52 protein-coding genes are annotated in these 57,671 nt (G+C 66.1%); 15 read left to right on the top strand and 37 right to left on the bottom strand.

Annotation, left to right across the window (positions count from 1 at the left end; genetic code table 11):
* Positions 1–770: 770 nt before the first annotated feature.
* On the bottom strand, positions 771–1,358 hold the full coding sequence (locus tag NTV05_02195) for an isoprenylcysteine carboxylmethyltransferase family protein (protein ID MCX6543207.1): 588 nt from the start codon (positions 1,356–1,358) through the stop codon (positions 771–773).
* A gap of 166 nt (positions 1,359–1,524) precedes the next feature.
* Here NTV05_02195 and NTV05_02190 point away from each other — a divergent pair, with 166 nt between their 5' ends.
* From NTV05_02190 to NTV05_02180, 3 genes are all read left to right on the top strand, one after another.
* A complete protein-coding gene (locus NTV05_02190; GenBank protein ID MCX6543206.1) occupies positions 1,525–2,352 on the top strand; it encodes a hypothetical protein in 828 nt (275 codons plus the stop codon).
* Positions 2,353–2,416: 64 nt separating this feature from the next.
* A complete protein-coding gene (locus NTV05_02185) occupies positions 2,417–3,187 on the top strand; it encodes an RNA polymerase sigma factor (GenBank protein ID MCX6543205.1) in 771 nt (256 codons plus the stop codon).
* A gap of 13 nt (positions 3,188–3,200) precedes the next feature.
* The gene (locus NTV05_02180; GenBank protein ID MCX6543204.1) at positions 3,201–3,785 is read left to right on the top strand and encodes a hypothetical protein; all 585 of its coding nucleotides are present in this window, start codon (positions 3,201–3,203) and stop codon (positions 3,783–3,785) included.
* A 143-nt stretch (positions 3,786–3,928) separates the two neighbouring features.
* On the opposite strand, the gene NTV05_02175 is transcribed toward NTV05_02180, so the two are convergent.
* Entirely contained in the window at positions 3,929–4,348 is a 420-nt protein-coding gene (locus tag NTV05_02175; GenBank protein ID MCX6543203.1) for a hypothetical protein, read from the bottom strand.
* 433 nt (positions 4,349–4,781) lie between these two features.
* Between NTV05_02175 and NTV05_02170 the strand changes: the two genes are divergently transcribed.
* A complete protein-coding gene (locus NTV05_02170) occupies positions 4,782–5,378 on the top strand; it encodes a hypothetical protein (GenBank protein ID MCX6543202.1) in 597 nt (198 codons plus the stop codon).
* 119 nt (positions 5,379–5,497) lie between these two features.
* On the opposite strand, the gene NTV05_02165 is transcribed toward NTV05_02170, so the two are convergent.
* On the bottom strand, positions 5,498–7,981 hold the full coding sequence (locus tag NTV05_02165) for an amidase family protein (GenBank protein MCX6543201.1): 2,484 nt from the start codon (positions 7,979–7,981) through the stop codon (positions 5,498–5,500).
* A 177-nt stretch (positions 7,982–8,158) separates the two neighbouring features.
* On the opposite strand from NTV05_02165, the gene NTV05_02160 reads away from it, so the two are divergent.
* Positions 8,159–8,773 carry a hypothetical protein gene (locus NTV05_02160; protein MCX6543200.1) on the top strand — a complete coding sequence of 205 codons (615 nt, stop codon included), beginning with the start codon at positions 8,159–8,161 and terminating at the stop codon, positions 8,771–8,773.
* Positions 8,774–8,820: 47 nt separating this feature from the next.
* Here the strand turns inward: NTV05_02160 and NTV05_02155 are convergent, their stop codons facing one another.
* The 4 genes from NTV05_02155 to NTV05_02140 form a co-directional block, all read right to left on the bottom strand.
* Positions 8,821–9,504, bottom strand: a complete 684-nt coding sequence (locus NTV05_02155; protein MCX6543199.1) for a hypothetical protein — start codon at positions 9,502–9,504, stop codon at positions 8,821–8,823.
* A 102-nt stretch (positions 9,505–9,606) separates the two neighbouring features.
* Complete coding sequence (locus tag NTV05_02150) at positions 9,607–10,032, bottom strand: polymer-forming cytoskeletal protein (protein MCX6543198.1); 426 nt, start codon at positions 10,030–10,032, stop codon at positions 9,607–9,609.
* A gap of 517 nt (positions 10,033–10,549) precedes the next feature.
* Positions 10,550–11,131 (bottom strand): hypothetical protein, encoded by a 582-nt coding sequence (locus tag NTV05_02145; protein MCX6543197.1) that lies wholly within the window; start codon positions 11,129–11,131, stop codon positions 10,550–10,552.
* A 102-nt stretch (positions 11,132–11,233) separates the two neighbouring features.
* Positions 11,234–11,893, bottom strand: a complete 660-nt coding sequence (locus NTV05_02140) for an energy transducer TonB (GenBank protein MCX6543196.1) — start codon at positions 11,891–11,893, stop codon at positions 11,234–11,236.
* 1,206 nt (positions 11,894–13,099) lie between these two features.
* On the opposite strand from NTV05_02140, the gene NTV05_02135 reads away from it, so the two are divergent.
* From NTV05_02135 to NTV05_02125, 3 genes are all read left to right on the top strand, one after another.
* Positions 13,100–14,257 (top strand): P1 family peptidase, encoded by a 1,158-nt coding sequence (locus tag NTV05_02135; protein ID MCX6543195.1) that lies wholly within the window; start codon positions 13,100–13,102, stop codon positions 14,255–14,257.
* A 111-nt stretch (positions 14,258–14,368) separates the two neighbouring features.
* Entirely contained in the window at positions 14,369–14,785 is a 417-nt protein-coding gene (gene arfB / locus NTV05_02130; protein MCX6543194.1) for an alternative ribosome rescue aminoacyl-tRNA hydrolase ArfB, read from the top strand.
* Positions 14,786–14,810: 25 nt separating this feature from the next.
* Positions 14,811–15,422, top strand: a complete 612-nt coding sequence (locus tag NTV05_02125) for a winged helix-turn-helix domain-containing protein (GenBank protein MCX6543193.1) — start codon at positions 14,811–14,813, stop codon at positions 15,420–15,422.
* On the opposite strand, the gene NTV05_02120 is transcribed toward NTV05_02125, so the two are convergent.
* The 4 genes from NTV05_02120 to NTV05_02105 form a co-directional block, all read right to left on the bottom strand.
* Positions 15,386–15,802, bottom strand: a complete 417-nt coding sequence (locus NTV05_02120) for a response regulator transcription factor (GenBank protein MCX6543192.1) — start codon at positions 15,800–15,802, stop codon at positions 15,386–15,388. The two genes, NTV05_02125 and NTV05_02120, sit on opposite strands and share 37 nt — an antisense overlap.
* Before the next feature lie 63 nt (positions 15,803–15,865).
* A complete protein-coding gene (locus NTV05_02115) occupies positions 15,866–18,256 on the bottom strand; it encodes a PxKF domain-containing protein (GenBank protein ID MCX6543191.1) in 2,391 nt (796 codons plus the stop codon).
* 101 nt (positions 18,257–18,357) lie between these two features.
* Entirely contained in the window at positions 18,358–18,987 is a 630-nt protein-coding gene (locus NTV05_02110; protein MCX6543190.1) for a response regulator transcription factor, read from the bottom strand.
* Positions 18,984–20,189, bottom strand: coding sequence for an ATP-binding protein (locus tag NTV05_02105; GenBank protein ID MCX6543189.1), 1,206 nt, complete (start codon positions 20,187–20,189; stop codon positions 18,984–18,986). Before NTV05_02105 ends, NTV05_02110 begins: the two co-directional genes overlap by 4 nt.
* A 125-nt stretch (positions 20,190–20,314) precedes the next feature.
* Between NTV05_02105 and NTV05_02100 the strand changes: the two genes are divergently transcribed.
* Positions 20,315–20,560 carry a hypothetical protein gene (locus tag NTV05_02100; protein ID MCX6543188.1) on the top strand — a complete coding sequence of 82 codons (246 nt, stop codon included), beginning with the start codon at positions 20,315–20,317 and terminating at the stop codon, positions 20,558–20,560.
* Between the two features lie 463 nt (positions 20,561–21,023).
* Here NTV05_02100 and nuoB read toward each other — a convergent pair whose 3' ends face one another.
* The 8 genes from nuoB to NTV05_02060 all read right to left on the bottom strand — a co-directional run bounded on the left by nuoB (position 21,024) and on the right by NTV05_02060 (position 32,579).
* Positions 21,024–21,938 carry an NADH-quinone oxidoreductase subunit NuoB gene (gene nuoB / locus NTV05_02095; protein MCX6543187.1) on the bottom strand — a complete coding sequence of 305 codons (915 nt, stop codon included), beginning with the start codon at positions 21,936–21,938 and terminating at the stop codon, positions 21,024–21,026.
* A 1-nt stretch (position 21,939) separates the two neighbouring features.
* Positions 21,940–23,616 carry an NADH-quinone oxidoreductase subunit C gene (locus NTV05_02090; GenBank protein MCX6543186.1) on the bottom strand — a complete coding sequence of 559 codons (1,677 nt, stop codon included), beginning with the start codon at positions 23,614–23,616 and terminating at the stop codon, positions 21,940–21,942.
* Positions 23,609–25,078, bottom strand: coding sequence for a proton-conducting transporter membrane subunit (locus NTV05_02085; protein ID MCX6543185.1), 1,470 nt, complete (start codon positions 25,076–25,078; stop codon positions 23,609–23,611). Before NTV05_02085 ends, NTV05_02090 begins: the two co-directional genes overlap by 8 nt.
* 3 nt (positions 25,079–25,081) lie before the next feature.
* Complete coding sequence (locus NTV05_02080) at positions 25,082–25,738, bottom strand: hypothetical protein (protein ID MCX6543184.1); 657 nt, start codon at positions 25,736–25,738, stop codon at positions 25,082–25,084.
* Positions 25,735–26,679: an NADH-quinone oxidoreductase subunit H gene (locus tag NTV05_02075; GenBank protein MCX6543183.1), complete on the bottom strand. Its 945-nt coding sequence runs from the start codon at positions 26,677–26,679 to the stop codon at positions 25,735–25,737. Before NTV05_02075 ends, NTV05_02080 begins: the two co-directional genes overlap by 4 nt.
* Positions 26,676–28,760 carry a hydrogenase 4 subunit B gene (hyfB, locus tag NTV05_02070; GenBank protein MCX6543182.1) on the bottom strand — a complete coding sequence of 695 codons (2,085 nt, stop codon included), beginning with the start codon at positions 28,758–28,760 and terminating at the stop codon, positions 26,676–26,678. The genes NTV05_02075 and hyfB overlap by 4 nt, the downstream gene beginning before the upstream one ends.
* A 259-nt stretch (positions 28,761–29,019) precedes the next feature.
* Positions 29,020–30,939, bottom strand: a complete 1,920-nt coding sequence (locus tag NTV05_02065) for a M14 family metallopeptidase (protein ID MCX6543181.1) — start codon at positions 30,937–30,939, stop codon at positions 29,020–29,022.
* Positions 30,940–30,956: 17 nt separating this feature from the next.
* Positions 30,957–32,579 carry a M14 family zinc carboxypeptidase gene (locus NTV05_02060; protein ID MCX6543180.1) on the bottom strand — a complete coding sequence of 541 codons (1,623 nt, stop codon included), beginning with the start codon at positions 32,577–32,579 and terminating at the stop codon, positions 30,957–30,959.
* A 268-nt stretch (positions 32,580–32,847) separates the two neighbouring features.
* Here NTV05_02060 and NTV05_02055 point away from each other — a divergent pair, with 268 nt between their 5' ends.
* Entirely contained in the window at positions 32,848–34,284 is a 1,437-nt protein-coding gene (locus tag NTV05_02055) for an RNB domain-containing ribonuclease (GenBank protein ID MCX6543179.1), read from the top strand.
* A gap of 58 nt (positions 34,285–34,342) precedes the next feature.
* On the opposite strand, the gene NTV05_02050 is transcribed toward NTV05_02055, so the two are convergent.
* On the bottom strand, positions 34,343–36,847 hold the full coding sequence (locus NTV05_02050; protein ID MCX6543178.1) for a response regulator: 2,505 nt from the start codon (positions 36,845–36,847) through the stop codon (positions 34,343–34,345).
* Positions 36,848–37,123: 276 nt separating this feature from the next.
* Here NTV05_02050 and NTV05_02045 point away from each other — a divergent pair, with 276 nt between their 5' ends.
* Entirely contained in the window at positions 37,124–39,868 is a 2,745-nt protein-coding gene (locus NTV05_02045) for an ATP-binding protein (GenBank protein ID MCX6543177.1), read from the top strand.
* A 1-nt stretch (position 39,869) separates the two neighbouring features.
* Here NTV05_02045 and NTV05_02040 read toward each other — a convergent pair whose 3' ends face one another.
* A complete protein-coding gene (locus tag NTV05_02040) occupies positions 39,870–40,703 on the bottom strand; it encodes an SDR family oxidoreductase (protein ID MCX6543176.1) in 834 nt (277 codons plus the stop codon).
* A gap of 144 nt (positions 40,704–40,847) precedes the next feature.
* On the opposite strand from NTV05_02040, the gene NTV05_02035 reads away from it, so the two are divergent.
* Entirely contained in the window at positions 40,848–42,131 is a 1,284-nt protein-coding gene (locus tag NTV05_02035; GenBank protein MCX6543175.1) for a pyridoxal phosphate-dependent aminotransferase family protein, read from the top strand.
* A gap of 95 nt (positions 42,132–42,226) precedes the next feature.
* Here the strand turns inward: NTV05_02035 and NTV05_02030 are convergent, their stop codons facing one another.
* From NTV05_02030 to NTV05_01975, 12 genes are all read right to left on the bottom strand, one after another.
* Positions 42,227–42,640, bottom strand: a complete 414-nt coding sequence (locus tag NTV05_02030) for an RNA-binding S4 domain-containing protein (GenBank protein MCX6543174.1) — start codon at positions 42,638–42,640, stop codon at positions 42,227–42,229.
* Positions 42,640–43,251 (bottom strand): non-canonical purine NTP pyrophosphatase, encoded by a 612-nt coding sequence (locus NTV05_02025; GenBank protein MCX6543173.1) that lies wholly within the window; start codon positions 43,249–43,251, stop codon positions 42,640–42,642. Before NTV05_02025 ends, NTV05_02030 begins: the two co-directional genes overlap by 1 nt.
* Before the next feature lie 3 nt (positions 43,252–43,254).
* Positions 43,255–43,980: a ribonuclease PH gene (rph, locus tag NTV05_02020; protein MCX6543172.1), complete on the bottom strand. Its 726-nt coding sequence runs from the start codon at positions 43,978–43,980 to the stop codon at positions 43,255–43,257.
* A 38-nt stretch (positions 43,981–44,018) separates the two neighbouring features.
* Positions 44,019–44,618: a GerMN domain-containing protein gene (locus tag NTV05_02015; GenBank protein ID MCX6543171.1), complete on the bottom strand. Its 600-nt coding sequence runs from the start codon at positions 44,616–44,618 to the stop codon at positions 44,019–44,021.
* A 3-nt stretch (positions 44,619–44,621) separates the two neighbouring features.
* On the bottom strand, positions 44,622–46,163 hold the full coding sequence (locus tag NTV05_02010; GenBank protein ID MCX6543170.1) for an N-acetylmuramoyl-L-alanine amidase: 1,542 nt from the start codon (positions 46,161–46,163) through the stop codon (positions 44,622–44,624).
* On the bottom strand, positions 46,160–47,281 hold the full coding sequence (gene modC, locus NTV05_02005) for a molybdenum ABC transporter ATP-binding protein (GenBank protein MCX6543169.1): 1,122 nt from the start codon (positions 47,279–47,281) through the stop codon (positions 46,160–46,162). Before modC ends, NTV05_02010 begins: the two co-directional genes overlap by 4 nt.
* A complete protein-coding gene (gene modB / locus NTV05_02000) occupies positions 47,278–47,967 on the bottom strand; it encodes a molybdate ABC transporter permease subunit (protein ID MCX6543168.1) in 690 nt (229 codons plus the stop codon). The genes modC and modB overlap by 4 nt, the downstream gene beginning before the upstream one ends.
* A 6-nt stretch (positions 47,968–47,973) precedes the next feature.
* Complete coding sequence (gene modA / locus NTV05_01995) at positions 47,974–48,741, bottom strand: molybdate ABC transporter substrate-binding protein (GenBank protein MCX6543167.1); 768 nt, start codon at positions 48,739–48,741, stop codon at positions 47,974–47,976.
* Positions 48,741–49,802 (bottom strand): AI-2E family transporter, encoded by a 1,062-nt coding sequence (locus tag NTV05_01990; protein MCX6543166.1) that lies wholly within the window; start codon positions 49,800–49,802, stop codon positions 48,741–48,743. The genes modA and NTV05_01990 overlap by 1 nt, the downstream gene beginning before the upstream one ends.
* A 116-nt stretch (positions 49,803–49,918) precedes the next feature.
* Positions 49,919–50,503: a hypothetical protein gene (locus NTV05_01985; protein MCX6543165.1), complete on the bottom strand. Its 585-nt coding sequence runs from the start codon at positions 50,501–50,503 to the stop codon at positions 49,919–49,921.
* A 188-nt stretch (positions 50,504–50,691) separates the two neighbouring features.
* Entirely contained in the window at positions 50,692–51,141 is a 450-nt protein-coding gene (locus tag NTV05_01980; GenBank protein MCX6543164.1) for a nucleotidyltransferase, read from the bottom strand.
* A gap of 276 nt (positions 51,142–51,417) precedes the next feature.
* A complete protein-coding gene (locus NTV05_01975) occupies positions 51,418–51,546 on the bottom strand; it encodes a RidA family protein (protein ID MCX6543163.1) in 129 nt (42 codons plus the stop codon).
* Positions 51,547–51,566: 20 nt separating this feature from the next.
* Here NTV05_01975 and NTV05_01970 point away from each other — a divergent pair, with 20 nt between their 5' ends.
* The 3 genes from NTV05_01970 to NTV05_01960 all read left to right on the top strand — a co-directional run bounded on the left by NTV05_01970 (position 51,567) and on the right by NTV05_01960 (position 53,601).
* On the top strand, positions 51,567–51,848 hold the full coding sequence (locus tag NTV05_01970) for a ribbon-helix-helix protein, CopG family (GenBank protein ID MCX6543162.1): 282 nt from the start codon (positions 51,567–51,569) through the stop codon (positions 51,846–51,848).
* A complete protein-coding gene (locus NTV05_01965; GenBank protein MCX6543161.1) occupies positions 51,845–52,219 on the top strand; it encodes a PIN domain-containing protein in 375 nt (124 codons plus the stop codon). The genes NTV05_01970 and NTV05_01965 overlap by 4 nt, the downstream gene beginning before the upstream one ends.
* Before the next feature lie 122 nt (positions 52,220–52,341).
* Entirely contained in the window at positions 52,342–53,601 is a 1,260-nt protein-coding gene (locus NTV05_01960; GenBank protein ID MCX6543160.1) for a M20/M25/M40 family metallo-hydrolase, read from the top strand.
* Between the two features lie 155 nt (positions 53,602–53,756).
* On the opposite strand, the gene NTV05_01955 is transcribed toward NTV05_01960, so the two are convergent.
* The 4 genes from NTV05_01955 to NTV05_01940 all read right to left on the bottom strand — a co-directional run bounded on the left by NTV05_01955 (position 53,757) and on the right by NTV05_01940 (position 57,551).
* Positions 53,757–54,155, bottom strand: a complete 399-nt coding sequence (locus NTV05_01955; protein ID MCX6543159.1) for a Rid family detoxifying hydrolase — start codon at positions 54,153–54,155, stop codon at positions 53,757–53,759.
* Between the two features lie 154 nt (positions 54,156–54,309).
* Positions 54,310–54,729, bottom strand: coding sequence for a hypothetical protein (locus tag NTV05_01950; protein ID MCX6543158.1), 420 nt, complete (start codon positions 54,727–54,729; stop codon positions 54,310–54,312).
* A 283-nt stretch (positions 54,730–55,012) separates the two neighbouring features.
* The gene (locus NTV05_01945; GenBank protein ID MCX6543157.1) at positions 55,013–55,321 is read right to left on the bottom strand and encodes a hypothetical protein; all 309 of its coding nucleotides are present in this window, start codon (positions 55,319–55,321) and stop codon (positions 55,013–55,015) included.
* A 316-nt stretch (positions 55,322–55,637) separates the two neighbouring features.
* Positions 55,638–57,551 (bottom strand): M28 family peptidase, encoded by a 1,914-nt coding sequence (locus NTV05_01940; GenBank protein ID MCX6543156.1) that lies wholly within the window; start codon positions 57,549–57,551, stop codon positions 55,638–55,640.
* Between the last annotated feature and the right edge of the window lie 120 nt (positions 57,552–57,671).

The raw sequence follows: 57,671 nt of genomic DNA, 5'->3' as shown, positions 1-57,671 counted from the left end.
TCCGGAGACATAGGTCACACTTTCGGGCTGAACGAGAATTTCCGCGTCTGGGCTTCGAGGCACGCCACAAGCTCTTCGCAGTGGCAGAATGAATGACAAACCGCAATCGCATACGACACGACTGGATCCAACCTGTCGAGTAGCGTCCGCGCCCCCGCGCGGCAGGAGGGACGTATCCATGAAGGCTCACAGCATCCGGCGATCGGTCCACCTGGCTGCGCCGCTCGTCGCCGTGGCCGGAGCAATTGGTGTGTGGGTGGCAGCAGGCGGCGCGCAGCAGGACAACGGCCGCGGCCCCGGCGCCCTCACCGATCGCGCAAACTACATGGTGGACGAGGTCATCGTCGCCTGTCAGCCCAACGCGACCGCGGCCGACAAGGCTGACGCACGCGCCCGGGCGCAGCGCTTCTCGGCGCTGACCGCTCAGCGGGTCGGCTTGATCAGGTGCAGGAACCCTTCCATCAGCCACAGCTCCAGATCGCCGCCCAGTCGGCGCGTTGAAGGCGATCGTCTTTCCGTCGGGCGCGAGCGCGAACTGGGAGATGCTCCCGTCCATGTCGGTGCTGATCGCCACAGCTTCTCCCCCGGCCGCCGGGACGGTCCACAGGCGGCCCTTCGCGCTGAACATGAGACGGGCCTCGAGCGCCACGTCCTGCCGGAACAGTCGCCAGCCGAGCACGCCCAGGGCACAAGCGGGCAGGAAAGTCACCAGGAGGAAGGCCACCAGCAGGTGGCCCGGCCGGCGCTGCCGGACCCTGACCGTCCGCCGGTCAGAATACGAACGGCACAAACCGCTTCGTGCGGCTCATGTAGCGCCGGTACGGTCCGCCAATCGTCGTCGCGAGCGCGCGCTCCTCGACGCTGACGCGATAGCCATAGACGGCCGAGACGGCGCCCATCAACACGACGAGGCTGATCCAGTTGGCGAGAGCGAGTCCGATGCCGAGGAAGAGGATCGCGCCCGCCGTGTACGACGGATGGCGCACGTAGTGGTACGCGCCGCGGTCGACGACCACCTGATCCGGCCTGACAATCACGGCGCCGGTGAAGCTCGCCCCGAGCATTCGCCAACAATGGCGGCGCAGCAGGCTGCCCCCGATGATCGCGACGAGGCCCGCCCAGAACAGCGGGAAGGGATGCGGGAGCCGCGCCGACGGCACGCTGGCCGCGATCAAGAACGCAGCGAACGCCGCCACACCCTGGCCGACCACAATCAGTCGCTTCGACCCGGCGTCATGCGGAGTCGTCGATGGTTCGGTCGGCCTCGAGACGATCCGAAACTCCGGCGCGAAGGCCCAGAAGAGCACGGCCAGGAAAAGAAGGCCGTAAGGCCACGAGAACACAACGAGCGGTGGCATACCGCCACAGTGTATACCTTGCGTCTCAGACTGAGGCGGGGCGCGGTTTGCACGCGGAATCGTGTTATCTTCCGATTGCCGGGAACTGGGAGTGGAGGGAATCGCCGTGCCTTCGCGTCTTCGGTCTTGGTGCGCTTGGACGCTGACCGCAGTAGCGTTCGGATCCATGGGCATCCACGCGCAGAGGGGACCGGCACTGCCCGATCTCCGGCGCGCGGCGGCTGACTACCTCGTCAAGTACGCACAGCAGCTCTCGGCGGTCGCGGCCGAGGAAGAGTGCCTGCAGCTCGACACGAGTGCCGTGCGGATGACTGCCACCAGCTCTTTGAGATCTGAATTCGTGCTGGTGGGTCTGGCCGATGGCGCGGTGGCCGGATTCAGAGACGTCTTCGAGCTGGACGGCGGTGCGCTGCGCGAACGCGGGGGCAGCCTGCTGACGCTCTTCCGCACTCCGCCGACTGCAGCATCACTGGAGCGGGCGCGGGAGTTGACGACGGAGAGCGCGCGCCATTACATCAGCCCCGACCTGAGATGGCTGGACGAGCCGACGCTGGCGCTTGAGTTTCTCCGCCAGAAGAACCAGGAGCGGTCCACATTCACGCTCGACGGCGTCAGGAAGATGGACGGTTCGCAGGTCGCAATTCTGAAATTCAAGGAACGCAGCACGCCGCGCCTTATCCCGTCACCAGACAACGCGCCGGTCTCAGGCAGTTTCTGGATCGAGGTGGTTTCTGGGGCGGTCAGGCGGACGGAGCTGATTCTCAGTGGCAGGACTTTCGACTTCAGAGTCACGGTCAACTACGCAGCCGAGCCGAAGCTGGGTCTGTGGCTGCCCGCCGACATGCATCAGCGGATCGACATCAGCGGTGTTGATTCCGGCGGCAGCAGCCAACTGGGGGGCAATTTCAGCTACCCCGCACGCCGGTCGTTCGAAACCCGCGCGAAGTACTCGAAGTTCCGGCAGGTGTCGGCGATGTCTCCCAGGTTCACATAGACGTCGCGGAAGGCCTCGCGGCCCGCGACGAACTGACGAGTCGCCTGAGAAGAGCAGCGGCAACGTGTTCTCTGACGTCGGCCTGCTCCATCCGGAACAGAAACTGATCAAGGCCAGACTGACGCTGCAAATTTACCGCAACATCAAGGCGCGCCGCCTCGGCAGAACGACTACTGTTTCGTCAGCACACAACTGGGTTTCGGGAGTCGGCGCGAAGGCTGTGAGAAAGTTGTGGGGCCAGCGACTACCTCTATGTACGGTCGAAGAACGTGAAGTCGTGAGCGTAAACCTGATGAAAACCGAATCGGCAGCAGCGCCCCGGCAGGACGAACGCTATCAGGCAGCCGCCGAGACGTTCGGCGCGGCTCTGGAGCGCCTGGCGCGCGGCTATGAAGCCGATCCGGACCGGCGCCGCGACCTGCTGCAGGACGTTCACCTGGCGCTCTGGCGGAGTTTCGCCAGTTTTGATGAGCGATGCTCGGTTCGAACCTGGGTTTACCGCGTCGCGCACAATGTGGCGGCCTCGCACGTGACCCGGGAGCATCGGCTGAACTCGCGAACGCTGGTGGGTCTCGATGTACTGGAGACCTTGCCCAGTGAGGAGGATCGAGAACTCGCCGTCGATCGGCGCCACGCCCTGGAAAAGCTCTTGCAGTTGATTCAGCGGCTGAAGCCGCTGGACCGCCAAGTCATTCTGTCTTACCTGGAAGGCCTGGATGCAGCGTCGATCGCGGATATCACCGGCATCTCGCCGGGAAATGTCGCGACCAGGATTTATCGCATTAAGAGCATCCTGGCACGTTGGTTTCACGAAGGGGGCGGCCATGGCACATGAAACTCCCAACACGATGACGGATGTCTGGAAAAGCCAGCCTGCGGAACGGATCGCAATCTCGCTGGCGGACATTCGCCGACACGCTCGAAAACTCGAGACGAGGGTCTTCTGGAGGAACGTGCGCGAGTACGTGGCCTGCGCACTCGTTGTTGCCTGTTTCGGATATTACACGTCGGTGTTTCATTCCACACTGATCCGCGCGGGATGCGGCCTGGTGATTGTCGGCGCTCTGTTTGTGGTTTTCACGCTGCACAAGAAGGGCGCTGCCCAGACGGTTCCGGCGGAGTTGGCATTCCGCACCTGTGTGAGTTTTCATCGCAAGGAACTGGAGCGACAGCGCGATCTCCTGCGCAGTGTGTGGGCGTGGTACCTGCTGCCGTTTGTTCCCGGCATGATTGTTTTTCTTCTCGGATTGTGTGCGTTGACCATGCAGCAGCCGCACACCCCAGAACACGCGAGGACGATCGTCATTGTCTTTGCTCTCACCGCCGCAGGCTGCGCCCTGGTGTTTGTGGGCATCGGGAGGTTGAATCAATGGGCGGCGCGCAGACTGCAACACGAGATTGACACGCTCAATCAGCTGGAGAAGGAGTCATGATGCTACGGCATCTTTCTGTTTTCGTCTTCGCAATCACTCTGCTGTCAACCAGCACCCGGGCGCAGTCCGTTCCGGCCACAACAGTTCCGTCAGACGCCGAGATTCACACGATCATCTGAGCACTCGCGCTCATAAGACCGCTGTCATCCATCGTCGCGTTCGTCATCTGGCAGGCGGCAGGAGGTGAGAACAGTGCGGCCTGGGGCTTTTCGGTCGAGAACCGTTTGACCTCCAGGATCGTGGACGGACGGCCGCCGCGACTCACGCCCTCCATCTTGACGATGATCCCGTCCGGCTCGGAGAGCCAGAGGCGTGTCAGCCATGATCCAGTAGACCTTGCGCGCCTCAAAATCATAGAGCGTGATCATCTTGGCAGGACCACCCTGACTGGCCATCTCGACGCGCTCTTTCAGAACGTCGCGGTAAATCGTCACCAGGATCTTATCGCCGGACTGAGTGATCTCGGCAGACAGGGAATACGCCTGAGGAGCGGGAGTCTGCGCTCCGGCTGTCACCGCGAGCGACCCTGAAACAACCAGCAGCAGTGCGGATGCGAATCTCATGTGGTCTCTCCTGAGGGCGGGCGCGGTTCTCCCAGGGACGGCCAACGGTCGATCCCGCGACAACCGGGCGGCCGCACGAAGGACCTCATCATGAGTTACAGCCGAACCGGCGTCAAGCGGAGAGGCAGCGGAGGGGCAGTGCCTTCCAGGCGCCGGTGCCAGGGCGTCCGGGTCCGCACTGAGCGGATTGCCGCCTGCGGCATCAGTCCGGAATCGGCGGCAGATGTCGGTCGTCGTGGCGGCCTGAGCGATCAACTACTACCCCCGCCCGGACTCGCCGCCGCGATTCCGGGCGTTCACGCACGACCGGGCCTGGGACACTGGGAGCAATTCACCAAGCCCCCGGGGATGCCCGCCGCACGATTCGCGCAATCGGCTAGAATCGGCAGTGCGCCCGACACGGTCCCGTGTCGCGCCGCCCCGGGAGGTCACCATGACTGAACGCTCGCAGCCGGCCCTCACCCAAGCCCCCGAGTGGATGATCGCGGAGATGCCGCCAGGCTACCAGACGCGGCTCTGGGAGATCGAGCGCCAGTCGGCCGAACTCCGCGCGATGGACGCCATTGGGCGTGTTCTGTGGGAGACAGGCGAGCCGCTGAGAGACGCGGTGGGCGCGGTGTTCGCCGTGTTCAAGTGCGAGGTGGACGCCGCGCCTGGCGCCGCCGGGCCGATCGTGGTGAGGCTCGGTGAATCGCGCCGTCTGCTGCTCGTCGTCTCGGGGACAGCGAGCCCCGTCCAGAAGACGGACGAGGAACTCGCGCAAGCGTTTCGGGAGGTGCAGTTCGCCTCTGCGAACGACCGCGTGGCGCTCGTGGTCAACAACGACCCCGCGACGCCGCCCGCGGGCCGTCCCGATCCCGCTCTGCCTGACGCGCTGAGCGTGCTTCAAAGGATGAGCGTGAACGTCGTGACCACCGCAACGCTCTTTAAGCTGTGGCGGCTATGGTACGAGGACCAGCAGAAGGCGAGGAAGATCCTCGATCGCCTGCACGCGCAGGACGGCGGTCCGTTCATCATTCCGTCGCGCTGACGCCGCCTGTCTGCCGACGAGGCCCGTGCAAGGATCGCGGTGGGACCAGTCACGGGCTACGACTGAGGATTGCGCAAGCTCGCTGAAACCACCTGGCTCCGAAGTCGGCGCGTCGCCGCTCATTCGACCGTCGGTGGCGGCCGGCGGTGGTGTGTCGCCTGTTCGTAGGCGTGAGCCAGGCCCAGCAGCCGGCGATCGGACCACGGCCGGCCGAGGAAGGACACGCCAAACGGGTAGCCTCCTCGCATGAAGCCGCCGGGCACGGTCACCTGCGGAAGCCCCGTCATCGCGCTGTCCTCGCACGTGCCGGGCTCACCGCCATAGCGCTGTTGCCCGCCTTCGTGCGTCGATGGGCGCGCAAGGTTGGCCGGATAGATCAGCGCGTCCAGGCGGTTGGTGTCCATCAGGTTCACATAGACGTCGCGGAAGGCCTCGCGGCTCGCGACGAACTGACGAGTCGCCTCGGCGAACGCCTCGCCCGCAGGAATCGGCTGCAGCGCGCTGGCGAAGCGCCGCTGGCTGCCGGGGGCGAGTTTGCCGCTGGCCATCAAGTCCTCGATCGCCAGCACCTTGTCGCCCGGTAACGCGCCGCGCGAGAGATACTGGCTCCACGCCGCCTTGAGCGACCCCGGCGCGCTGCCCCGCGCCTTTCGGTAGTGCTCGTCCAAGTCGGCAATCTCAACATCGACAACGACCGCGCCGGCGGCCTGGAGTTCCTTCACCACTTGCGCCATCAGGGTCGCAGGCTCGCGCTCACGCGTGACGCCGACGAAGCGCTGCCTCAGCACGCCGATACGCGCCCCCGCGAGGCTCGCCGACCGAAGCGAGGCGACGAACGAGCCGTCGATGTGGCGCCCCGACTCCTCGGTGACCGGATCCTCCGGATCGCTTCCCGCCACCTGATCGAGCACCTCAGCGAGTTCGCGCACCGACTTGGCCAGCGGGCCGACCGCGTCGTTGTAGGGATTGAGCGGCATCACGCCCGCTCGGCTCGTCAGGCCTCGCGTCGTTCGCATGGTGGCCAGCGATGCGAACGCCGCAGGGTTCGACAGGGAGTTGCACGTGTCGGTACCGAAGGCGAGCGTCACCAGGCTGGTCGACACCGCGACGGCACTCCCGCCGCTCGACCCCGCCGTGCTCAGTGAGGGATCGTAGGCGTTTCCAGTGGTTCCGCCGATCGTGCTGATTCCGAAATCGCCGAAGGGAAACTCATCCAGGTTCGTCTTGCCGAGTACGACGGCGCCGGCGCGGCGCATGCCCGCGGCCATGAAGGAGTCGAGGCGCGGACGATGATCCACCAGCGCTCGCGAGCCGCCGGTGGTCGGGAGCCCCAGGACGTCGATGTTGTCCTTGAACGCGATGGGAATCCCATGGAACGGGCTGCGCACCTGCCCGGCCGCCCGCTCGGCATCACGCGCCCGCGCGTCGGCAATCGCGCTCGGATTGAGCGCCAGCATCGCGCGGAAGGTCGGCCCGTTGCGATCGTAGGCGGCGAGGCGCGTCAGGTACTCCTGCACGATGTCCACTGACGTGACCACGCCCCGGACGAGCGCGTCCTGCAAGTCTTCCACGGCTCGCTCGACCACGCTGAAGGGCGGCGCGGGAACGCGTGCGGGCGCTGGCCAGTTCGCGATCTGCCCCAGTTCGCGCGGCGTCAGGCCGCGGAAGTCCGGCTCGAGCGTCAGGCGCCTGGCCACGGCGGTGACAGCCGCGATCTCCGACCCGGCGGCCGGGATGGCCGGTGTCTCGCCAGAGTAGGGAGCCTCGTACTGCGGCGCGATCATGCCGTTTCGAATCGGCACGGGAAAGCCGCCGCGCGGATCGTAGACCTCGCTCAATCCCTTCACGACGAAGGTCACCAGCGCCCTCGTCTGTCCAGGCCTCACGGTGAAGCGGAACACATACCCGATATGGGCGGGATCGTCGCCGGGCCATGGATCCGTGAAGGGGTCCCCATACATGTTTCCCACCGAGACGAGCAGCCCCTTGCTGTGCGATCCGAGCACGTGAGCCGATGGGCCGTGCCCGGATGGGCCGCGCATCGGATCGTCCACGCCGCGTGCGTTCTGCATGACGGTCACGAAGGTGTCGCCTGGCTCGATCCGCCGATCGCCGCTCGATGTCGTCGCCACCGTCACAGGCCCGCCGTCCTCGAATGCGCCGGCGGCCCCGCCCCACGCCACCTCGACGACGCGGTCCTCGCGGGTCACGTTGGTGTAGCGGTCGAAGTAGCGCAGGTAGTTCGTGTCTTTCGGCGCGAACAGCGCGCGCGAGACGACAATCCCTCCTTGAAGGACTGGCGTGATCGAGTCGAACCGCTCGGCGCCGTCATGCGCGAGCCCGAACCCCGTCAGGTAATGGTTTCGGACGAGGACGGATGCGTCGAGCCGGCGCACCTGCAGCTTCAGGTAGCCGAAGCCGTTGAATGGGTTCGCGCGACCGCCGGTCGCGATGCCGCCGCTATCCTGCGCCCACGAGGACGTGTCCTGAATGTCCCAGAACTGCCCGTCAGCCGACTTCAGCCGCGTCACGGCGCCCAGGTTGAGCGTCGTGGCGAGGGCCAGGATTGCCAGGCCGAACAGCACGCGAGTACGGGTCATCATGAATCCTCCAGGCACTTGTGAGCGGATGATAACGGTTTTCGGCGGTGCGATGTTCGACTCTTCGACGATTCGGGATCGTCATTGTCGGCAAGGTCACCTGCACCACGCCTCCGGTCCGTCAGCCAGTTCGCGGTATAGAATTGACGCGGGCAAGTGATTTCGAGGAAGGACAGGTCGATGGCCGAAGAACTGGTGTTGTGCGTCCCGCGGCGCGTGCTCGATGAGATCGGAACGTTCCACGGAATCCAGACGCAACTGGGTGCCTACATTCCCCGTGTCCTCGAGGCACAGAACACGTCGTTCGTACCCCGCTCCCAGGCGGAAACCGACACCTCCATGAAGCAGATCATCCCGTACGTCCTGATCAGGAAGGGCGATACGCTCCTGCACTACGTGCGCGGCAAGACCTCGGGCGAGAAGAGGCTCGTGGCCATGGGCTCGATCGGCATCGGCGGGCATATCAACCACCGCGACGAGAATCTCTTCCTGACAGGACTGGAATATTACGAGGAGGCGGTCCAGCGCGAGTTGCACGAAGAGCTGCGGATGGACGGACACTTCAGGACTCGGATCATCGCGCTGCTGAACGACGACACCACCCCGGTGGGCCAGGTGCACCTGGGGATCATCCACCTGTGCGAACTGGCCGAGGAGAACGTCGCGAAGGGCGAGGCGTGCATCACCGAGCTGCAGTTCCTGACACTGCCCGAGTTGCTCGAACGACGGGAACAGATGGAAACGTGGTCGCAACTCACTTTCGATTTTGTGGCGAGCCGCTGGCCGCAGGTCTGACAACCGGCAGGCCCATCACGATACCGGGCTCAACACGCGGGACGCCGTTAGATGATCGGCCGGCCGCCGCCGCCCTTGCGGAAGAGAATCTCGCGCAGGCCGGTCTGCAGCAGGAAGGAGTCGGCTACGCTCAGGCCGTCGAACATCTTGATGATGTCGCGGTTCGGCAGCGAGCTCTGGCGCACAGCCACCGACGCATATGTGTGCTGCCGCAGGTGCGACTCGTCTGCGACCGTGAACTTCGTGAAGCCCGTGCCAACGTGACTGTCGTTGCCGAAGAATCCGAGCAGCGAGCCCCCAACACGCATCAGCCGGACCAGCGTCGTCGCCAGCGCCTGCGCGGATGGCCGGTCCAGGTAGTCGAAGGCGTCCCACAGCAGCACGCCGTCCACGGTGCCGTATTCCAGGGCGTACCGCGTCGACAGGAACGCCGGCAAGTCCTCCAGCCGGCCCTCACGCGCGTGACGATCGAGATCCGCGAAGAGATCCTCGATGTAGACCTTGCAGTTCAGTTGTTCGCCGAAGAACGTGACGTTCGATCCGACGACGGGGCCCAGATCCAGCAAGACTGGCGCGGGACGGGTGCCGAGGTACGAGAGGAACCTGCGCAGTGCCCTCGAGTTGACGACAGGGCACTCCTCCGCCTTCGGCGGCGAGCCGGCGTCAGGCGGTTTTCCTTCCGCCTGCCGCACGATTCCGAGCCGTGAGAGAAGGCCGCCCAGACTTCGCACCCAGTCGACATCCGACAAGGACACTCCTCAAACCGAAAGGCACACGGCCGGCACGTGCGGCGCGGACGCGCGGCAAGACACGCCGATTCGCGTACGACTCGGCTATGCGCCGACCAGACGCTGGCCGCCCGGCCCCTGAGGGGCGGCCGGCACGGGCGCGGGCTTCACCTCGGGCTTGGCTGCCAGGGCAGGCGTCACAGCCGGCTTCTGCTGCATGTCCACGCTGCCGCGAAAATGCGAGCCCTCCGCAATCGCGACGCGCGGCGACACGATGTTGCCTTCCACCGAGCCGCTGTCGCGAATATCCACCTTTTCGCTCGCGGTGATATTGCCGACGACCTCACCAAGGACGACCGCCACTTTCGCGAACACCTCGGCCTTGATCCTGGCGTGGGCCCCGATCGTCAGCACGTGCTCCCTGAGCTCGATCTTGCCCTCGACGATCCCTTCGACGGTGAGATCCTCGCTGCCGGTGAGCTCGCCCTTGATGACGACCGACTTGCCGATGTTGATGACGTCTTTCTCCATGTGGTGCTTTGCCCCAATCTCCGGTGCCTGAACGGCATGGTCACTCTGGGACGCCGGCGCTCCGGGTGCCGGTTGACCCGTTGCGTCTCGAGCACTGACAGGCGGCCGCACGACCTCGCCCCGTTTCCACATCGTGAACCTCTGCGTTCTCCCCGGGAGCCCCGCGGCGGGCGTGGGGAGTCGACACAACCTGACCAACCTATAGGACCCGCTGACAGAAGGAAGCCGGTCGAGTGCGTCCAGTCCTCTTGTTGCGGGAGGTAAGGAGAAGGGGGCTCCGGTTGGCACGCGACGGCGGCCGCGGTGCCTTCGGAGCCACCGTCGCTACGCCACTTACTCCTGGGATGCAGCACTCATGCCAATGCAGGCGGGCCTGCAACATGGGCAAATCAGCGAAGTACTACTCAGGCGGCCGACGCGGCGCGCAATAGCTACACGGAATTCGTGCCTACATGCCTGCTTCTTTGAACCCCCGCTGGAGATCTTCGCCATTCATCCAGGACACGGCGACTTAAACTTACGACGCGACCTTCACGTAGGTCGCTGCCGGCTCGCTGACCAGTTCATCAAAAAGCGCACGGTAGTGGATCATCGCCTGGCGCAGGTCTTCTGTACTGGCCTGCCCCTTTGCCTGGCGAAGCGCGATCTCGTGGGCCGTTCGGTAGTTTTCCAGAACCACTGGATGGTCCACGGAGATGTCAGCGGCACGCTGTGCAAATTCACTGATCGGATAGCCACGCGAAGACATCACTTCACCCAGCAGTCGGTCGGCATCCGCGACCGCACCAGCGGGGCCGTCCACAAACCGCGCCTGGACGGTGCGCCAGGCGTCCAGAAAGCGCTCACGCTCGGCGGGCGCGAGCGGTTGGAGGTGGAAACTCTCGACTCGTGCCGTCCGCTTGTCGAGCCCGGCCTCCGCCTGCCGCCGGTTGCCGCCGTCCTTCACGGCGCGGTCGTATTCAGCACCACCGAACTTGCTGCGCAGTTTGCCGGTCCGGCGCTTTCGGAGTAGGAACAACATCGCGATGGCTGCAATCACCAGCACCACCACGGCGCTGATCGTGGCGATTTCTATCGTCGTTAATGCACTTAAGTTCATCTTCCGCCTCCAGGTCCAACACGATGGCGTCAGTCCAGGCTGCGGCTCGTCCGCATGCCAGGAAGGGGCAGGGTGCCCCCGGGACTTCGCCGCAGCTTCCCTCTACCGCGTAAAGGTGATCGTGACGGTGACGAGAACCGGCACGGGCACGCCGTTCAGAAGGGTTGGCGAGTACTCCCACTGCCGCACCGCGTCAAGCGCGGCCTGATCGAGCAGCGGGATCGAGCGCACGACCTTCGCGTCTGTGACCTTCCCTTCGGGTCCAATCGTCGCTTCGATCGTGACCACCCCGGAGACACCTGCCGACTGTGCGATGAGCGGGTACACCGGCTTGACGTCCTTGACTTTGGTTGGGGCTCTGATCTGACCCCCAACGCGGAGCGGCGCCCTCATGACCTTCGCCCTGGCGGCGGCGGCATCGGCTTTCGCCTTGATCGCGGCGGCATCCGCCTGCTCCTTGCCCGCGACCGCGTCGGCTGCTGCCTTTTCGCCTGCCGCCTTCGCAGCGGCTGCAAGTTCCTTGGCCTTATCGTACGACTTGAACCACTTGCCTTCCTGAGCCTTCAGTTCGGCGTCGAGGGCTGTCCGGGCATTCTGGGCATCCTTCAGCGACTCGGGGGCATACTGATCCGACTGGTCGGCAGCGGCCTGGTCGAGGGCGGCGTTGGCCGCATCGACGTCCGCCTTGGGCGGTGATGCACAGCCCGTAACAGTGATCGCGAGTCCCAGGGCAATCGCCCGCAATGCGACAATGACACGCATGGTGTGATTTCCTCCTTCAAGAGTCGAATGAACGTCACTTCCACCTGGTTGCCCGGCACGGGCACGCAGTCCACAGTTCCACGGGGTGGAGCGGATCGAGTTCGCAGTGGCCTGATGTCGACTTGAAGGAACGTCGGCGCGCGAGATCAGACCAACTCAGCGGAAGACAACTCCGTTACACCCAGCCCCAATCGTAGGGGCGGCGAAGCGGGGTGTCTGTCCACTCTTGAACACACTCGAATGCCGATCGGCGATTTGGCTGCCGACTGGCTCGGCGCGAAGGTGTATCGTTGGCAAACACCTCGGCCCGTCGGTGCCCGACGGGCACCGGCGCCGGCTTCAGGTCGTGAAAGGGTGACAGACATGAGACTCGCACTGGTATTGGTGATCGGATCACTACTCGCACCGCAGACCGCAGCGCCCCCTGCGACCGAGGTCTATCTGGCTCCGCTGTCCGGAGGTGGCAGTGGACTGCAGATCGGGGCGCCGATCAACATCAGCAACAGCCCGGAGTACGACAACCAGCCCAGCTTCCTGCCGGACGGTTCTGCGATCCTCTTTACGTCGCGCCGCGACGGCAAGCAGACAGACATCTACCGGTATGACATCAAGACGAAGCTCGTCACGCAGCTGACGCACACGGCCGAGAACGAGTACTCGCCGCTCGTCACGCCGGACGGCAAGACGTTTTCGACGGTGCGTGGCGACAAACAGGAACTCTGGCGCTTCGATTTCGACGGATCGAACCCGCGCCTGGTGTATGCGCACAAGGGACTCATCGGCTACCACGTCTGGATCGACGACCATCGCCTGGCGGTGTTCGTCCTCGGTGTGGATGGCAGCCCGGCCTCGCTGCAACTGGTCGACACGAGGGCGGACACGGCCGAGGTGATTGAGCCCAACATCGGCCGGTCACTCCTGATCCGCCCAGGGCAGAAGACGGTCAGCTTCATCGGATATCCGCCCGGTGCGGCGGCGGTGGTCAAGCAACTCGATCCGGTGACGAAGAAGACGACGACCCTCACCGAGGGGCTGGGGGGAAGCGACTACCTCGCGTGGCTGCCGGATGGCCGCATGTTGATGGCGACGGGGACGAAGATCTCGATCTGGCGCGACGCGGCCGGCGGCTGGACGGAGGTCGGCGATTTCGCATCGGCCGGCTTAACGAAGATCACCCGTCTCGCGGTGAGTCGGGACGGCAAGTGGCTGGCTCTTGTTGCCGAACCGGCCGCAGCCTCTGGCCAGGAGACGAGCCGGTCGAAACCGAGGGCGCGCGATCTCGGCGTGCCGTTTGACGGGACTCCCGGCCCGCTCAATGCGATCACCGACGTGGCTGGCGTCACCGTGGGCCACACGACGCTCATTTCCGGCGACGGCAAGCTCGTGGTTGGCAAAGGCCTCGTTCGCACGGGCGTCACCGCCGTCCTTCCTCGCGGTAATCGCTCCATGGCGGACCCTGTGTTCGCGGGCTGGTTCTCGCAGAACGGCAATGGCGAGATGACCGGCACCGCGTGGATCGACGAGTCGGGCTTCCTCGAAGGTCCCGTGATGATCACCAACACCCACAGCGTGGGCGTGGTGCGCGACGCGGTCGTTCAGTGGCGCGTCGCCCATGGCCAGCCCGACGCGAGCGGATACTGGTGGTCGCTTCCGGTGGTGGCCGAGACATGGGATGGCTGGCTGAACGACATCAACGGCTTTCATGTGAAGCCCGAGCACGCGTTTCACGCGATTGATTCCGCCCGGTCAGGGCCGGTCGAAGAGGGGAGCGTGGGAGGCGGCACGGGCATGGTCTGCAACGGCTACAAGGGAGGCATCGGAACGTCCTCACGCGTGCTGACCGCAAAGGAAGGCGGCTACGTCGTCGGAGTGCTCGTCCAGTGCAATTACGGCTCGCGACGGAACTTTCGCGTCGCGGGAATTCCGGTGGGTCGTGAAATCACCACGGCGGATTCGTCCACGTATCAGCCTTCATCCATCTCCGAGCAGGGCTCCATCATCATCGTCGTGGGCACCGATGCGCCGCTGCTTCCCACCCAGCTCAAGCGCCTCGCCCGCCGCGCCACGCTCGGCCTCGGCCGCAATGGCAGCATCTCGGGAAACGGTTCCGGCGACATCTTCATCGCCTTTTCCACCGCGAACGCCGGAGCGTTCTCGTCGACCACGCCCGTGGACGTGAAGATGGTTCCCAACGACGCCCTCGATCCTGTCTTCGCCGCCACCGTCGAGGCGACCGAGGAAGCCATCATCAATGCGATGATCGCCGCCGAGTCGATGACCGGCATTGACAATCACCACGTCTCCGCCCTGCCGCACGACCAACTCAGGGCCGTTCTCGAGAAATACAATCGCCTCAACAAGTAGGAACACGACTGAGTCCGTGCCATCACGGTCTCACCAGACATTCCTCGCCGCCTGCGGCGGAAGGCGATACAGTCATCCATGACCGGCCCACTTCCGCCGGAGCCAAGGTCCATGATCAGGATTGCCGACGACATCGTATTGGACGAACGCGCGGTGAAGGAGCGCTTCGTCCGGGCGTCTGGCCCCGGCGGCCAGAACGTCAACAAGGTGGCCACCGCGGTCGAACTGCGCTTCGACGTGCGCGGATCGACGCTGCCGCCCGCCGTCAAGCAGCGCGTGATCGAACTGGCGGGAAGCCGCGTGACCGCCGACGGCGTGCTCCTCATCGACAGTCGAGAGCATCGCACGCAGGGCCAGAATCGTGAAGCCGCCCTGGCCCGGCTCGTCGCGTTCCTTCAGCGAGCCGCGAGGCGGCCGAAGACGCGGCGCCCCACCCGGCCAAAGGCCGCGGCGCGCGAGAAGCGGCTGGCGACCAAGAAGAGACGGAGTGCGGTCAAGGCGCTGCGAACTGGCAAGGACAGAGACTAATGACCGCTGCATAAAGAATAGTACAATGTTCTTCGAGGTGCGCGATGCCCGGCGGATCGGTGGACAGAAGGCGTTGAAAGTGCGCGTCTCGCCGGGGCGCCCACCGCGGCTGTCGCGGGTCGAGGGGCGCAGGCTGGTGTCGGTGTTGCTCAAAGGGGCGCTGGCCGCCGGCCATGCCAACCAGTTGTGGACGACGGCTCGGGTGGCGGCGGTCATCTCGAAGCAGTTCAGCGTGCGCTATCACCGCGATCACGTGGGCCGGCTCCTGCACGCGCTGGGCTGGAGCCACCAGAAGCCGCAGAAGCAAACGCTTGAGCGCAACAAGGCGGAAATCCGCCGCTTCATCCGGGAGGACTGGCCGCGGGTAAAACAAACGCCAAGCGGTTGGGCGCGCACCACGCGGCTGCATTACCCACTCGGCCCTTCCCCCTTTTTTTGCGCTGAATGTGCCATTCTTTATGCAGTTGTCATTAGACGACCGTCGCCAAGTACTTGCGCCGCCACCGGAGGACGCCGCCCTCGCAGCGAGAGGAGCGCTCGTGTGAACGCGGGGGCCACGATCCGCTCCTCCGCTCCTCTTCTTCAACACCTGACACCGTATCAGGGATGCCGCGTCGTCGCGCGCGGACTGATGTAGGTGCCGCCGGCCAGGACGGCGCGAATCGCCTCGACGAGCGATTGCGCCGCCTCGCCCTTTGTGACGTATCCGCTGGCGCCGGCCGCCAACGCCCGCCGCACGACGGCCGCCTCCTCGTGCATCGAATAGACCACCACGCGAAGGCCCCTGCGACAAAGCGTCGCGATCAACTCGAGGCCGCTGGCCGGCCCCAGCGTGAGGTCGAGGACGACCACTTGCGCTGATGCGAGGCCCGGATGGGCCAACATGGCCTGGGCACCGTCCGCCTCGCCGCCAATCGCGAAGCCGGCCTGTTCGAGCAGCAATGCCAGTCCTTGCCGAACGAGCGGATGATCGTCGACGAGAAAGATGCTGACGCGAGGTCGCGATCGATCGTTCATCTTTCGTCCGGGCGTGGCTCCGCAACAGGAGCCACACCCGTCCCGAGGTTGAGGGAATGGCGGTTACTTCAAGCCCAGATCCACCGTGTGAGAAACGCCATCGCCCAGATTGAAGGAGATCCGGTAGGTGCCCGAACTCAGTCCCTTCGTGCTCCAGTTGTAGATGTACTGGCCGCTGGCCGCGTCGTACCGGAACAGGTTGCCGGTCGTGGCCGCTGCGGTCGAGTTGGCCTCCACGTCCGAGCCGACGATCCCGTTGCTGACCTTGGCGTAGGAGAGCGTGGCGGCCAGCGTGGTGATGCCCGCGCTGGCGCCCGTGAGTGCGAACTTCACCGGCACCGTGCTGCCCGCCTTGAAGATCGAAGCGCTGACGCCGCTGGCGTTGGGCGGATCAATGGGCTGCAATACGCCGGACCAGGAGTATAGGATTGTGACCACCACCACATCGGTCGCCGTTGCTCCGTAGGAGTCGGTGACTGTCAGCGTGATGGTGTGCGTGCCGGTGGCCAGGGTCAGGGACGGACTGGCGCCACTGGGGATCGGGGTCCCGTTCTCGCTCCACGCGTAGGTCAACGCATCGCCGTCCGGATCCGAGGAACCGGAGCTATTCAGTGTAACCGTAGTTGATCCGCCAGTTGCCGTCACGTTCTGGTCCGGCCCGGCGTTGGCGACAGGCGCGGAGTTGGGCTCTGGAGCCACATTGACAACGACATCATCCGTGGCGGTGGCTCCGTACGGGTCGGTCACCGTGAGCGTGAAGGTGTGCATGCCCGCCGCCAGGTTCACAGTCGGCGTGGCGGTTGTGCCTAATGTGCTGGCGCCTTCCTGCCAGAGGTAGGTGAGCGCATCGCCGTCCGGGTCGGACGAGCCCGAGCCGTTCAGCGTGACGGCGGCCGTGCTGGTGGCCGGATCACCGTCGTGCGGCACGGCCGCGGTGTGGTCCGAACCTGCATTGGCCACAGGGGCACTATTCACCAGTTCGAGCGCGCCGATGTCGTAGCCTCCGCGCTGGGGACGGGCGACGCCGCGCTGGTCGGTCGTCACTGGCGCGCCGTCAATGTCGGTGGCGCTGCCCGCGTCAATGGCCGGGCTGCCCGCCAGCAGCGCGTGAGTGAAGGTCAGGCCGCCGTTGTCGGCCAACGGCCCCAGCATCGGGTCAGTGTTGATCCGGTCGGTCGGGTCGGTCAAGAGGCCGGCGCCGTCATCGCTACAGAGGTTGTAGCCGTAGGACTGGAACATGCCGCCGGCGTAGAATAGGTTCGCACCTGAAGGGCCGGCCTTGAGGATGGTGTTCTTGATGCTCACCGGCCTCGCGCTTCCACCCGTGTACATGTTGCTCCAAATGCCGCCGGCCTGGACGTCGGCCCAGTTGCCGTTCAGAGTGCTATTGTCCACGGTCAGCCATCCAGCCCCGGAAGTGGCTATCGCGCCGCCGTAGCCAACGCCAGAAACGGTCGTAGCCGAGTTGCCGCTCAGGGTGCTGTTCTTGACAGTCAAAAAGGCGTAGGCCATAGGGGCATTGCAGGCGATGCCGCCGCCGTAGGCTTCTGTGCTACCCGAAACGGAGTTGCCGCTCAGGGTGCTGTTCTCCACGGTCACCCAGGCTTGGGCCATGGAGGACCCAGCTGCCCAGACATAGATGCCGCCGCCTCTGGCACTAGCGCCACCGGAAACGGAGTTCCTGCTCAGGGTGCTGTTGGCAATCGTCAGAATCCCCCTGGCGCCTTCCCCATGTCTGGCATAGAGGTAGATGGCTCCGCCGAATCTCCCAGCGGTGTTTTCGGTCAGGGTGCTGCTCTCGATCGTGACTGTTGCGGGGGCGTCATAACTATTTGAGAAAATTGAGATGGCGCCTCCGCCTGCGTTTGCAGAAGTAGCCGGATCGGTAACCGAGTTGCCGCTCAGGGTGCAGCCGATGATGGTCAATGTTGCGTAGTTCATGTTTTCGACGCCGCCGCCTCGGTAGGTGGCGGAGTTATCCCTCAGCGTGCAGTCTTGGATCGTCAACGTCCCCGCGTTTTCGACGCCGCCGCCACTAGATTCGTTCGCGAACCCATTGGCGATGGTCAGGCCGGAGATCGTCACGATCTTGCCCCCGCTGATGTAAAACACCCTGGTCGCATGCTGGCCGTCCACGGTCAACTGGTCCCGGCCGGGACCCACGATGGCCACGCTTTTGTCCACGACCAATTGGCCGCTGGTCAGCGAGATCATGGCCGGCGTGGTGAGCGCGAAGCTGATGGTGTCGCCGTCCACCGCGCTGGCCAGGGCGGCACGCAAGGTGCCGGCGCTGCCATCATCGAGCGGGCTGGTGACTGTGATGGTGGCCGCCGAGGCGGTCTGCGCCGCGCAGAGCGCCAGCATCAGAACGACGAACTGAAATTTGATTGCTTTCACCTGACTCCTCCTCGGGTCTGTTTTTCCTGATGGTCCCGCTTCTTTCGGTTCGACCAAATGGAGCGACGACCTTGGGAGGGAGTATCGCTGGAGACGGGTTCGGCTCTGAGCGGGAAAACTCGTCAACAATGAGAGGGAATTCCCTCTCACCTGCGGCGCTAGAGGGAACGCCGCTGACGGTCGGAAATGGCGTGCCGCCGGAGCTCTTTCATGCCGGCCAGACCCATCTTGTCCATCAGGCGCGTGCAGTAGGTTTCCACGGTGCGCGGGCTGACGTGAAGCCTGGCCGCGATCTCCTGGGCGTCGCAGCCCTCGCCGAGCAGGTCATACAGCTGTTCTTGTTGCCGGCTGAGGTCCGGGTCGGTGACGCGCTGCGCCAGTCCTGAGGCGGCTCTCGGGCTGACATAATCTCCGCCGTCCAGCACCGTGCGGATCGCCGCCACCAGCGATTGCGCGGCTTCGCGTTTCGTGATGTAGCCTTTGGCCCCGGCCGCCAGCGCACCCCGCACCACGGCCGCGTCCTCGTGCATGGAATAGACGACGACGCGGATACCCTGCCGGGACAAGACCGGAATCAGGTCCAACCCGTTCGCCCGATCCAGCGAGAGGTCGAGAATGGCGACTTGCGCGGCAGCCAGACCCGGATGGGCCAACGTGGCCTTGATACTCTCCGCCTCGCCGCCGACCGCGAATCCGGCCTGTTCGAGCATCACGGCCAGCCCCTGCCGGACGAGCGGATGATCGTCCACGAGAAAAACGGACACACGCTGGGGTGCATCGTTCTTCATGCGGAATGGCCCTTCGCGGCTTCGTCGGGCACACGGCAGGTCACGACGGTACCGCCATCGGTTGGATGCTCAATCGTCAACGTCCCGCCGATGATATCGGCGCGATGCGCCATGAGTCGCAGGCCCATGCCGCCGACCTTGGTCTCCCCAGCGCGACGGTTCCCGATGCCGTCATCGCGGATGCGAAGTGTGAGTGAGTCCGCCAGTCCCAAGAGCTCCACCTGAATCCGGTGGCAGCGCGCGTGCTTGACGGCGTTACCCACTGACTCCTGGGCAATCCGATAAAGGTGCTGGGCATGATGCGGATCGGAGACGGCGACCGGACCGTCGCTCCGAACATCGCAGGCCACGCCCGCGGCATCCTGGGTGCGCTGAGCCAGACGCTGCAGCGCCGAGATGAGCGAATCCGGATCCAGATCCACGGGACACAGCCCCTTGGCCACGTCGTAGGCCATGCCGATGGAGGCTTCGATCATGGAACGCACGTGGCCGGTCGCACCGGCCTCCGGCAGGTTCTGAGAAACCAGCTGATTTTCGAGGGCGGCGCAGTGCAACTGTACCGCGGTGAGATGCTGGCACACACCGTCGTGCAATTCCGCGCCCAGCCACCGTCGCTCGTCCTCGGCAACCCGGAGGATTTCGTGCTCGAGATCCCGGCGCATGGTGGTTTCGTTTTCCAGTTTGCGCCGTGCCTGCCGCTCCGCCGCCAGGGTCCGCGTTTGCAGTGCCACAAACCGCGTGAACAGTACCATCAGCGGGATGAGCGCCGCGAACAACATCAGTCCCTGAACCAGCCAAAACCCGGGATTGATACTGTTCTCGTGAATGATGCGCCAGCGCAACAGCATCCCGTTCCCTGCCAGAACCGTAAACGCCGCCAGCATCAGGGTGGTAACGGCAACGGCAATCCAGCCCTCCGGTGAACCAAGCAGGACCACCGCCATCAGGGGGAGCAGCAGCAGCAAAACGCGGCCATGTCCAACCAGCCCGGTCAGCACGAGTTGCTCGGCCGCCAGCACGTAAAGGCCAGAGAGAAGAATGGCCGCGCGCCAGCGGTAGTGCTGCCGCCGGATCAGAAGCGCCACCAGCAACGGACCATACACCGACGCCAAAAGCCACCGGGCCGGCCACGGAAATGGAAAGGATCTTTGCAGGAAGCCGTACGCGACCACCGGCAAAATAGTGGCGGCGCCGACGACCACAACCGCATGGGTGGCAGCCGCCCGCCACGCTCCCTCAGCCGCACCACCTTCCTCGCGAATGGGAGCTACATCAGTCGACATGGGTCATGGAATGCAAGGCACCGCCTGCGATTTCGCAGGTGGCAATGGCAGAGCATACCCCGTCAGATGATCCGAAGGAAAGTCCCGTTCCCGCGTCACGGGACACGCCGTTGCGGGCCCCGGCGGTTCTGATCCTCGCCGGTTACATGCTCTTGCGCCGCAAGGGCGCGAAACCGAGCGTGGGACGAGGGCTGGTCGCTGTTCAGCGGGGCGACCTCCTGCGCCCCGGTCTCCGGCGTGTGGCTCTGCAGGACATCGGTCTTGCGCAACTGGCGTTTCAGCTCGCGTAGTACATCTCATGCTCCCAGCGCCGCTCATGCGACGTTGGCCCCGCACGCGGCCACCAGATCGCGAAGCACATCCATCGCGCGACCGCCGACGTCTTGCCGGTCGAGCACGGCTCACTCTACGCGGCTCTCCACCGCATGGACGATCCGTCGCGGTGGCCATCGGCGCGCCTGCTAGCGTCGTTGGCGTCGCGCCTGCTCTCGAACCAGTTGTTCGGCGTCCACCTCCGCGGGCCGCTCCGATGCTGACCGCGCGCCCCTGATGAAACCGGGATAGCGAGGCCCGGTGCATCAACCCGATGGAACACCCAGGACGACCAACGATCGAGACCCCACTCAGACATCCGCACCTTGCCCCCGCAGGTCGAGAGACAAAACGTGTGTCTGTCTTCATCCCCATCAATCGCGTGTCGCCGCATTTCTATTGGTTCGCGTTTCCTTCGTGGGGAATGCGCTTATTCTGGGCCTAGTTCACCCGCCCGCTGAGCGATCGGCGGGCATCCAGGCGGCCGATCGCGACGAGGATGCCGAAGATGAGCGCCTCGGGCCGCGGCGGACAGCCGGGAATGTAGACATCAACGGGGAGCACCCGATCGACACCGCCGGCGCTGGCGTATCCTTCGCCGACGATGCCCCCTGAGGCCGCGCATGCGCCGACCGCGATCACGATGCGCGGATCGGGGATGGCCTCGACGGTGCGGCGGACGGCCGTCTCGAGGTTTCGCGTGACCGAGCCGGTCACGATCACTCCGTCCGCGTGTCGCGGTGACGCGACGAAATCGATGCCGAGGCGACGCACGTCGTACACCGGGTTCAGCAGCGCCGTCAGTTCCCAGTCGCAGGCGTTGCAGGATCCCGCATCGAGGTGGCGCAGGTGCAGCGACCGTCCGAGCACGCGGCGGATTTCCGCCTTCGCCAAGGCTACGGCGGACAGGTCCGCGGTCGCCAAGGCTACGGCGGACAGGTCCGCGGTCGCCAAGGCTTCGGCGGACAGGGCCGCGGTCGCCAAGGCTACGCCGGACTCGTCCGCGCTGGCCAACAACCCTGCGGCGGACTCGTCGGCGACCACCTCGACTCGCAGGCCGTCTCGACTGTGCGCCGCGAGTTCAAAGTCCCTCCCCATCGTCACGGCATCTCCCCACGAAGCCTCGGCACAGCGGCCACAGAAGACGCATCGCGCGAGGTCGACGGCGACGTGTCGGCCACTGCCGTCAACGCGCTCAGCAAGCGCGCCCGCCGGGCACGCGGTGGGAGGAGGCAGGCGGCTGCCCGGACGAAGGACGGGCGCTCCGCGAAAGCGATCGGGCGCGACGGCCGGTTTCGCCGGATAGCGTGTCGTCACCACTCCGGTGCGAAGCGCGTTCATGACAATTCGCAGCATGTCAGCGATCCGTGCACGAATAACAGAGCTCGAAGCTCTTGTTGACGAGCGGGAAGTCCGGGACGATCGCCGTTTCGGCGGCCAACGCGACGGCGGGCCAGTTGTGGTAGCTCGGAGATCGCAGGTGGTAGCGATCCACGCGGCCGCAAGCATCGGTGCGAAGCCAGTGAACCGCCTCACCTCTGGGTGATTCGATCGCCGAGATCCCAATCCGTTGACCTGGCAGCGGCTCAGCGATCGTCACCTGCAGCGGCCCCGGTTCAAGCCGCCGGATGAATTCGCCGATCAGCCGGATCGACTCCCGCGCCTCGAGCGCGCGAACCGTCATGCGGGCCATCACGTCGCCCTCCGATGCGGTCGCGACGTGCAGGTCGGGCGGCATCGCAGTCGCGAACGCGCCGTGAGGGTGATCCCGCCGCGCGTCCCGATCCACGCCGCTTGCCCGCGCCCCCACGCCGGCGACGGCGAGATCCCGCGCAGCCTGCTGTGGGAGGACGCCAGTACCGTCGAGACGATCGACGATCGAGGGATTCGCTTCGATGCGCCCCATCAGGTAGTCGAGCCCGACAAGCGTCTCCTGGAGCGTCGCGCGGAGAACAGGAACGAGGCTGTGCGAGAGATCGAGGCGGGCACCGCCAGGCACGACGATCCCGCGGAGGAACCGATTGCCGGCGAGTCGTTCGTTGGTCTGCTGAAGTCGTTCCTTGAAGCGGGCGCCGGCAGCGGTGCCGAAGTGGAACGCGGCGCCGGCGCAGATGTTGCCGATGTCGCCGACATGGTTGTACAGCCGCTCCAGTTCGAGCGCGATCCCGCGGATGAGCCGGGCCCGCGGCGGGATGTCCACGCCGGCAATCTGCTCGAGGGCTTCGCAGTAGCCCAGTCCGTGCGCGACCGAGCAGACCCCGCAGATCCGCTCCGCGACGTAGAAGGCATCGAGAGGAGAGAGCCCCTCCATGCGCTTTTCCAGTCCGCGATGCGTGTAGAACAGGCGTGCGTCGAGATGGAGAACGGTCTCGCCGACCGAGGTGAAACGGAAGTGCCCCGGCTCGATGATGCCCGCGTGAATCGGGCCGACCGGGATCTCGAAGACGCCCTCGCCTTCGCCGACCAGGTGCGGGAACTCGTCGGCGGCTTCGACGGGAACACGCCGCGACCCATCGAACGCCTTGCGAAGCGGGAAGACGCCCGGCGGCCACCCGTCGTGGACCACGAGCGTGCGGGGATCGGGGTGTCCGACAGGGACAATCCCGAACAGGTCCCGCATCTCACGCTCGTGCCAGTTTGCGGCCGGGACCGCCCTCGTCAGGGAGGGCACCTCCGGGCGCGCCGGGTCCACCGAGATCAGCAGTGTCACAAACCGATCAACCTGGGCGCGGTCGCCCCGGGCGGCCGGCTCCTCGCCTTCACTTTTCGAGCCTGGGCGAGGCTCGCCGAAGCCTGGTGACGGCTCGAAGATATAGCGCACCTTCAGATCGCCATCCGGCGTCATTGTGTCGTCGGTGGCGACGATCGTGGCCAGCGCCATCGCGAACGGTCCGATGAGCACGTCGGCCGCCGCCGGAAGATCATGCGGGCGACCGAGGCCGACGGTCAGATCCGATGGGCGCGGGCCGGCCTCGGCCTCGACGGATCCGCCCGTCGACGCCCGCAGCGCGCTGGTGAGGGTTGCATCAGTCAACGATGATCTCCGTGGCGCGATGGAGGAGTCCGTCCAAGCTCCCGGGGATGGTGAGGCCGAGCAGGATCATCATCGCCGCAAGCAACATCATTCCGAGCAGTGGCGACCAGGCCTCGGGTTCCCGGCTGGCTGCGGCGCTCGGTTGGCCGAATACCATCGCCCCGACATGGTGGAGCAAGCCGGCGAAGATCACGACGACCATCGCGAGGAAGATCGCGACCGCGACGAGGTGCCCGTGGCCGATTCCGGCGCGCAGCACCATCAGCTCGCTGACGAAGATCGAGAACGGCGGCACGCCGGCGAGCGACAGCGCCGCGAGCATCAGGAGCGTCGCGCCGACGGGCGCCACCGCCAGCAAGCCGCGGATGGCCCGCATGTCGCGTGTGCCGTAGCGCGCAATCGCCTTGCCGGCGGCGAAGAACGCGAGGGCCTTCGTGACGCCGTGGTTCACCACATGCAGCAGGGCGCCGTAGGTCCCGACAGGGCCGCCGAAGCCGAGGCCGAGCGCCACGATCCCGACGTGCTCGACGCTGTGATAGCCGAGGAGGCGCTTGATGTCGTGCTGAGCCAGGATGAACGGCGTCGCGACGACGATCGAGGCGAGGCCGAAGATCAGCAGCACCCCCTCCGGGAATGACGGCCCGCACGCGGCGGCGGCGATCGTCTGGAACCGGATGATACCAAGGAGGGCGCACTTGATGAGCGCGCCCGAGAGCAGCGCCGAGACCGGTGTGAGCGCCTGGCTGTGGGCGTCAGGCAGCCAGAGGTGCATGGGCGCGAGACCCGCCTTGGTGCCGTAGCCGACCATCACGAAGATGAAGCCGATCCGGACGATCCCCGGGTCGAGCGTGGGTGCGACCTTCATGATCGCCGACCAGTTCATCGCGCTCGCGCCCGCGCCCACGTGTGCGGCGGCCGCCGCCGCAAACACCAGCACCGTGCCGAACAGGCCAAAGGAGATGCCGATGGTCGTCACGATGATGTACTTCCACGCCGCCTCGAGACCGTGGTGATGGCCGTGGTAGCCGATGAGGACGGCCGAGGTGATCGTCGTGCCTTCCATCGCGATCCACAGCACGCCGAGGTTGTCGGCAAGGACGGTCACGACCATCGTCGCGACGAAGGCGTGCACGAGGGCGAAGTAGGACCGCAGCAACTCCGGCTTCATGTTGCCGACTGCCACCGCCTGCTTGAGCCACCCGACCGTGTAGATGGAGACGGCCAGCGTGAGGAAGACGACGAGGAGGAGAAAGACGAGCCCGAGATCGTCGATGCGCAGGACGCCGAACGCACGCGGGCCGCCCGTCGCGACCTGGTTGGCGAGGACGAGCGTGAGCGCGAACAGGACGCCCGAGCCACCCACGTCGAGGGCCGAGAGAATGCGGCGGTCTCGCGTCGTCAGCATGAGCAGCGCCGTGACGGTCGGGACGAGCGGAAGGACCCAGAGGAGCGTCTCAGCCATGGATCATCCCCTCAACCGGTCCAGGTCCGCGATGTCGGCGTCGACCGTCGAGCGGACACGGAGCACCATGATCGCCATGACGAGCGCGGCGAGGATGACGTCAAGGATCACGCCGATTTCGATGATGAGCGGCATGCCCGCCGTCACCGACATCGCCGTGAAGAAGATGCCGTTTTCCGACGCGAACAGGCCCACCATCTGGGTCAGCGCCGTCTTTCGCGTTGCCATCACCAGCACGCCGGTCAGCGTGAGAGCGATGCCGACCGGCAGGGCATTGCCGGTGATCGCCTGGCGCACGGGGTCGAGCGAGGCGCTCAGTTGGAATGACGCCACCACGATCGCCACCGCCAGCGCGAGTGTTGCGGCGATCGGGATGACCGGCTCCACCTCGCGCCGGACGTTCATGCGCCGGACGACCCGGTGCAACACCCACGGGAGCAACGTGGCCTTGACGACCAGCGTCACCCCGGCGATCACCCAGAGGTCCGCGTTGTCGGTGGCGGTTGCGAGGACGCCGGCCGCGATGGCGATCAGGAGCGACTGGGCGGCCACAGCGTAGATGGCCCGGTAGATCTGACCCGCCGCGACGATGAGGATCATCGTGAACAGCAGCAGCGCGCCGATGTCGTCGATGACGACGTGGACCGTCTCGGCGCTCACAGGATCCTCAACGCGAGCGCGACGAGTGCGCACACGAAGCCGACGCCGAGGTACTGCGGCACCCGGAAGAGCCGGAGCTTGGCGTAAGACGATTCAACCAGCGCGAGGTAGATCGCGAGCACGAGGATCTTCACAACGAACGCGCCGGCTCCGAAGAGCAGGCTTGCAGCAGCCCCGCCGACACTCGGGCCGACCGGAAAGAAGAGGGCCGACACGAGGCCGAGCGTCACGATCTGTCGTGTGTGCGAGGCGAGCAGCATGCAGCCGAGCCCCGGTCCGGAGTGCTCGAGCAGCATGCCTTCGTGCAGCATGGTGAGCTCGAGGTGGGTGTCCGGATTGTCCACGGGGATGCGGCCCGTTTCTGCAGGCAGCAGCACGAGCATGGCGGCGAAGCCGAGGAAGTCCGCCGCGCGCCAGGCGAGCAACCATGACGTCCCGCGGTGCGCCGCGAGGGCGCCAAGTTCGGTCGTCCCTCCCGCCACCGCGGTCGAGAACACGACCATCATCAGCACCGGCTCGACCAGCGGCGCGACCGTCATCTCCCGCGAGGCCCCCATGCCGCCGAATGCGCCGCCGGCGTCAAGCGCACCGACCGCTGTCAGGAAACGAGCCAGCGCGAGCAGCCCGAGCAGCATCAACGCGTCGCCCAGCGGAAACGCCGACGGTCCAGCCCGGAGGACCGGAACCAGTGCGCCGGCAGCCACGGTGGCTGCCAGCACGAGCACCGGAATCGATCGGAAAAAACCCGAGGCCGTGTCCGCCTGCACGGTGCCCTTGCGGAACAGTTTGCTGAGATCGCGATACGGCTGAAGGACTCCGGCTCCCTGTCGGCACTGGAGCCGCGCCTTGATCTTCTGGATGATGCCGGTGACGAGTGGCCCGAGCAGCACGAGGAGAGTCATCTCGACAAGCACGAGCTCGAGCGGTCTCTCGCCGGTCATCTGCGCTCCACGCCGAACAGCAGCAGCGCCACGACCAGAGCGGCGAGCACAAACCCGATGTACCCATGGATGCGGCCCGTGCTGCGGGCGCGAATCGCCTGCGAGAGTGCCGAGATGTCGCGCTCCACGCGGTGGTAAATCTGCGTCTCAGCCAGATCCACGATCTCCCCGGCGTAGTGGATGCGCCCGACCACGTAGGGTGTTCCTGCCGTCTCGCGCGTGACCTCGCGGCGAGGGTGGTAGAGCGCCGCGAAGACGAGCCGGAGGGGCTTGGCGAACGCGGTCGCCGTGTAGTCGAACCGTGCCGTGGGGCTCATCCCGCATGTCCACGTCGGCGCTGTGCGAGAGGGGCCCTGCCGCCATCCCCGGCGCAGGACCCACGCCATCGCCGTCAGCGCGACGAGGAGCGCCGCCACCATCGTCATGGAAATGGCCGTGGCCTGTGTCCAGCCCGGCGTCAACGCCGTCGACAGCACGAGCGGTCCCCGCGCCGTGACAACCGCACTCGCCCCTGGGCCCTGGAGCAGTTCAGAGGTCGGCGCGTCGAGCAGGCGCATCACATAACCTGGCACCACGCCGAGAATCACGCACATTGCCGCAAGCCACCCCATGCCCGCGATCATCGACGACGGGGCCTCGGTGGCGTGCTCGGCTTGAGACGTTCGCGGGCGGCCAAGAAACGTGACGCCGAACGCCTTGACGAAACAGGCGGCGGCGAGGCCTCCGGTGAGCGCCAGCATCGCGGCGGAGAAGACGATGACCAGTCCGGCCGGACCATGGAGTCGGCTGGCGCCGCCCAGCAGCGCCTGGAAGGTGAGCCACTCGCTGACGAATCCGTTGAGCGGGGGGAGGGCCGAGATCGCGACCGCTCCGAGCAGGAACAGCCCCGCCGTCCACGGCATGCGCCGGGCGAGTCCGCCGAGTTCCTCCATGTTGCGGATGTGAGTGCGACAGAGGACGCTTCCGGCGCCGAGAAAGAGGAGACCTTTGAATGCCGCGTGGTTGATCGTATGAAGAAGCGCCGCCGTGAGCGCGACGGTCGCGAGGGCCGCGCCCGCGCCATCCGAGCGCCACAGAATCATCGCGAGTCCCACCCCGATCAGGATGATCCCGATGTTCTCGACGCTGTGAAACGCGAGCAGGCGCTTGAGGTCATGCTGCTGGAGCGCGTAGAGCACACCGAGGACGGCCGAGATCGTGCCCAGGACGAGCACCGTCCATCCCCAGGAGGACGGAAGCGGTCCGGCGGGTGGAGCCAGCAGATCGAAAGCGAAGCGCAGGATCCCGTAGATCGCGACCTTGAGCATGACGCCCGACATCAGCGCCGACACGTGGCTCGGGGCGGCAGGGTGCGCGCGAGGGAGCCAGACGTGGAGAGGAACCACGCCGGCCTTGGTGGCGAAGCCCCCGAGCGCCAGGAAGAACAGCGTCGTTCGTGTCGTGGGATCGAGGCCAGCCGCCGCCGCGCGAAGCGCCGCAAAGTCGAACGCCCCCGCCCGCTCGGTCAGGGCGAGGAACGCGACCAGGAGCAACGCCGTCCCTCCGTGGGCCATCACCATATAGAGGAGACCCGCCCGGGCGTTCTCGCCGTCCCGGTCGTCGGAGACGACCAGGACGTAGCTGGCGAGCGTCATGCCTTCCCAGCAAAAGAGGAAGGTCAGCGCATCGCCGGCGCAGCAGGCGAACGCCATGCCCGCCAGGAACACATTCAGCGCGAGCACCTGTGCTGCTTGCCGCGCCGGTCCCGCGTCGGGCGAGTGTGCCTGGAGGTATGCCGGGCCGTAGATGGTCGCGGCGACCGCGACGAGGGAGATGACGAGCAGAAAGTAGGCCGAGAGCCCGTCCACCGAGAGCGACAGTCGTGCGAATGGGAAGAGGATCGGCAGAGGCTGGGAGAGCGTGCGGCCTGGTCCGCCGAGCAGCACGCCGAGTGACACGCCGAGGCCGGCCACGGATCCCGCGAGCGCGGCCATGTGACCCACGCGGAGGGCGAGTCGGCCGGACCACCGCGCCAACAGGGACGAAAGCGCCCCTGCTCCATAGCACGCCGCCATCAGACCTGGGCCCAGACCGACGTCCACCTCGCCTCACCCCGATCGGCGCACAACCTCTGAACGACGCGCCGTCGCGGCAACGGGTTACTCGAGGTGAGGCCGCCTGCGCTGTCAGCTACGACGAACGAAAGCCGTCTACGCTGCCAGCTACGGCGAGCCGAGGCCGCCCCGACCGCGGCGACCGCCCATCATCCTACACCCGACGCCGCGCAGATCAAGACGGTGAGCGCAATTGTCTGAACAATCTGACCTCTTGAACGCGATCAGCCCGCGAGCTTGATCGAGTTCAGCTCGCGACCTTGATCGCGATCCGTCTGATCGCCGTTCCTCCGAATTTCGATTCTGTCTTCACCTCAATCCAGCCGTCAGTGCCCGTCATCCTGACGAGCGCGCGGAAGCGGGCCGAATCCCGTCCGCGCAGGCGGAACTCAGTCCTGTTCCCCGTCATGGGTGTGGCGGTGGCCTGGTCATTCAGCGGGTCCACTCGCAAGGCGCCTGCCGGCAAGTCGACCAGCGCGACGTTGGGTGACGTGGCGATCGAGAGTCTGTCGCGCACCGCGCGCTTGAGTTGGAGCGACCGGTCGGAGAATGTCGGGTACACCCGGTCGTTCTTCACGACCGCATCCACCCAGAACAGATCTCCGGTCGCCGGCGTCACCGTCACGGCGTCGATCTCGATCTTCGGGAACTGCGCGGCGCAGTACAGCGCAAAGTGCGTCTGACGCAGCGCTTCCGTCTCCATGTAGGGCGCCGGCGGCGTCCGGCCGGTGTGCTTCTTCGACGTGCCTCCGATCCAGACATCGCCGAGATCAGGATGATGGAACTTGCGCGGCGTAATCCATCCTTCACCGGCCAGATCGGCGTCAATCCACGCCAGGTACTCCACGTCGTCTACCGTGCCGTCGTTGTTGCGATCCGCGTCGCCCAGCGGCGGGCGCCCCCACAGCTCGATCAGGTAGGAGAACGCACCGAGCATGCTGTACGAGGCGGCCTGCGCCTGCCCCGACAGGCCGCTGAACGTTGGCGTGTAGTCCTTGAGAATGTGCGCGCCCTCGGTGACGATGGCCAGCTGCGAGTCCATGTCGTTCTGGAGGTCGGGCGCGACGACGCGCGAGAAGCGCTGCGCAAAGCGATCGGTCTTGCGCAGCTCGGCAAGCTGCGCGGCGACACGCGCATCCTCTGCCTGCCGCTGTTCGGCCGTCAGATTCGTCCGCGTGTCGGGAGGCGCCATGAACATGATCAGGCGGCCCGTGTTGTGGTAGTGGAAGCTCGCGAAGATGTTCGGATGCTTCAACTGGAACTCGAAGACGTTGCGCGTTTCGCTCTCCGACATCGGATAGGGCCAGCCGGCGTCCAGAGACCAGCCGAAGGGGAAGTTCCGGTTCGGATCGGGACCGCCCAGATCGTCCTCGTTGATCCGGCCGTCGCCATCGTTGTCGTAGCCTTCCATGCCGAGGCGGCGGAACCGCACGACCTCTTCGCGGGGATCGGCCACCGGCACGAAGCGCCGCTTGTCGACCGACAGTTTGAATCCGCCCTTCGGGTCCTCGACCCACATCACCGAGATCTCGCCGTCGCCGTCCACGTCCTCGGTCAGGTCCTCGTCGTAGAGGCCATCGCCGTCGTTGTCCTCCATGCGATACGGCTCGCGTGGATTGTTCTCGGTATTCGGTTCGGTGACGTACGAGTCGTTCCCGTCGACGTTGAGGCCCGGCAGGACATAGAACGTCCGGTGATCGACCAGTTCCTTCACATCCGGATCGTAGTCGTAGCGGGTGAGCAGGTACCACGCCAGATACAGCGAGCAGGTGACGCCATTGACCTCGTTGCCGTGGATGGCGCCATCCACCCACATCGCCGGCTTGGCATCGGCTGGCCCGGTGGACTTCGCCGTGATCGTCAGCAGCCACTGATCACGTCCCATCCGGCTCTTGCCGATCGACGAGAGGTCCGCCAGCCGGCTGTACTGCTTCTGAAGACCCTGCAGGATCTTCGTCTTTTCGATGTAGCCGTAGTACTGCTTCCAGTTGATCGGGAAGTCGCTCTCGCCGTGGTTCCCGGCCGGACTGGTCTGCAGCTTCTGCTGCGGTGCGGACTGGAGTGCGGCGGCGGCCCCGGCCGCGCGCAGGGGATGCCAACCCGAGCCGGCCACGACGAGTCCCAGAGCCAGCACCAGGAGGCCGTTGCGAAGACTGTGTGTGCGCATGGATGTCCTCCTCGGTGTTACTGAACCACCACGTCCTGGACTATCGTGCCGCCCCGCTGGGATGTCAGCACGAGCTTCAGCGGCGCGTCGCCATCGACCGCGACGAGCCACGACACGGTTCTGCTGCTGCCCGACTGGCCGACCGGCGCTGCCGCCGGCCGCTGTTCCCGCATCTGGGACAGCGGGGTGGCCCCGGCCTCGCCGCGACCGCCCCGGCCGCCGCCGCGCGCGCCGGCTGCGCCACCGCGGGCGCCGCGCCCCCCTTCACCTGCTGCGCGTGGGAGCGGCAGTGTCCCCTGGAGCACGCCGATCGCCATCCAGCGCGAGCCCTCGAGGAACGTGACCTTCGCGGCATCGCCCAGCAGCCACACCACGTCCTGACGGTTGCCGCGCAATTCGGTGCCGCGCGCCACCTGCGTCGGCAGAGGGCCGACGTTCTCCACTGTCGCCGTGACCTGCACGACCCGATAGCGGCCGGCCGGTCCGGCTCTCTTCACCACCACCGCGTCGGCAGCCTCGCTGACCGTCGCCTTGGTTGCCTGATTCGTCGTGTAGAGCACGTTCGCGGTCGCGCTCTTGAACTGCACGCGCGGCAGCAGCGAACCCTTGAAGCGCTCGAACTGCCACGCCCGTTCGTATGCCTTCTCCAGCGTCGCTCCCGCGTCCGCGCTCGAGATCTGGGTGCTCATGGCAAACGCGCCGAACTGGCCGTAGGCCCAGTCGACGAACACCCCGAATCCGGCTGGTGCCTGCCGGTCGGAGTTGTACGCGCTCCGCCACACGCGCGATGCGGGTGCCTGGCCGGCCAGTTCCTGGTACTTCTTGCCGAGGACGCCATCGAGAATGGCCGTGTCCCGCGCGTCGACCCGTGCGTCAGGCCACCGGGCAAACGGCCGGATCGAAAAGCCTCCAGTCGCGTCGAACGACTGCACCAGCAGGATGTTGGTGTGATTGGTGAAGAACTCGAGCACGGCGCGCGCCTCGGGCAGAGACGAGGGAAAATCGCCGGTGCCGCCGGGCGTGTTGTCGTCTGTCCACCAGCCCTCGGGGAAATTGTCATTGGCCAGTGCCGAACTGCCCGCGGCCGTGCCCGCCGACGGACTGTCCGGGGCGTCGGGATTCACAATCGGGCAGATGTATAACGCATGGTCATCGACGAGCGTCGTCACATCCGGATCGCTCCCGTATCCGGACAGGAGCTTGTCGATGATGTAGAGACATCCTTCCGCCCCCGCCGGATCGGCGCCGCGCGTGCCTCCGTCGATCCACTGGCCGGGTTTCGCCTGGTAGCGCTTCATCGGCACGACGTTATTGACCACGGGTGTCCGCGGATGCTGGAGCGGGACGAGAGTGTCGATCGGCACCCCCGTCTTCATGTTCGAGATGACCAGGACGTGTATGGGGCGGTTCGCGGCGCTCTTGCCGATTTCCGTCAACTCGGTGAGTCCCGGGTTGGCGGCCGCCACCTTCTTCAGGTAGTCCACCGTGGCCGCGTATCCGCGCGGCGCGGCAAACGTGATCGGCACCCGGACGGCTGAGACTCTCGGCGTGCCAGCCTGTGCGCGTTGTGCAGGCGCATTCTGCGCGGCGACCGTGACGCTGAGCGCCAGGCCGATGGCCATTGCGAGGAATGATTTCATGCGTGCGGCTCCAGAAACGGGGCCGAGGCTGGCCCCTGTGCTTCGCGGCCCGACAGAAGCGTCCAATCCGCTCGCGGCGGCGGGGGACACCGCATCGCGTCGGCCGGGCGAAGCATAGCACGGCTGCCGGCGGATGGAGGAATGGGCTATTGTATGGACGGATATGGACGGAACACACGAGACACCCATGAACACAACTGGTCACGAATCAGCCGCCGCGCGAGACGCCAACGGTCATGCGTTCCATGCCAGACAGAACGATCGAGCTATGCTCGCCGCCATCGCGCGCCGGGCCATGATCGAGCGCGGCCTGGAGCCGGATTTCCCGCCCGCGGCGCAGCGGGAGCTGGCGGCCATCAGCGGGCCTGCCGATGCGGCCGACGGCATACGAGACATGCGCGATCGGCTGTGGGCCTCCATCGATAACGACGACTCCCGCGACCTGGATCAGCTCACCGTGGCCGAGCCCCTCGCCGGCGGCCGGGTCAGAATCCTCGTGGCGGTCGCGGACGTGGACGCGCTCGTGCGGAAGGGCTCGGCGATCGATGGCCATGCGTCGCGCAACACGACCTCCGTCTATACTCCCGCCGCGATCTTTCCGATGCTGCCCGAGGCGTTGTCCACCGATCTGACGTCGCTCAACGAAGATCAGGACCGGACAGCCGTCGTGGCTGACATGGTGTTCGAGGAAGACGGTTCGCTCGCGGCTTCAGACCTCTATCGGGCGCGCGTCAGGAACCGCGGGCAGCTGGCTTACCGGAGCGTCGCGGCGTGGCTGGAAGGCGAAGGCGCGGCTCCCGATCCCATCCGGGCGACGCCGGGTCTCGACGAGAATCTGCGCCTCCAGGACCGCGTCGCGCAGCGGCTGGTCGAGTTGCGGCACCGCCACGGCGCGCTCAGCCTCGCGACGACAGAAACAAAGGCGGTCTTCGATGGAGATGCGCTCTCGGATCTCGACCTGGATCAGAAGAACCGGGCACAACAGTTGATCGAGGACTTCATGATCGCGGCCAATGGCGCGACCGCGACCTACCTTGAATCGAAGGGGTTCCCGTCGCTTCGCAGGGTCCTGAGGTCGCCGGAGCGCTGGGACCGTATCGTGCAGCTCGCGTCCGGCCTCGGAGACCGGCTTCCGGACGAGCCCGACGCGGTGGCTCTCGAGTCGTTCCTGGCCCGGCGACGCAAGGCCGAGCCGGAGAAGTTTCCGGACCTCTCGCTCGCAGTGGTCAAACTGATCGGCAGGGGAGAGTACGCGGTCGATCTCCCCGGCGCCGAACCGCCCGGACATTTCGGCCTGGCGGTGAAGGACTACACGCACTCCACGGCGCCGAACCGGCGGTTCCCCGACCTGGTAACGCAGCGGCTCCTGAAGGCGGCAATCACGGGAGCGCCGCTGCCGTACAGCGTCCCGGAGCTTGTGGACGTGGCAAAACACTGCACGGCGCGGGAGGATGACGCGACGAAGGTCGAACGGCTCGTGCGGAAGTCGGCGGCTGCGCTGCTGCTCTCGGGCAGGATCGGCCAGTCATTCGACGCCATCGTTACCGGCGCTTCGCCGAAGGGGACGTGGGTGCGGATCTTCCAGCCCCCGGTGGAAGGCAGACTGGAGCACGGTTTCCAGGGTCTCGATGTCGGCGACAAGGTTCGCGTCAAGCTCCTCCGCACCGACGTCGAGCGTGGCTTCATCGACTTCGCGCGCACCTGAGTCGCCCCGGCGGCGCGGGAGGGCCGGCGCCCCGGGCCAGGCGTCGGCAGTGTATTTCTTACCGTGACCCGATCTTCGAGAGGGCACGCATCAGCGTGTCCGACGAGAACGGCTTGGTCACCAGCGCGATGACAGACGAACCCAGGTCGGCGGCAGCGTCATTGTCATCAGCAAAACCGGACACACACACCACTGGCACGTCGGGACGGATCGCTTTGAAGCGTTCAATCAAGTCCCGGCCGTGCATTCCGGGCATCACCATGTCGGTCAACAGCACATCGATGGGCACGGACATGTCTTCGGCAATCGCGAGCGCCTCGACGCCGCCCGGCGCTTCGACGACACGATATCCGCGCCGCTGGAGAATCCTCCTCGCGACCGTCCGGACGGACTCTTCATCGTCGACCAGGAGCACAAATCCGGTCTGAGTCGTCTGGCCCTCGACGGCCGGGACCTTGGAAGACGACTTGGTTGCGTCCCCCAGCCGCGGCAACAGCACCGTGAACGTGCTGCCGCGTCCGGGTTTACTCTCGACGGTGACGCAGCCGCCGGTTTCCTCCACGATCTCTCGGACCATCGGCAGCCCCAGTCCCATTCCTCGCTCCTCGGGTCTGGTCGTGAAGAACGGCTCAAACACTCGTGCCTGAACGTCGGCCGACATGCCGACGCCCTCGTCCGTGACGGCGAGGGTCACGTAATCACCGGGCGGGATCGTGCACGTCTTGCCCCTGTCGTCTCCGATCGAGACGTTTGCCGTCCGCACGCGCAGGAGTCCGCCAGCGGGCATCGCATCTCGCGCATTGGTGGCGAGGTTGACCAGTACCTGCTCCATCTGGCCCAGGTCTGCCTTGACGAGCCCGGCGTCCGGATCGAGTTCCAGGCGGACCTCGATGCGGTCAGTCAGCAACTGGCGGAGGATGGGCTGCAGCCCGCGCACAACATCATTGAGATTGAGCGTGCCTCGCTGCACGCTCTGGTTGCGGCTGAGGCCGAGCAACTTCTTGGTGATTCCGGAGGCCTTGTCGGAGGCTTCCTGGATATTGCGCAGATCTGCGGCGGCACTGGTGCCGGCCGGCAGTTCATCGGCCAGCAATTCGGCGTAGCCTCTGATGGCGGCCAGCACGTTGTTCAGATCGTGCGCGAGACCGCCTGCCAGCCGCCCGACCGCATCGAGCTTCTGCGCGTGCATCAGTTTTCGTTCGAGCGCCCGGCGTTCGGTGATGTCGCGGCACGTGAACACCATTCCGGCCACTGCCGGATCTTCGCGCTGGTCGGTCGAGATGACTTCCACGTCGCGCCACTCTCCCGAGGCCGTCTCCACCCGGGTCAGCACGTGAAGGGTCCCGGCGGGAATGCCGCCCGGCGTCGTGGCCAGCGGCGCCGCGTCCTCCAGCGGAAACAGGTCGGTAATCCGCGCGCCGATCCTGAGCGCGGGGTGATCGCCGAACATCCGCACGCCGGACGGGCTGACGTACGAGATGACGCCCGAACCGTCCACGACCAGCACGAGATCCGAGGCGTTGTGAACGAGCGACCGGAACCGCGCTTCCTGCGCGAGTTGGGCCGCGAACAGACGCCGGTTCTCGGCCAGAGCCGCCACCTGCCGGAGAGACAGAAGAACCACCATCGCCAGCGTCGAGATCCCCATCAGCTCGAGGAACTTCCGATCGCCTCCGAGCAACTGGATGACCAGCAGGCCGAACACGCCACCCACCATGACATTGGCGAAGACGCTGGCGCGGAATCCAAGCCCGGGTTCGTCTGCCTGGTCGTCCTCCCGCACCAGCCCGAGCCGATGGCGATGCCAGGCCACGCGCGCGGCTGCCCATTTCAGGACCCACGCGAGGAACCACAGCGCGTCAACCGCATCCCCGACGCGGTACCGCGCCATGTCGCTCAGCCAGTAGTTTCCGATCAGGCTCGACGTGTGTGCCGCCAGCAATATGGCCAGGACGATCCGAATCGTCGCGTCGCGCTTCTGGATGACGCCAACGGCGGCCGACACGAACATCACCCAATCGACCACCATCAGGGCGACCGTGTAACCCCAGACCGGGGCGGCCTGGCTGAACATGGTTCGCACGCCAAAGTGGAACGCGAGGACGAAACCGGCCACGACAATCAGTGCGACATCGAGCCGCGCGCGCTGCCGGCTCCCGGGTTTGGAGGTCCTCGTCGGAAACAGCAGATAGGCGGCAATCGCCAGCAGCGAGTTCAGCGGCTCGATGATGTCGAGCCACGCCGGCGAATGCTGCGGGTTCACCACCAGCAGGTAGAGGGACCAGAGATTGCCCGTTGTCCAGAGCGAGAGAGCGGACAGCGAGAGGAGGTACCAAGCCAGCCGAGTCCGGCGATCGAGAGCAGGAACGCGGCCCACTCGCCAGCAGGCCCAGCCAATCGCCAGACCGAGCGGCACGAAGGCAAAGACGCTGATGATTTCGGTCGCGGCCGTGCCGGGCGTGCGCAGCAGCATCCAGACGAAATACGCGGCTGCGTAGACTGCGGCGGCGTGGTCAGCGACGTAGGCCTTGTTCAGGAACCGGCGCAATGCGTGCTCCCTCATTACCGGCGCCGCCATCGGTCCCGGCACCCTGGACCGACACCCGAACCCGTCGAGGACATGGCGCGCCTGCTCGTCATGCTCAGAGCACTATGCCACGAAGGGCGATTCCCGTGCATGCCCCACAGTGCAAGACAGTTATCACTCCGCACAGGAGCCGACGATCGGCCGAGTTTCCGACATTCTCTCACGCCGGCGGGGTATGATCGTTCGGCATCTACTCAGGACCCGTTCACGCCTCGGGGAGCCGCGCCTGCAGCCAGTCAACAGGACATCAACGTGACGACTCGACACCGTACCACGCTCTCGATTCGCGCGACGCTGCTGGCGACTGCCGCGGCCGTGACGGTGTACGTCGGCGTGATAGGGATGTGGGCCGTTCTGAACCTCGGGGAGTCGGCCGCGGCGGCGGTCGGCGTGTGGGCGCTGGTCGGCCTGGTCCTGCTGATCGGGATGACGCTGGTCATCCACCGCCGCCTGTACACACCATTCGCCGCACTCGACGAGGGCCTGGCGCGTGTGGCGCGCGGGGATTTGGAGACGTCTCTACCGGTCCAGCGCGAGGATGAGCTTGGCCGGCTGACCTCCCAGTTCAACCAGATGACCGAGGGGCTGCGCGGGCGCGCCAGCGATGCGCAGCTGCAAACGGCCCAACTCGCCGAACGGTTCGGGCGCATCTTCGAACACTCGTTCAACGACATCTACGTGTTCGACTCGCGGACGCTCGGCCTGCTCCAGATGAATCAGGGCGCCCTGTCGAAGCTCGGCTATGAGGCGGGGCAGGTCGAGAGCCTGTCGGTCCTCGACCTGCTCGAGGGTTACGACGAAGCCGGATTCCGCAGACTGGCGCGGCCGCTCGAGCGCGACGAACAGCCCGGCATCCTGTTCTCCGCGACCCATGTGAGGAACAACGGCACGACGTATCCGGTCGATATCACGCTGCAGCTCTGGAAGATGGAGGAACCGGCGGTCTTCGTCGCGATTGCGCAGGACGTGGCCGAACGCCGCCGGGGCGAGATGATCAGGGTGGCGGCGCAGCGAATCGCGGAGATCGCACTGACCGCTCCGACGATCGAGGACATGTTCTACCAGATACACAGCGTGGTCGGCGAGTTGATGCCGGCCCGGAATTTCTATCTCGCCCTCTACGATGCGATCAGCGACACGATCAACTTTCCGTACTACGTCGACGAGGAAGACGCCGAAGTGCCCCTGCCGAAAAAGCCAGGCCGGGGCTGCACCGAGTACGTCCTGCGCAGCGGGCAGCCTCTGCTGCTGACGGATGAGACATTTCAGGAACTCGCGGCCCGCGGCGAGGTGGTCCTGCTTGGCCCGCGTTCGGCCGACTGGCTCGGCGTACCCCTCGTCGCCGACGGCAAGGTCATCGGCGTGCTCGTCGTGCAGAGCTACGGCTCGAGCCCGAGGCATAGCGAGGCGGACCTCGGCATCCTCCAGTTCGTGTCGACTCAGGTGGGCATGGCCGTCATGCGCCGTCAGGCGGAACGGGCGATCGCCGACCGGCGTCACCAGTTGCAGGGCATCCTCGACGCGGCGCCATTTGGCGCCCACTACTACGAGTTGCGGCCGGACGGCGCTCTGGTGTTCACCGGCGCCAACCGGTCGGCCGATCAGATCCTCCATGCCGACCACAGCCTGCTGGCCGGACGGGACGTCAAGGAGGCTTTCCCGGGGCTGGCGTCAACTGACGTGCCCGCGATCTTTCGGCGCACGGCAGCCGATGGCGTGCCCTTCGACCTGGATCGGCTTGACTACGACGCTGGCGGCATCCGCGGCGCCTTTGAAGTTCACGCCATTCAGACGGCGCCCAGGCACTTGGCGGTGTTCTTCCGCGACATTACCGATCGCATCCACCTCGAGGAGCAGGTTCGCCACGCACAGAAGATGGAGAGCATCGGCCGGCTGGCCGGGGGCGTCGCCCACGACTTCAACAATCTCCTGACCGTCATGCTGGGATTTGCCGCTCAGGCCAAGGAAAGCCTGTCGAGCCACGATCCGGCCCGCGCCGATCTGGAGGAGGTCGAAGAAGCGGGCGCCAAGGCCGCTTCGCTGACCAGACAGCTGCTGGCCTTTGCTCGGCGTCAGGTCACCGAGCCTCGCCTGCTTGACCTGAACGCCGTGACGTTCGGGATGGACAAGATGCTGCGGCGGCTGATTGGCGAGGATATCCAGCTGGTCACCCGGCTTGGGGGCCAGATCTGGACCGTGCTGGCCGACATCGGCCAGATCGAACAGGTGATCGTCAACCTGGCCGTCAACGCACGGGATGCCATGCCGCGTGGCGGCACGCTCACCATTGAGACCGCCAACGCGTCGCTCGACATCGGCGCGGCAAACGAGGACGCCGATATGCCGCCCGGTCAGTACGTCCTATTGACGGTGGACGATACCGGCCAGGGCATGTCGGTCGACGTCCAGGAACACATCTTCGAGCCGTTCTTTACGACCAAGGAGATGGGCAGGGGCACCGGGCTGGGACTGGCGACCTGCTATGGCATTGTGAAACAGGCGGGCGGCTGGATCTGGGTGTCCAGCCATCTCGGGCGGGGCACGACCTTCAGGATCTACCTGCCTCGGGTCGACGCGGCGCCCGAGACGATCTCGCCTTCGGAGACGATTGAACGTCTGGACGGCAGCGAACGAGTCCTCCTGGTGGAGGACGAAGACAGCGTGCGCCGGGTGGCAGCCAGGGTGCTGCGTCAGCGCGGCTACGACGTCACCGAGGCGTCTGACGGCCGGGAGGCTCTCGAGTTAGTCAATCGGGCGACCGACCCATTCGATCTCGTGCTGACCGACGTCGTCATGCCGATCATGGGCGGCCAGGAGCTGGCGGAGCGGCTGCTGGCCAGGGGTGCGCCGGTACCGAAGATCCTGTTTGCGTCCGGCTACACTGAAGACGGGATCGTGAGGCAGGGCGTGCTCGATCGGAACACCGCGTTTCTGGCGAAACCCTATACTCTCGTCGCGCTCACGCGTAAGGTACGGGCAACGCTCGACGGCTGCTGATTCACTGAGCGTACGTCTTTCGCACGATGAACTCCCTGAGCCGGTCTGGCAGCAGCCGGAGCAGGAGGCAGAGCGTCCGCGCATTCTTGCCGACCGGGACAGTGGCTGGCGGGTTGGGCATACGGCACAATCGTTCCACCAGGCTGGCGACGCTCTCGGGGGACGGCGCTTCCCGTTCCTGGGTTTCCACCGCCGCCAGGCACCGTTCATGCTGTGGCGCGTAGGGAGACGAGGCGACGGCGACCACCTGTCGTGCGCCGGTGAATCCGGTGGCGAAGTCGCCTGGCTCGACGCAGGTGACGCGAACGCCGTGGGGGCGCAGTTCCATGCGCAGGGCATCGCTCAGCGAGGAGATGGCAGACTTGGTGGCCGAGTAGTGGGCCTGAAACGGCAGGCTGATTCGGCCGGCGAGCGACCCGATCCAGATCACCTGCCCCTTGCGCGCTCTCAGACCGGGGAGGAGGCGCCGCGTGAGCTCCAGCGGTCCGAAGACATTCACCGCAAACTGCCGGGCGACCAGCGTCGCATCAATCTCCTCGATGGCCCCGAACACCCCGTTTCCTGCGTTGTTCACGACGATGTCAAGCCCGCCTGTTGCCTCGATCTCCGCCAGCAGTTCGGCGATCGAGGATGCTGACGACAGATCGAGCGGCAGAAACCGCATCGGCCGGGCGGCGGCAGCCGCTTCGGCGGTCAGGGCGCGGGCCCGTTCTGCATCGCGAACCGTGCCGATCACGTCATAGCCGGCGTCAGTCAGCCGGACGGCAACGGCCCGGCCGATGCCGCTTCCGGCCCCTGTGACGAGGACCCTCTTGCGGCCGGTCGGCGAATTCATCGTATACTCCCGAAAGTGGATTGCCAGGTCGGCCGGATCGGCCACGCTTCATGTGGCGAAGTCTTGCTATCGTTTTTGATGCCAGAGACACTATCATAGATGCTTCGGCCCGGGGGCGGCACGAACGGCATAGGAAGCAGATTGATGGACATTTTTGAGGCTTGCTACACATACCACGACCCGGATCTGGTGAAAGCCGCCGGAGTCTATCCGTTCTTCAGGGCGCTTTCGTCGTCGGAAGGCCCCGTCGTCACCGTCGACGGCAGGCAGCTCGTGATGCTCGGCTCCAACAACTACCTGGGGCTCACGCATCACCCCGACGTCGTCAAGGCGGCTCACGACGCGATTGACCGGTACGGCACCGGCTGCACCGGGTCCCGGTTCCTCAATGGCAATCTCGATCTGCACGAGACGCTCGAGGCCGAGCTCGCAACGTTCCTCGAGAAACCGGCGGCGCTGGTGTTTTCGTCGGGTTTCCTCGCGAATCTTGGCGTGGTCGGGTTGCTGGGGAGCGCCCCCGATGCGGTGCTCTTTACGGCGGTGGAGAACCATGCCAGCCTGATTGACGGCGCGCGCATGGCGCGAAGCCGCCGCGTCCGCGTGTTCGAGAACCTCGCCGATCTGGAGCGACAGCTTCAGAAACAGCAGAACTGGTCGCACGCGCTCGTATTGACCGATGGCGTGTTTTCGATGACGGGGCGGGTGGCGGATCTGCGCGGCCTCGTGGCGCTCAAACGGAAGTTCGGATTCAAGTTGTACGTTGATGACGCCCATGGATTGGGCGTGCTGGGACACCAGGGGCGGGGCACGCCGTGGAGCCAGGGCGTGATGGCCGACGTCGACGTGTTCTTCGGGACCTTCAGCAAGTCGTTCGCGAGCCTCGGAGGCTTTATCGCGGCCGATGCGGCGGTGGTCAACTACCTGAGGCACAAGACCCGGACGCTCATCTTTTCGGCCGGACTCCCGCCGGCCTCGACGGCCTCTGCGCTGGCGGCCTTGCGTGTCATGCAGCGCGACGAATCGCTGTACGTCAGGCTGTGGGACAACGTGGCGTTTTTCAAGGCGGGTGTCGAGAAGATCGGCTACCACACGCTCGGCAGCTCGACGCCGATTGTCCCGCTCTTTATCGGCTCCGAGACACTGGCGCTCCGCGTCTGTCAGGAGGCCTTCGAACTTGGGCTCTTCGCCACCCCGGCCATTTATCCGGCGGTGCCGCCGGGCCACGCCTTGATTCGCACGAGCGTCACGCCGATTCACACCCGCGAGCACTTGCAGACGGCGCTCGACGTGCTGGCCACGATTGCGTCACGGCATCCGATTCCAAACGTGGATCCGGACACGCTGCCGGCGGCTCGGGCCATCGACTTCGAAGAAGCGCTCGCCGAGCACGTCATGGCGGCATCGAGTACGGCAAGGTCCAGAACCTGACCCTGCGTTTCACTCCGCCGTGGCGGGCGCGACCCCCTCCGCCAAGGCTACGGCGGTCCGCCGGAGCTTTACGCGAAGGCGGATGAATCGCGCCCCTACGCGTCTCCCTCTTTGACACTTCTGAGCCGCCGCTGTTCGCGGCGATCCGGGCGGCGACGCGCGGTGCGCGGCTGGGCGGCCCGGAAATGGCGCTCCAGTTCCCTGGCCGCCAGTTCCTCTGGCGTGGGCGGCGGCGTGCGGTCCTCATACAGGAGGCGCGCCTCGGCTTTCGGCACGTGCTTCTCGGCGACGCTCTTCACGAGCACCATTTGCCGTCTTCCGGCCGGGCGCGTGATCCGCAACTGGTCGCCGGGGTGAACGAGCCTGTGAGGTTTCGTATTCTGGCCGTTGACCTCGACCTTGCCGCCGTCGATGGCACGCTGCGCCTCCGATCGGGTCCTGAACAGGCAGGCGACGTCGAGCCACACATCAACGCGCGATCCCGCGGGCGCGGGGTTGTCTGCACCCACTATCGCTCTCCCAGTGACCACGCGCGCGCCTCCAGGAACTCCCGCATCCGGCGAAACGCGATGCCCCTGTGGCTGACTGCGGCTTTCTCGGTCTCGGTCAGTTCGGCCAGAGTTCGTCCCAAGGGTGGATAGGAAAAGATCGGGTCGTAGCCAAATCCACCTTCCCCACTCGGGGCGCCGGCGATCCGACCCTCGATCGTGCCACGGGCCTCGAACACGATGCGCGAACCGTCCGCAACCGCCAGCGCGCACACGAACCTGGCCGTGCAGCCGAGCGCGCGGCGCTCGCGCAGTTGCCGGTAGATCAGCGCAAACTTCTCCGGGTACGTCTCCGCCTCAGCGCCGCCGTACCTGGCAGAGTACACGCCCGGTGCGCCGCCGAGGCCGTCGATCTCCAGGCCAGAGTCTTCCGCGACGGCAACCACGCCGAGGCGCATCGAATAGTAGATCGCCTTCTGCCTGCCGTTGTCCGCGAACGTGCGGCCTGTCTCTTTGGGCTCGGCGACGGGCTCGAACGCATCGAGGCCATCGAGCGCGACGGGCGCGCCTTCGAAGATCCCGCGGATTTCCCGCAGCTTGTTGCGGTTTGACGTGGCAACCAGCAGGCGCACGCCTTATCCCAACGTGCCGACGATGTCGCGTTGAATCTCGACGAGGCGCGCGATGCCCGCATCGGCGAGATCGAGCAACTCGGTCAGGCGTTCGCGTCCGAACGGCGTCGTTTCGGCGGTGCCCTGGATTTCGATATACCGGCCGTCGGATGTCTTGACGACATTCATGTCCACATCCGCCCTCGAGTCTTCGTCGTACGCCAGGTCGAGCAGGGCCTCGCCGCCGACGATGCCGACGCTGGTCGCGGCCACGTGGTGCCGCACCGGCAGGCGCGGCAGCACGCCCTGGCGGACCAGCTTCTGCAGCGCCAGCGTCAGCGCGACGAAACTCCCGCTGATCGCGGCGGTCCGGGTGCCTCCATCCGCCTGAATGACGTCGCAGTCGATCCAGATCGTCCGTTCGCCGAGATCTTCGAGCCGCATCACCGATCGGAGCGATCGCCCGACCAGCCGCTGGATCTCCTGTGTGCGGCCGCCGACCTTCCCCGACGACGCCTCACGCGTGTTCCGGGTCGTGGTCGCCCGCGGCAGCATGCCGTACTCGGCGGTCACCCAGCCTTTGCCCGAGTTGCGCAGGAACGGCGGCACGCGGTCTTCGACGCTCGCGGTGCAGATGACGCGCGTCAGACCCGTTTCGATGAGGACGGATCCTTCGGGATGGATGATGAAGTTCGGCGTGATGGTAATCGCGCGAAGCTGGTCGGCCGCGCGCCCGTCTGTTCTGGTCATGGCTGTCCTTTATCCGGAATCCGTGTGCGTTCCCCGTGTCACCGCGCCGCCGCGACAGGCGGCGGTTCGAGCCAGAGAGCCGAGCGCGGCAGCGGCCGCCGCAGATCGACGTGTCCTGCCAGCGTGTCGACTTCGTGACCGTCGACCAGGATCTGCACCGACGTGATGGCCGGCAGATTCACGGTCAGCGCCGACACGATTGAGTAGACGGTGAACAGCTCGTAGAGCGATCCGCCCGGGTGGGCGGATCGGATCGCGTCATCGAAATCGACGAAGGCCTCTCCCCGTTCGGTGACGTAGAGGCCGCGCAGCGTCGTGCCGTTCGGGATCGCGGCCAGCAGCGGGGCCGGGGGCGGCGCCAGCTGGGCCTCGATGATGCGCCTTGCCTGCTCGCCTGGCCCTTCGGCGAAGGGGACATCGCGTTCGACCGGCGACAGGCGGAGCCCATCTTCGGCGACGTAGAACAGCGTCACCTTGATGCGGCGCTCCCCGGGAACGGCGGTGCCGGCGGTGACCGCGGAATTGGTGCTCACGGCCGGCGTGCGGCCGACGATGGAGCGGACCAGCATCCACGATCCGACGCCAACCAGCGCCGCCGCCAATGCCGCTCCGACGATCCATCGTGCTCGGGTGGTCATGATCTAGCGCCGCTCCTCGCGGGCGCCGGTCAGCCGGGCGCGATACCGGACAATCGCGTCGTACATCGCCTGCACCACCTGATTCTTGTACCCGTCGGTGATGAGTGCCGCTTCCTGATCTGGGTTCGACATCATGCCGATCTCCACCAGCACCGCGGGCATGTTCGCGCCGACCAGCACGCGAAGCGGGGCCTGCTGCAGCGCTCGCGGACTCATCTCGATCGACTTCCGCAACTCTTCCTCGATGAAGCCGGCCAGCACGGCCGACTCGGCCAGGTGCTGGGCTTGGGCCGTTTCCCAGGGAATCAGCTCGATGTTCCGGGAGCCGCCCCCGAGGGTGGGCAGCGCCTTCCCCTGGGGATGTTCGGCCATCCGGCGGGCCTCAGCGCCCAGGCCGTCCAGGCTCAGGTAGAAGACCTCTGCGCCCCGTGCGTCGCGACGCGGTGACGCGCTGACGTGAATGCTGACCAGCAAATCGGCCTTGTTGTTGTTGGCGATGGACGCCCGATCGTCGAGCGGCACGAGGCGGTCGTCATCGCGAGTCAGGAGCACGCGGATCCCGAGCCGGGCCTCGAGCGCCGCCTTGAGCCTGCGCGCCACATCGAGCGTGATGTCCTTTTCCATCGCCCCATTGATCCCGCGTGCTCCGCTTTCGGCACCGCCGTGTCCCGGATCGAGCGCGATCGTGCGAATCGACGGCGATGACATCTGAGCCAGGGACGGCAGCGGTTCGGGGCGCGGCGCACCGGACTGCGGCGTCGAGCCGGGCGGCGCAAGCACCTGCGCCGGAGCGCCTGCGGGCAACACGTCCACGACGACACGCGACGAGGCGGCATCAAGCGGCACCGCCGATGACCGGAACGTTCCGAAACCTGGCGCCAGTGAGATCACGACGGTGGTCGGATCCGCGATCGTGATCGATTCGACCAGTCCCTGGCCGGCGACCGAGGTCCCCGCCGCGTCGAGCACATCGGCGTCGAACCTGACGAGCAGCCGGCGCGGTTCCTGAGAGACCGCGGAGGTCGTCGCCGGCGTCGCATCCAGCGTCACGCGCGTGGCGGAACCGACCTGCTCCAGCCGCGCGATGATCCTCGGGACGCGAACCTCGCCCACGACGATCAGCCTGGACGAACGGCGCAGCTCGATTCGCACATCGGCAATGAGCGACAACGCGCGCGACACGAAGTCGGCCGGCACGGTCCAGCGTCCGCCATCGCGGGCCGGAGGCGCGGCGAGCGACACCAGCCGGCCGCCAATCGACGCGAGACCCTGGTCGAGCGACAGCACCACGGTCCGGCTGCCGCGCGTGATGGTCAGAGCGTTGTTGCCGCGATCCTCGCGCACGCTCAACTGGAACACCGACGCGAGGTCGTCGACCCGCAGCATGTCCTGCTCGCCCGAGATGGCGGCCTGAATCACCCGGCGTCCCTCACGGCTGACGACGGTGTAGGGGGACGCGGGCTTGAGGTTCTGGGCCTGCGCCGCCGGCGCGAGGAGGAGCAGCGCGAGGGCGCACGAGGCGGGACCACACACACGAATCGTCACGACCGCTTCATCATATCCCGGGGCGGACGGAGAAACCCGAGGCTGCGGTTGTCCAGCGCCACCGTCTTGATGAGCGCCCAGACGCGCTGGCCGACGGCCAACCCCAGACGGTCCCGCGATTCCCGCGACACCAGCGCCCGGATCGTCGTCGCGCCGATCGCGATGGTGACGTCCACGAAGACGCCGTCGCGGACGGCAAAGCCGGTGATCGTGCCTGCCAGCCGGTTGGTGATGCTGAGATCCCGGGGCTCGGAGATCGCAATGCCGATGTCCCGCGCCCGCAGCCGGACGCGCACGCGGGTCCCGACAAGGCGATCCACCAGCGGCACGCGCAGGTGGCCGGTGTCAAAGTGCAGCGTCGTCAGCAGGTAGTGATCGTCGTGAGCCTCAACCGTGCAGTCGATCACGGCGCCAGCCTCGAATCGGCCGAGCAGCGGCTGCAGATCGAGCCGGGAGACGACTTCGGCGAGCGGACCGCTGGCGGCGATGCGGCCGTCGGAGACAACAAGCAGATGATCGGCGAGGCGGATGACCTCGTCGAGGGAATGGCTCACGTAGATCATCGGCAACCGGAACTCGTCGCGCAGTCGTTCGATGTACGACAGGATTTCCGCCTTGCGAGGCGCATCGAGCGATGCGAGCGGCTCGTCCATCAACAACAGTCGCGGTTGCGCGAGCCAGGCGCGGCCAAGCGCGACCCGCTGGCGTTCGCCCCCGGACAGCGTCTGCGGTCGACGGGCGAGAAGGTGGCCGACACCGAGCACGTCCACGACCGCGTCGAAGGCGACCGGAGAGCCGGCCGCGTGTGCCCGCCGCAGCCCGTAGCGCAGATTGCCTTCAACGCTCAGGTGGGGAAACAGGCGGCTGTCCTGGAAGACGACGCCCACTCGCCGCTGTTCGGGCGGCAGCCCGACCCGTGAGCCGGCGTCGTAGAACACCTGATCGGCGATCGCGATCCGTCCCGCGTCTGGCGCCGTGATGCCCGCGATGAGACTAATGATGGTGGTCTTGCCGGCACCGCTTCGGCCGAACAGGGCGGTGATACCGCTTGCAGGCGCGGTGAACGCCACGTCCAGCAGGAACGTGCCGACTTGCTTGCGGACGGCGACGGCGATCATGGACGCCCCACCATCCGCCGGACCCGGCGGTCGGCCCCTTCGGCGAGCGCCAGGGCTCCGACCGCCAGTATCAGCGACAGCATCACCAGGCGCAGCGCCACGCGATCACCATCGGGCGTCTGGATGGCTGTATAGATGGCCAGCGGCAGCGTACGCGTCTCGCCCTCGATGTTCGAGGCAAACGTGATGGTGGCGCCGAACTCGCCGAGACTCGCGGCAAACGCGACGATGCAGCCGGAGACGATGCCGGGCAGCATCAAGGGCACGGTGATCGACATGAACGCATCGAACCTCGTGGCGCCCAGCGTGCGAGCCGCCCACTCCAGTCCGCTGTCCACCGCGTCGAGCGACAGGCGGATGGCCCGGACCATCAGGGGAAACGCCATCACCGCCGCAGCCACGACCGCGCCGCCGGTCGTGAAGACGAGCCTGATGCCGAGCGTCTGATCGAGCCACATGCCGATTGATCCGCGCGATCCCAGGCCGATGAGCAGCAGGTATCCGACCACCACCGGCGGAAGCACCAGCGGCGCATGGACCACGGCGTCGAGCGCCGATCGGCCCCAGAACGACCTGCGCGCCAGCAGCCACGCGGCGAGCATCGCGATCGGAAGACTGAAGACCGTGGCAGCGGTCGCCACCTTCAGGCTCAGCCACAGCGCCTCGTATTCAACCGGAGTCGGCATCTCGGACTATCGAACGACAAAGTGATTCCTGACGAACACCGCGTCGGCCGCGGGTGACGTGAGGAATGCCAGAAACTGCCGGGCCACCGGCCCATCGCGCCCTGCGATGATGGCGGCAACGTACGCGATCGGTTCGTGGCTCGCAGCCGGAAAGACACCGGCGATGTGGACCCGGGTCGAGCCGAGCGCATCACTTTCGTACACGATGCCGGCCGGCACCTCGCCCCGCTCGACCAGAGCCAGCGCGGCTCGCTCGGATTCGGCCGGCGCCAGCTTCGGCTGCGCCACGCCCCACACCCCGAGCGCGGTCAACGCCTGGCGCGCGTACCGGCCGACCGGCACATGAGCGGGATCGCCGGTCGCGAGCCGTCCCCGGCCAAGGAGGCCAGCCAGATCGAATCCCGGCGTCAACGCCACCGACACGGGGCCATCGGACGGCACGATCAGCACCAGCCGGTTGCCGAGGATCGTGATGCGCGTGTCGGTCACGATCCGCGATCGGCTCACGAGATAGTCCATCCAGCGCTCGTCGGCCGAGATGAAGACGTCGGCTTCGGCTCCCGACTCTATTTGCCGGGCCAGTGTCGACGTCGCCGCGTACGATGCGCGCACGCGCACACCCGATGCGGCGGCGAAGATCGGCGCAATCTCATCGACGGCCTGCGTCAGGCTCGAGGCCGCGTAGACCGTGAGTACGGGCAGGGGAGCCGCCCCGCACGATTGGGCGGCAACCGCTATCGCGGCCAGACAGCCGACCACGGCCGAACCACGCATCATGGGGTCTTCGTCCGAGCGCGTTTCGGTTTCAGCATGGCCTCGAGCAGCGTCGCCATAGCGGCCATGACGACGGGGCCGATCACGAGGCCAATAAACCCGAAGGCCGCGACGCCGCCCAGCAGACTGACAAACACCAGCAACCCATGCATCGTCGTGCGGCCCGTCAAGAGCACCTGACGGAGCACGTTGTCGATGGTTCCGACCACGCCGACCCCCACGGCGACGAGAATGACGCCGCGCCAGATGTCGCCGCTCAGGAACAGCCAGACGGCGGCAGGGGCCCAGATCACGCCGGCACCCACGACCGGAAGGAGTGATGTAAACGACGTCATCACGCCCCAGAACACCGGCGCCGAAAATCCCAGCAGACCCATCGTGAACCCCAGAATCGTGCCCTGAGCGATCGCGACAGCAAACGTCGCGCCGACCGTGGCCACCACCAGGTCGTGCGTCTCACCGACGATCCGGTCCCGTCGTTCCGCGTCGAACGGCAGCATCTCGCGAATCAGGTTGACCATCGGTGCGCTGTCCCGCAGGAAGTAGAAGAGGCCGAACAGCATGATGAACAACTGGAGCACGAAACTCGCGATGTCGGTCACGATCGACGCGGCTCGGCCGGCCGCGTAGGCCGCGGCGGATCGGACCGCCTCCTGCGCGTCCGTCGTCGGATCGGCCGGCAGATGCAGAAACGGCATTTGGTTGCGCAACAGATCCCAGGCCTGCTGAATCCGCGCCGGCGTCGTCGTGGCCATGTCTGCCGCGCTGGCGCTCTGGATCTGGTTCGACACCTCGTGAACGAGCATCGTGCCGACGATGAGGGCTGGGACGACGATTGCCAGGAACGTGGCGATCGTGGTTATGAGCGCCGCCCATGTCCTGCCGACGCGCGGGGTCAGGCGCCTGTTGACGGGGTTCAACACCATCGCGAAGGTCGCCGCCCACGCCAGCGGCACGAGGAAGGGCGAGATGACCCGGAAGGCGAGGTAACCGATCAGCAGCACGATGCCGTAGAAGAGGACGACGGCAAAACGCTCGTGTTCGAAATCCGCGTGAGGCATGACGAGGTTGAGTGTACACCACCGGGAAAGTGGCGACCGACCAGTTCTTGCGGGTGCGCGACAGATGACCCGGCCCCGTCTGCGAGCCGCCAGTCATCAGCGAGCCATGCGGGGAGCTACATCTCGAATCGCAGTGACAACTGAAGGCGTCGCGGGGCCTGGGCAGAGAGTGGCCGCCCGAAGAACGGCGACAGCATGTTGCCGATGTACCCGTTGTAGTTGACGCGATTCAGAACGTTGAATGCGTCGACACCGACGGTGAGTTTCGGACTCTCGTCCTTCTTCGTCTGATTCAGCACGAACTCGCGCGACCAGCGAAGGTCGAGCCTGGCCGCCCCGGGGCCCTGCAGGCTGTTGCGCGGCACGCCGGCGGGACGCGCGTTGGTGGTCCCGGTGTTGTAGACGTCCCGGCCGAGGGTCAGCGTGTACGGAGATCCGGACCGCAGCGAGACGTTGATGCCGAGTGTCATCCAGGGGCCAGGCTTGAGTGATCCGACAAGGTCGAACCGGTGCCGCTGGTCAGAGTTGGCGCGCGACCATTCCCCTGATGCGTCGAAATTGTTGGCGGGCAGGGCATTGATGCCGCTTGTGTCGTTCATCGTGCGGCTGAGCACGTACTGCGCCGACTGTGCGTACGACAACGCGGATGCACCGATCAGCAGGAGCAGCGTGAGGGTACCGAGACGGCGACGCGGGCGCATTGAATCCTCCACCGGGGCGGGCACGCGGGGGCGAACGCGTTCGATCTTATCCGTGGCGTCTGAAGATTGGCTGAATCGAAGGGGCCACGTCGAGGACGGGTGTGCGTCTCAACCGGTACACGTGCCAGACGCGAAACTCTGGATCCTCGCCGGCGGCCTGGACTGGGCACGCGGGCTTCAGAAGATGTCTACGGCAGATGTTCGAGGTCGTCGAGGTCCTTGAAGCGTCCCGCTGAGCGCTTGTTGGCTTTCAGGTGCTCCAGGCTGATCAGCGAAACCGTCACATCTTCCAGTTCAGCCACGGTTCGGGCTGCATAGCACTGGTCGAAGTGCACACCGCTGATCGTGGTCATGAGTTCGATCCGGAAGGGCGGGACGCCCATTCTGATGATCTGATCGGGCTTCATCAGCAACGCCTCTGTCAGCTCGGGCCGGTCGAAGCCGAAGGCCCGAACGGCCTCCACCAGGCGGCTGGCGTTGTCGGGGTGGATTGCGACCCAGAGATCGATGTCGGCTGTGGCCCGAGGATAGCCGTAGTAGCCGACGGCGTAGCCGCCGACCACAAGGTATTTAACGCCGTGGCCGTTCAGCGATCTCAAGAACTCTCTGAAGTCTGACGGGAGTGAGGGCGTAGCCATAGACGGTCTGCCTCACCTGCTCGAGCGCCGCGAGCCGTTCCTGAGGCGTTCGCGACAACCAGTACTCGAGGTCCGAGTCGCCGGAATCCAAAGGGAGGACGGACCATGCGGTGCGATCCACGTGGCGTTCGTCTGTGACATGTGGTGTGGTCGGCATCATGGTCGTACTGATCGCTTAACGCCAGAAGTATACCGCACCGGCGGCGGATCCTCAGACGAAGGCCTATTGAGGAGAGGCGTGCACGCGTTCCCAGGCTGTCTCTGTCCCCCGGGCTGCTACGGCACGCAGGCGATCGCGTCGATCTCGACGCGCAGCCGCGGGTGGGGAAGGGCCGCCACCTGCACGGCGGGGCGGGCGGGCCGGTGGTCGCGGATGCTCCGGGCGATTGGTGGGCGGGCCTTCATTATGGTATTATGTAATCGTTATGTCACGAGTCACTTTCTCGCTCGACGATGCGACCGTCGCGCAGATTCGGCTCACGGCTGCAAGGCTCCGAAAGGCGCAAAGCCATGTCGTCCGCGACGCGGTGGCGGATTACGCCACCCGGACGGACCGGCTGAGCGAGCGTGAGCGGCTCCACCTGATGGGAGTGCTGGAGCGTCTCCGCGACGCGGGGCCCACGCGGCCCGTGAGCCGCGTCGACGCGGAACTGCGGGCCATTCGATCCGCGCGACGCGCCGGTGGACGCCGGCATCGTTCCGCATGATCGTGCACGTGGACACATCGGCGCTCGTCGATGCCCTCACCGGGTCGCGCCGCTCGCTGGACACGCTGATCCGGCTGACCGACCAGGGGCACCGCCTGACGCTGTCGACGATCGCCCTGTACGAATGGCTCCGCGGCCCACGGCTGCGGGCCGAACTCACCGCACAAGAAGAGCTGTTTCCCTCTGACAGCGCCGTGGCTTTCGGCGCCGCGGAAGCGGCGGTGGCGGCTCGTCTCTACAAACAGGTGCCGCGGGCGCGTGGGCGTGAAATCGATCTCGCGGTGGCCGCGTGCGCGATCGCCAACGGCGCAGCCATCTGGACGCTGAACGGTGAGGACTTTCGCGACATCCCGGATCTGCGTCTCGTCTGACGGCCGATTCCGGCGCCGCACTCGTGGCTTAATTCGTGCGGCCCAGCGGCCAGACGCCGTATGCTACGTCATCTGTAATCAGAGTCAGGAGCCTCGATCGCCGCAAAGGTCATAACATCCACATGAAAACACCTACATCTCTCACGCTCACGCTCACGCTCGCTCTCGTTCTGCTCGTTCCAGCCTTGGTTGCCGCCCAGGCCAACGACATCGGCGTGCTCCTCATGGCCGACAAGACGGTCGTGGCGGCGCTCGCACGAGTGAAGATCAATGAACCTGAAATCCTCGCCGAGCAGGCGCGCATCTGCGAGATCCCCGCGCCGTCGTTCGGCGAGGAAATGCGCGGACTCGAATTCAAGACCATCTTCACGAAGCTCGGTCTGAGGAACGTCCGGATCGACGCCACCGGCAATGTCCTCGGCGATCGCCCCGGCAAGGGTCCGAAACCACATCTCGTCTTCGCCGCTCATCTCGACACGGTGTTCCCGGTCGGGACGAACGTGCACGTGACGAAGGACGGAACGTGGCTGAAGGGCCCCGGCATCGGCGACGACTGCCGCGGCCTCGCGGTCCTGATCGGCGTGATCCGCGCGTTGAACGAGGCGAAGGTGGTCACCGAAGGCTCCATCACCTTTGTGGCGAACGTCGGTGAGGAAGGCCTCGGCGACCTGCGTGGCACCAGGGCGCTCTTCAACGACACACTCAAGGGCACAATCGACCGTTTCGTCTCCGTCGACGGGGGCGGCCTGGGCATGACCAATGTGGGCGTGGGCAGCTTCCGGTACCGCCTCACCTACAGAGGCCCCGGCGGACACAGCTACGGGGCGTTCGGCCTGGTGAATCCGATTCACGCCCTTGGCCGGGCGATTGCTGCGGTTTCCGAGTTCCAGGTGGCGAAAGAGCCGAAGACCACTTTCAACGTGGGACGTATCGGCGGCGGGACATCGGTCAACTCCATCCCGTCAGAAGCCTGGGCCGAAGTCGACATGCGTTCGCATGACAAGGCCTCGCTCGATTCGCTGCACGCGACGTTTCTTGCCGCCGCGGACGCCGCCGCTGCGGCCGAAAACAAGCGTTGGGGCAACGGCACCATCACCGTGGAGAAGAAGAGCGTCGGCATCAGGCCTCCGGGAGCCACCCCGGCGACCGACTACGCCGTCACGGCTGCCGCGTCGGTGACCAGGGCGTTCGGCTTCTCGGTGGAGTGGAGCCAGGGTTCGACCGACTCGAACGTCCCGATGAGCCTCGGAATCTCGGCCATCACGATCGGCGGCGGTGGCCACGGCACGGACGCGCACGCGCGGGCAGAGGCCTTCGACACCACCGACTCCTGGAAGGGTACGCAAAGGGCCGTTGTCATTGCGATCGCCCTCGCGAGATAGGAGCGACGCTATCCGAACCGTGGCGCACTCCGGCGTTCTTGCTGGCGGCAGCCTTCGCGGAAGCGGGCAGTCGTCTTCCAGTTCCACAGGTTCATCAGCCGGGGCAAAGAGGCCGCGTGAGGACCAGCTTGTACCCGTCCCCTGGCCGTTAAACGCTACGGCACGTAGGCGACCGCGTCGATCTCCACGCGCAGCCAGGGGTGGGGGAGCGCCGCCACCTGGACGGTTGTTCGAGCGGGCCGGTGGTCGCCGAAGACCTTCGCGTAGACGGTGTTCATCGCCTCGAAGTCGCGCATGTCGACCAGGAACACGCCGCAGCGAAGGACGTGCGACAGGTCCGTGCCCGCCGCCTCGAGAATCGCGCGGATGTTCCGGAAGACCTGTTCGGTCTGCGTTTCGATGTCGAGGCCGGCGGGTTTTCCGGTGGCAGGGTCGGTCGCGCCCTGTCCCGAGACGAACACCAGGCCGTCGAAGAGGACGCCGGGCGAATAGGGCCCGATGGGTTTGGGAAGACCCGCGGCGGTAACAGGTTGATGAGAAGACGATGGTGCCATCAGTGCCTCCAGCAGGCCGGAGGCCTTGTCCAGCGACTCCGGCGATACCACACTTTACCGGATCGCCCGCCATCGGTCAGCGGCCGAACGCCGTGGCGTTCCGCGGCGGCTGGTCGCTGACCGATGGCACCTGCTGAGTGCAACCTCCGCCACGTTACTGGGGGCGACGTTCGTCTGGGGACGACGGCTTCGTCGTTTGGTCTGCGATCAGGTGCCGCGGAAGAACGAATTCCACGCTCTCCTCACCTGCTACCGTCACACTTGCCAGGTAGTGCTCGCCTCCGACCTTCTTGAACGTGAATTCACTTGCTGACGGCACCGCCGGGTCAAGGGGGGAGACCGCCTCGACCATTGCAAACGCCCCCACGCGGCCGTCCGTGCTGATGATGTGCACCACGTTGGTCATCCCGCTCGCTTCGGACACCCGGTAGTCGCCGGCCGGCAGCACCGTGTCGCCGACGATGAAGGGGAAGGGGATCTTCGCCGTAGAAGGATCCATGGCGAACGCCGTCGACGGCGCGCCGAGTAAGAGCACGCCCAGACACAATACCGTTGCGCTTAGTACCTTGTTCATCTGAAACCTCCGAATCATCATTCTCATCGGCGCGCGTCGCTTCGGTCCTCGCCGTCCAGGGCGCGTCAACCTGCTCGGCGAGGAGGGCACTGGGGGCTGCCCGCCGTGTTCCACGTGTCTTCGTCCGCACCTATTGAGTGAGACGATCCGGTCGACCGGCGAACGTGACACGGATGTGACACTGCGATGATAAGAATGTGATTCGTGGCGCCGGAGTTGACGATGTGTAGGGTGCGGCCTGAAGAAGGAGGCGCAGGCGCTTGGAGCGCCTGCGCCCAGCCGGTTAGAAATGGAGTCCGAAGCCGACATTCACGCCGCTGACGTTGATGGGGGTCGTGGCGAACACCCGCGAATACCGGTACGCCACATCCAGACTGAGCCTCGGTGCGAGGGCGATCGACACGCCTCCGCCAAGGCCCATTAACGGGTGCGTTTCGGTGGCCGGAGGCGTATACAGTCCGAGCGCGACAATCTGACCAGTGACGTCGGTGCCAAGGGTGGGAATGGTCGCGAGTTGCCCCTGGCCCGTGCCTCCGTTGAACATCAGCGTGGCCGACGGTGCCAGGCGCGCGAACCCGAATGAGCCGGACACATACGCGGTCCCTGTCCTTCTCCCTGGGCGTGGGCGAGGGCCGGGGCAAATGCGAGGCCGAGGACAAGAACGACTGTGGGGGCTCTCATAACTACTCTCCCTTCATGAATGGCACATGCGCGGAAGTGCGCCCGTGACCGTGCGCCACTACTTCAGACGCCGAAAGTCTGGGTGTGGTTGTCGGGCGACCGGCGGGAGGGAAGAGGGAACGTTCCGAATCACGTGGAAAGGAGAGCGAAGGGGCGCCGAAGCCCGCCGGCCCGGCAGCGCCACGACCCGGAGGGTCGTCGGCGCCGCCGAAGCGGGCAGAGTCAGGCTAGAACGGCATTCCTGGCAGCGGAGGCCTCACGGGCGTCAGCTTGCCCCACCCGGCATCCTTCGCGGCCTTCATGTCCGTGACCAGCTGATCGGGCAGCTTGGTGTTCAGCTTGGGCCTGGTTGCCGAATTGGCCAGCGTCCAGCCTACGGCTGCGACGTTCTTCGCCACCGTCTGCATCAACGAATAGTCGAGTTTCTCGGGACTATCCGTGACGCGGTGATAGTCCACGTGCAGGCCGGTCGTATAGAAGACAATCGGGATCCCGCACTTCGCGAAGTTGTAGTGGTCACTGCGGTAGAAGATCCGCTGACCATTCGGCTGCGGTCCCAGGTTGTCGTGCGTCGCGTCCGGCGCGGTCGTGTCGTAGAAGTGGTTAAGCTTCAGCTTGCCGAACTTGGTTGCCACGCCGTCGACGATCTTGCCGAGCTCGTCGCTGCTGATGTTCGGACCGACGACGAAGAGCTCGCCCGGATCGGCGAGCTTGTACGCCGTCGGGTCGACGTACCCGGGGGTCTTGCTGCGGCCGATCATGTCCATGTTGAGGTCGGCCACGACTTTCGTGATGTCGACCGGCGGGAACCGGTTGAAGTACTGCGACCCCCACAGGCCCTTCTCCTCGCCGGACACCCACAGGAAGATCATCGTCCGCTTGGGGCGGATGCCGTGGGCGGCGCCCTGCGCGTAGACGCGCGCGATGGCCATCAGCGCGGCGCTGCCCGATCCGTCATCATCGGCGCCGTTGAAGACCGAGTCGCCCGCCTCGTTGGGGGCGGCCACGCCGTTGTGATCGAGATGCGCGCTCATCACGACGTACTCGTTCTTGAGCACCGGGTCACTGCCCTCGACCATGCCAATCACATTCTCGGTCCAGCCCTTGAGGCTCGTGACATCCACGTGCAGCGAGAGCTTCTTTGCGGCGTTGAGGTCGAAGGAATCGAGCTTGGCCGCGGTCGCGCCCCCCTCGAACACTTGTGCGCCGTTGAGTTTCTCGCCCTGGAAGAGGGCATTGGTGAGCGCGGCGCCTGCCGTGATGACCGGGACCGCCGCCGGCCGCGCGGCCTGGAACTGGACAACCTGATATGGAGGGCCGTTCGGACCGGCTCCGCGGCCTGTGGCCGGAGCGGCCATCGCCGCGAGCTGCTGGAACGTGGGAATCATGACGATCCCCTTCGCGCCGTTCTTCGCGGCGTACGTCTGTGGCGTCGTAAAGTCCGTGTTTTCGACGCCGAGCGGATTGGGCGCTGCCGCTCCGCGCCCGCCGCCACCGCCTCGCCCGCCGGCGGCCGCGGCATTACGTGCGGCCACGAGCTCGGTGGGAACGCCGGCGACGATCATGATCTTGCCCTTCACATCGAGACCCTTGTATGGGTTCGTGTTCGTCTTGTTGATGACGTAGCCGTGTCCGACAAACACCAAGGGTGCGCCATTGATGTCGGCGGGTTCCGCCGGTGCGCCGCCACGGCCGCCGCCGCCCGCGCCAAGTGTCCATTCCTTCGCGTATTCAAGGGCGCGCGGACCAGCGGCGCCGCCGCCTCCGCGGCCTGCTGGCGCGGCGGGCATCGTCAGCGTCAACTTCATCGCAGAGGCGTCGAGTTGATTGCTGACCAGCTCGATCGGCATGAGATAGGCCTGCAGCGGACCGTTGGTGCCGGTGGCGCTGCCGGCGGGCTTCACGCCCCATTCCATCAACCGGCTCGCAATGAAAAGCGCCGCGATGTCGTAACCGCGCGAGGGCACGTTTCGGCCCTCGAGCTGGTCGGAGGCGAGAAAGTAGTCGTACTGCTTGAGTTCATCCTGCGTGATGGCGTCGGCGTTGCCGTAGCCGCCCCTGGGCTGCTGTGCGGAGCTGACCAGTGTCAGCGCGCAGAGCAACGCGACGACGAAGGCTGCCGTTCCGAAATATCGGCGCATGTTGTCCCCTCAAAAGAGTGATTGGGCCTGCGGTGATCCGGAGAAGGATACCAGAAACGGGCGCGACCTGGGATCGCCGGGCTCCAGCCCGGCATGTGTCCGGGCACGGCATGCCGTGCC

This window comes from Acidobacteriota bacterium (assembly GCA_026393755.1).
Classification (GTDB): Bacteria; Acidobacteriota; Vicinamibacteria; order Vicinamibacterales; family JAKQTR01; genus JBAXOX01.
Note: the sequence above shows the minus strand (reverse complement) of the source record. Positions and strands in the feature narration are given on the sequence as shown.

Excerpts from the sequence above, each read along its gene's own strand:
- NTV05_02195 (MCX6543207.1), bottom strand. The coding sequence starts at position 1,358 with ATGCCACCGCTCGTTGTGTTCTCGTGGCCTTACGGCCTTCTTTTCCTG.
- NTV05_02190 (MCX6543206.1), top strand. The coding sequence starts at position 1,525 with ATGGGCATCCACGCGCAGAGGGGACCGGCACTGCCCGATCTCCGGCGC.
- NTV05_02180 (MCX6543204.1), top strand. The coding sequence starts at position 3,201 with ATGACGGATGTCTGGAAAAGCCAGCCTGCGGAACGGATCGCAATCTCG.
- NTV05_02175 (MCX6543203.1), bottom strand. The coding sequence starts at position 4,348 with ATGAGATTCGCATCCGCACTGCTGCTGGTTGTTTCAGGGTCGCTCGCG.
- NTV05_02170 (MCX6543202.1), top strand. The coding sequence starts at position 4,782 with ATGACTGAACGCTCGCAGCCGGCCCTCACCCAAGCCCCCGAGTGGATG.
- NTV05_02165 (MCX6543201.1), bottom strand. The coding sequence starts at position 7,981 with ATGATGACCCGTACTCGCGTGCTGTTCGGCCTGGCAATCCTGGCCCTC.
- NTV05_02160 (MCX6543200.1), top strand. The coding sequence starts at position 8,159 with ATGGCCGAAGAACTGGTGTTGTGCGTCCCGCGGCGCGTGCTCGATGAG.
- NTV05_02150 (MCX6543198.1), bottom strand. The coding sequence starts at position 10,032 with ATGGAGAAAGACGTCATCAACATCGGCAAGTCGGTCGTCATCAAGGGC.
- NTV05_02145 (MCX6543197.1), bottom strand. The coding sequence starts at position 11,131 with ATGAACTTAAGTGCATTAACGACGATAGAAATCGCCACGATCAGCGCC.
- NTV05_02140 (MCX6543196.1), bottom strand. The coding sequence starts at position 11,893 with ATGCGTGTCATTGTCGCATTGCGGGCGATTGCCCTGGGACTCGCGATC.
- arfB (MCX6543194.1), top strand. The coding sequence starts at position 14,369 with ATGATCAGGATTGCCGACGACATCGTATTGGACGAACGCGCGGTGAAG.
- NTV05_02125 (MCX6543193.1), top strand. The coding sequence starts at position 14,811 with ATGTTCTTCGAGGTGCGCGATGCCCGGCGGATCGGTGGACAGAAGGCG.
- NTV05_02120 (MCX6543192.1), bottom strand. The coding sequence starts at position 15,802 with ATGAACGATCGATCGCGACCTCGCGTCAGCATCTTTCTCGTCGACGAT.
- NTV05_02110 (MCX6543190.1), bottom strand. The coding sequence starts at position 18,987 with ATGAAGAACGATGCACCCCAGCGTGTGTCCGTTTTTCTCGTGGACGAT.
- NTV05_02100 (MCX6543188.1), top strand. The coding sequence starts at position 20,315 with ATGGCAGAGCATACCCCGTCAGATGATCCGAAGGAAAGTCCCGTTCCC.
- nuoB (MCX6543187.1), bottom strand. The coding sequence starts at position 21,938 with ATGCTGCGAATTGTCATGAACGCGCTTCGCACCGGAGTGGTGACGACA.
- NTV05_02085 (MCX6543185.1), bottom strand. The coding sequence starts at position 25,078 with ATGGCTGAGACGCTCCTCTGGGTCCTTCCGCTCGTCCCGACCGTCACG.
- NTV05_02075 (MCX6543183.1), bottom strand. The coding sequence starts at position 26,679 with ATGACCGGCGAGAGACCGCTCGAGCTCGTGCTTGTCGAGATGACTCTC.
- NTV05_02065 (MCX6543181.1), bottom strand. The coding sequence starts at position 30,939 with ATGCGCACACACAGTCTTCGCAACGGCCTCCTGGTGCTGGCTCTGGGA.
- NTV05_02060 (MCX6543180.1), bottom strand. The coding sequence starts at position 32,579 with ATGAAATCATTCCTCGCAATGGCCATCGGCCTGGCGCTCAGCGTCACG.
- NTV05_02055 (MCX6543179.1), top strand. The coding sequence starts at position 32,848 with ATGCTCGCCGCCATCGCGCGCCGGGCCATGATCGAGCGCGGCCTGGAG.
- NTV05_02050 (MCX6543178.1), bottom strand. The coding sequence starts at position 36,847 with ATGAGGGAGCACGCATTGCGCCGGTTCCTGAACAAGGCCTACGTCGCT.
- NTV05_02040 (MCX6543176.1), bottom strand. The coding sequence starts at position 40,703 with ATGAATTCGCCGACCGGCCGCAAGAGGGTCCTCGTCACAGGGGCCGGA.
- NTV05_02035 (MCX6543175.1), top strand. The coding sequence starts at position 40,848 with ATGGACATTTTTGAGGCTTGCTACACATACCACGACCCGGATCTGGTG.
- rph (MCX6543172.1), bottom strand. The coding sequence starts at position 43,980 with ATGACCAGAACAGACGGGCGCGCGGCCGACCAGCTTCGCGCGATTACC.
- NTV05_02015 (MCX6543171.1), bottom strand. The coding sequence starts at position 44,618 with ATGACCACCCGAGCACGATGGATCGTCGGAGCGGCATTGGCGGCGGCG.
- modC (MCX6543169.1), bottom strand. The coding sequence starts at position 47,281 with ATGATCGCCGTCGCCGTCCGCAAGCAAGTCGGCACGTTCCTGCTGGAC.
- modB (MCX6543168.1), bottom strand. The coding sequence starts at position 47,967 with ATGCCGACTCCGGTTGAATACGAGGCGCTGTGGCTGAGCCTGAAGGTG.
- modA (MCX6543167.1), bottom strand. The coding sequence starts at position 48,741 with ATGCGTGGTTCGGCCGTGGTCGGCTGTCTGGCCGCGATAGCGGTTGCC.
- NTV05_01990 (MCX6543166.1), bottom strand. The coding sequence starts at position 49,802 with ATGCCTCACGCGGATTTCGAACACGAGCGTTTTGCCGTCGTCCTCTTC.
- NTV05_01985 (MCX6543165.1), bottom strand. The coding sequence starts at position 50,503 with ATGCGCCCGCGTCGCCGTCTCGGTACCCTCACGCTGCTCCTGCTGATC.
- NTV05_01980 (MCX6543164.1), bottom strand. The coding sequence starts at position 51,141 with ATGGCTACGCCCTCACTCCCGTCAGACTTCAGAGAGTTCTTGAGATCG.
- NTV05_01975 (MCX6543163.1), bottom strand. The coding sequence starts at position 51,546 with ATGAAGGCCCGCCCACCAATCGCCCGGAGCATCCGCGACCACCGGCCC.
- NTV05_01970 (MCX6543162.1), top strand. The coding sequence starts at position 51,567 with ATGTCACGAGTCACTTTCTCGCTCGACGATGCGACCGTCGCGCAGATT.
- NTV05_01965 (MCX6543161.1), top strand. The coding sequence starts at position 51,845 with ATGATCGTGCACGTGGACACATCGGCGCTCGTCGATGCCCTCACCGGG.
- NTV05_01960 (MCX6543160.1), top strand. The coding sequence starts at position 52,342 with ATGAAAACACCTACATCTCTCACGCTCACGCTCACGCTCGCTCTCGTT.
- NTV05_01955 (MCX6543159.1), bottom strand. The coding sequence starts at position 54,155 with ATGGCACCATCGTCTTCTCATCAACCTGTTACCGCCGCGGGTCTTCCC.
- NTV05_01950 (MCX6543158.1), bottom strand. The coding sequence starts at position 54,729 with ATGAACAAGGTACTAAGCGCAACGGTATTGTGTCTGGGCGTGCTCTTA.
- NTV05_01940 (MCX6543156.1), bottom strand. The coding sequence starts at position 57,551 with ATGCGCCGATATTTCGGAACGGCAGCCTTCGTCGTCGCGTTGCTCTGC.